Genomic DNA, 55749 nt, shown 5'->3' with positions numbered 1-55749 from the left:
GCGGGTGGCGGTCTTTGATGTCTTTGAAGGCTGCAATCATTGCCCTACGAGTCAAATAGATTCTCAGCTCGTGCTGCTCAAGTCATGCGTGAGTCCCTGATGGTGTCGCCGTTATAGGGTGGTACTGGCTTCGCTCCACCCTTGGTGATGTTGTGCCCAGTGCCTAGGGGGCCGTCTCTGCGCACAACAGGGTCATTGGTCAGTCCCGCGAAATTGGAATAGGCTTCACATACGCATGGATGCCTGATGAGATCGCTCACTCATCATGCCATGCGTAGGCATTACTGGATGGCGTAACGACACGGTAACCGACCTCAACCACGCGTGTGACGAGGAGGCGGACAATGGTCGACGACTTGCGGCATGTCATTCTCAGAGCATGCTGGCCACGATCGCCGGGTGTGATAAACCTCACTGCCCTGATGCTCATCGTCTCGATGCTGACGGGCTGTGCCGTCGGCCCGGATTACCACCCACCTGCACCGCCGGCCGGCGACCGTTTTACTTCCGCGCCCATGCCAAGTGAAACCGCTGTCTCACCGGGCGACGCGGGCGCGGCCCAGCATTTTGTCCTGGGTCAGGATATTCCCGGCGAATGGTGGTCGCTCTTTCATTGCGCCCCTCTCAACGCGCTGATGCGCGACGCACTGGCCAATAGTCCCAACCTTGCTGCTGCATGGGCGGCGTTGCGACAGGCTAAAGAGGACGTCAATGCCGAGGTGGGCAATGCGCTCTATCCCCATGTTGATGCCAACCTCGGGGTGAGCCGCTCGAAAGCCGCGGGGCTTGCCTTCGGGCAGGAGGATTTGAGCCCGCTCACTCTCTACAACGCTTCCGTCAGCGTTTCGTACTCGTTCGACCTGTTCGGCGGAGCCCGACGTGAACTTGAGGCGCTGCGCGCCCAGGTTGACTATCAGCGCTTCCAATTGGAGGCGGTTTACTTGGCGCTGACGGCCAATCTTGTCACCGCAAGTGTCAGGGAGGCATCGCTGCGTGCCCAGATCGAAGCCACCGAACAGGTCGCCAGCTACCAGCAAGCCCAGTTGGATCTGGTAATGCGTCAGTTCGAGCTAGGCGGCGCGAGTCGCCCTGCGGTGCTGGCACAACGCTCGCTACTGGCTCAGACGCGGGCCAGTCTGCCGGCATTGCGCCAATCGCTGGACCAGGTGCGTCACCAGATGGCTGTGTTGGCGGGTAAGCCGCCCAGCGATGCGTCCTTGCCGCAATTCAAGCTGTCGGACTTTTCGCTGCCGCGAACGTTGCCGGTTAGCCTGCCATCCACGCTGGTGCGGCAGCGTCCCGATATCCTGGCGGCCGATGCATTGTTGCACCAAGCCAGCGCCAAGGTCGGCGTGGCCACTGCCGCCATGTACCCGCAATTGACGCTGACAGGTAGTTACGGCGGCGAGGCGTTGACACCTGCTGGTGTGTTCAAGCCGGCCAGCTCGATCTGGAGTCTCGGCACCAACCTGTTGCAACCGCTTTTTCACGGCGGTCAGTTGAGTGCGCAGAAACGGGCTGCCGTGGCCGCGTATGACCAGGCTGCGGCCCAGTACCGCGAGACCGTGTTGCTGGCTTTCCAGAACGTGGCCGATACCTTGCGCGCGCTCGATGCCGATGCCCATGCACTGACTGCGCAATCGGATGCATGGTTGTCTGCGCGGGATACGCTGGCGCTCAGTCAACAGCAATACCGTCTTGGTGCACTGAGCTATCTCGCACTACTCGATGCGCAGCGCCAATACCAACAGAGCACCGTCAATCTAGTGCAGGCACAGGCGGCACGTTATGCCGATACGGCGGCACTGTTCCAGGCACTCGGAGGGGGGTGGTGGACTGCTCCTCAGTCGCCCGAGGCAAAGGCCGGTAAGCCCGAGGCGCCGATGGGGAGTCCGTGATGAAAAAACGCATGGTGATCATGCTGGTCTGTGTCGGGGTACTGCTGGCGTTGTTGGTCGGCTTCAATGCGTTCAAGGCGCAGATGATGAAGAAATTCATGGCGAGCAATGCCGCACCGCCTGCCACTGTCAGCGCGGTCACGGTTTCTTACCAGGTCTGGCAGCCGCAACTGATGGCGGTAGGCAGCTTGCGTGCCGTGCGCGGCGTCGATGTGACCACCGAGATTGCCGGCCTGGTACGCGAGGTTCGCTTCAAGTCGGGGGATGCAGCCAAGGCCGGTCAATTGCTGGTGCAGCTTAACGCCGATTCGGATATCGCTCAGTTGCACGCCTCGCAGGCCGCTGCAGAGCTGGCTCGTACCGTCTATATGCGCGACAAGGCCCAGTATGAGATTCAGGCCATTGCCAAGGCCCAGCTCGATGCCGATGCCGCCGACTTGAAAAGCAAGGATGCCCTGGTGGCTCAACAGGCCGCCATCGTCGCGAAAAAAGCCATTCGGGCGCCGTTCGCCGGACAGCTGGGCATCACCACGGTCAATCCCGGCCAGTATTTGAACCCCGGCGATGCGATCGTGACCTTGCAGGCCATCAACCCTGTCTATGTTGATTTCTATCTGCCGCAACAACAGATCGGCCAGCTTGCCGTAGGTCTGGCGGTGATGGTGGAGAGCAGTTCGTTCAGTGGCAGGGTCTTTACCGGCAAGATCACCTCGATCAACCCCAAGGTCGATACCGCGACACGCAATGTGCAGGTGGAAGCCAGCATAGACAACCGTGAGGGCAGACTGTTGCCCGGCATGTATGCCAACGTGAAGATCGATGTCGGCTCGTCGCGGCAACACCTGACTTTGCCGCAAACGGCCATCACCTACAATCCGTACGGTGCGACGGTCTTTATCGTCAAGCCGGGTTCCAAGCCAAACGCGCAGGGCAAGGTGCTGCCCGAGGCGCAGCAGGTCTTCGTCACACCCGGTGCTACGCGAGGCGACCAAGTGGCCATCGAGCGAGGTCTGACGGCGGGCATGCAAGTGGTCACCAGTGGCCAGCTCAAGCTCAAGAACGGCACTCCGCTGGTGATCAACAATCAGGTGCAGCCGGCGGCCTCGCCGAACCCGATGCCGCAGGAACAGTGAGGGGGCGGCGATGAACTTCACCGATATCTTCATCCGGCGGCCCGTGCTGGCGACGGTGGTCAGCCTGCTCATTCTGGTGCTCGGCGTGCGCTCGCTGACGAGCCTGACGGTCAGGCAGTATCCGCGCACCGAGAACGCGGTGGTGACGATCACTACAGCCTACTATGGTGCCAACGCTGATACCGTGGCTGGCTTCATCACGCAGCCCTTGGAGGCGGCGATCGCTCAGGCTCAGGGCATCGATTATCTATCGTCAACCAGCACGACGGGTGTGTCGACCATTACCGCGACGCTGCGCCTCAACTACGACTCGAACCGGGCGCTGATTGAAATCTCCACACAGATCAATTCGGTGCGCAACCAATTGCCGCCGCAGGCCCAGCAGCCGGTCATCACCGTGCAGATCGGGCAGACCACTGACACCATGTACATGGGCTTTTACAGTGATGTCATGCCCGGCAATAGTGTGACCGACTATCTGCTGCGCGTGGTGCAGCCGAAGCTGGATGCGGTGGAGGGGGTGCAGACCGCCGAAATCCTTGGCGGCCGGCAGTTTGCATTGCGTGCATGGCTCGACCCGCAGCGCATGGCTGCGCACGGTGTGACTGCTGCCGATGTGTATACCGCACTGGGAAACAACAATTACTTGGCGACGCTCGGTACCACCAAAGGGCAGATGGTCAGCGTCGATGTCACTGCCAGTACCGATCTGCATAGCGTCGACGAATTCAAGCAGCTGGTGGTCAAGTCGAAGAACGGTGCGCTGGTGCGCCTGGAGGACGTTGCCAACGTCGTGCTCGGCGCCGACAACTACGATTTCAGCGTCGCGTTCAGCGGCAAACGCTCAGTGTTTATCGGTATCAAGACTGCGCCGGACGCCAACGTACTCGATGTGGCCAGGCGCGTGCGCAGCGTGTTCCCCACTATCCAGGCTCAGCTGCCAACCGGCTTGACCGGCAAAATCGTGTATGACGCCACCCAATTCGTTAACACTTCGATCAAGGAGGTGATCAAGACACTCGTCGAGGCGCTGTTGATTGTGATGGCCGTGATTTTCCTGTTCCTTGGCAGTCTGCGCGCAGTGATCATCCCGGTGATTGCGATGCCGCTGTCGCTGATCGGCACGTTCTTCGCGATGCTGGCGCTTGGCTATTCGATCAATTTGCTGACACTGTTGGCGCTGGTGCTCGCGATCGGGCTGGTAGTTGACGACGCGATCATCGTGGTGGAGAACGTCGATCGGCACATGAAGCAGGAAGGCCGACCACCGCTTGACGCCGCCTTGATGGCCGCGCGCGAGTTGGGTGGCCCCATCCTGGCGATGACCGTCGTGCTGGTGGCCGTGTATGTGCCGATTGGCTTTCAGGGGGGGCTGACTGGGGCGCTGTTTACCGAGTTCGCCTTTACGCTGGCCGGAGCGGTGACGGTATCGGGCGTCGTCGCGCTGACCCTGTCGCCGATGATGTGCGCGCGCTTTTTTCGAACCGAACAGGAGTCGGGGCGTTTCGTCCGCTTCGTCGACCGGCAGTTCGAGCGCGTGCATCACGGCTATCAGCGACTGCTGCACAGCTTGATGGAAACGTGGGTGGTGCTGGTCATCATGGGGGCGCTGCTGCTGGGGGCGGTGGTCTACCTGTTCATGACCTCGAAGTCCGAGCTGGCGCCGCAGGAAGATCAGGGCATCGTACTGGCGCAGTTGCAAGGACCGCCGAACGCGACGCTGCAGCAGATGCAGACGTATGCAGACCAGGTTTTCCAGTATTCACGCGATATGCCCGAATATGCGCAGATGTTCCAGTTGACCGGTGTGCCCGCCATCAATCAGGGGATTGGCGGTGTATTGCTCAAACCGTGGGATCAGCGGGAGAAGGACGCGCTGACGCTACAGCAGGAGTTGCAGCAGAAATGGGATCACATCGCCGGCGCGCGCGTGGCAGCATTCCAGTTTCCAGCGTTGCCCGGTGCGCGAGGACTGCCGGTGCAATTCGCTATCAACACCACCGAGCCATTCCAGAACCTGAACGAGGTGGCGCAAGCTGTGCTGGATAGGGCACGGGCCAGCGGCATGTTCTTTTTTGTCGATAGCGACCTCAAGATCGACAAGCCGCAGAGCACGCTCGTCGTCGATCGCGACAAGGTGGCGTCGCTGGGGCTTAACCAATCGGATGTGGGCGCGACGCTCAGTGCGGCACTGGGGGGGAATTACGTGAATTACTTCTCGATCTCTGGCCGCTCTTACAAGGTGATTCCGCAGGTGGAACAGGTCGACCGCCTCAACCCGTCGCAGATCCTCGATTATTACCTGCACGCGCCTGATGGGAGTGTATTTCCGGCCTCGACGGTGGCCCGTTTCGAGTCAAGCGTAGTGCCGGAGACGATCAACCATTTCCAGCAGCTCAACTCGGCGATCATCTCGGGGGTTCCGGTGGCGGGGGTCTCGCAAGGGGAAGTGCTGGATTATCTGCGCACCATCACCAACGAGGTGGCGCCAAGCGGTTACTCGATTGATTACTCTGGTTTGTCGCGCCAGTTTGTGCAGGAGTCGGGCGGCTTCGTCCCCACGCTGCTGTTTGCCATGATCATCGTGCTGCTGGTGTTGGCTGCGCAATTCGAAAGCTTCCGTGACCCAGTGGTGATTCTCGTGTCGGTGCCGATGGCACTGTTCGGGGCGCTGCTGTTTATTAACCTCGGGTTCTCCACGCTGAACATTTACACGCAGGTGGGGCTGGTGACGCTGATGGGGCTGATCAGTAAGCACGGCATTCTCATTGTGCAGTTCGCCAACGAGCTGCAGAGAGCGGGGCTCCCCAAGCGAGCAGCGTTGGAGCAGGCGGCCATCGTGCGTCTGCGGCCGATTCTGATGACCACTGCGGCGATGGTGCTCGGGGTGGCGCCGCTGGTGGTCGCCTCAGGGGCTGGGGCTGCGGGACGGCGCTCGATGGGGCTCGTCATTTTTACCGGCCTGTCTATCGGTACGCTGTTTACGCTGTTTGTGGTGCCGGCCATGTATATGTTCCTGGCTGCCGACCACCACCGCGAGGCTCGGCATGGTGGCACGTCACCTGAGCAGTCTGAGTGAGCCGATAGCAGTGAAACGGCCAGTTGCCAGCATCAATCTACCAGCGGGTGATCCAGGTCAAGTCGCTCACTAAATCTTTGTTTTCAATGGTGGTGGGCGGGTGTCATTCCTTCACAGTGGCCGGTTCGGGTCGTATCATGCCATTGTTGAGATGTCTTGCGATGTCAAGCTATTGGTGCCAGTCATGTCTGTTTCTTTCTTACGCCGCTTGGGCCTGTTTGGTTCCTCGCCCAAGATCTCTGCCGAGGTTCGGGAGGCTATCGATCCTTTCGTTCAGGCGGTCGCCCCCAAGCTGGCGTTGCTGTCCAACTATCGCAAGGTTCTGGAACAGCCGATGTCGCGTCTGCTCGATTACGCCAACGGTTTCTCAACGCGCATTCCCGAGCCGCTGGATCTGTCGCTGCGCAAATTCACTATGGATCCGCGGATCGGCATGTTCTTTGCCTCGCCGGTCAGCCTGCTCGAGACGATCGACAGCAGTGCGGCGCTGTCCGAATTCTTCGCTCAGCCACATCTCGGGGACGAGGCCTATGCGCTGCTGGTGATGCAGCGCAGCGAGAAGTCGCGCTTCGGCATGGGCAATGAAAATGGAACGCTGCGCGCTGACGTGCTGCAGAAGGTTGTGAGCTTCAATGCACACCGGCTGACCTTGGCCGAGCCGACGCCGGAGGCGTTCGCCGCCGCGCTGCGCAACCGCAGTGTGCAATTGTTGACTCAGGTGGTGGCAGCCAAGTTGGCCACACAGGATAGACGGCGCCAGCAGTTGGAGGCCGATCGCCAACGTCTGATGCTGCGCGTGGAGGCCGCGCGTCGCCAAGGGCAATGTATCGTGATCGACGGTACGCGCGATGGCAGTGAGGAGGAGGGCGATCTGGACAGCATGACGGCGAAGTTGGCTGCGGTGGAGAGCGAGCTGGCGTCGCTGAAGACCGCGGCGGAGTTACCCAATCGCTTGAACGCGGTGGCCGAGCTGATCGGTGCGCCCGAGCAGTTGCTGGGCATGCATCGTGCCTCGCTGCACCTGGACCGAATGGGCATCGTGCAGGAAGAGGAAAACGCCAACGCGCAGAACCTGCTGTGTTTCGAGGAAGTCGAAACGGGAGGGGAGTCTCCGGTGCGGCGGGTGGTGGTGCCGGTGCGGGTGACGCGCGAGGCGATCCGCGAGCTGGAAGACAGCGTCGCCTGCACCTGAGTCGTCCGCAGGCACGAAAACAAAAAATGGCACCCGAGGGTGCCATTTTTGCTGGAGATGCTTGGCTTAGTCGAAGCGACGGCCACCGTCGCGACGATCACGGCTGCCGCCGTCACGACCGCCGTAACCGCCTTCGCGGTTGCCGTAGCCGCTGCCGCTGCCGCTGCCGCTCGGCTTGCGACCAGCGTAGCTGCCGCCGTTGCCCGGCTTGCCGCCACCGTTGCCGCCAGTGCCACGACCGTAGCCGCCCGGCTTGCCGTTGCGACCGTAGCCGCCGCCGCCATTGCGGCGCGGACCATTGCTGCCGCCCTTCGGCACGCGACGGGTCGGCTCCATGCCGTCGATCACGCCTTCCGGCAGGGTGCGCTTCAGGTATTGCTCGATGCGGCGCACGCGGTGGTGTTCGCGCACTTCGGCAAGGGTGATGGCGGTGCCGTCACGACCGGCGCGACCGGTACGGCCGATGCGGTGCACGTAGTCCTCGGCCTGCTTCGGTAGGTCGTAGTTGACCACGTGGGTGATGGTCGGCACGTCGATGCCGCGGGCGGCCACGTCGGTGGCAACCAGCACCTTGATACGACCGCGACGCAGGTCGTTCAGGGTGCGGTTACGCCAGCTTTGCGGCATGTCGCCGTGCAGGCAGGCGGCCTGGTAACCTTGGTCGGACAGCTTGTCGGCCAGCTCTTCCGAGCCCACTTTGGTGGCGGTGAAGATCACGCACTGGTCGAAGCCGGCTTCTTTCAGGATCACGTCCATCAGGCGATCCTTGTGGCGCACGTCGTCGCAGTACATCAGGTGTTCGTCGATCTTGCCGCCATCGTCGACGCGGGCGATCTCGATGCGCTGCGGGTCACGGGTCATGCGCTCGGCCATGCGGCCGACCACGCCGTCCAGCGTTGCCGAGAACAGCAGGGTCTGGCGATCTGCCGGGGTGGCCTTGACGATTTCTTCGATGTCGTCAACGAAGCCCATGTCCAGCATGCGGTCGGCTTCGTCGAGGATCAGCACTTCCAGACGCGAGAAGTCGATGCGGCCCTGGCGCATGTGGTCCATCAGGCGGCCCGGGGTGGCAACAACGATGTCGACCGGACGCGAGAGCGCGCGGGTCTGGAAACCGAAGGAAGCGCCACCCACCAGGCAGGCGGTGCGCATCCAGCGCATGTTTTCGCCGTAGGTCTGGGCGTTCTTTTCAACTTGCTGGGCCAGTTCGCGGGTCGGGGTCAGCACCAGAACGCGCGGGCCTTTGCCCGATTTTTCGGAACGGTTGCTCAGCTTGTGCATCGACGGCAGCAGGAAGGCGGCCGTCTTGCCGCTACCGGTCTGTGCCGATACCAGCAGGTCGCGGCCAGCCAAGGCCGCCGGAATCGCTTCGGCTTGAACGCCCGTCGGGCTTTCATAGCCGGCAGCTTCCAGAGCTTGGGTGAGGGCCGGAGCCAAACCGATATCGGAGAATTTGATAGTCATGTAGTCAGTCCTGGGGTTGTACCCGGCGGACACACACTAGCGCGCCGATAGCGTAGGCAGAGCCTGGCAATCGGTGGGCAGTATCCGTGATTGGAGCCGGGTAACGGGCCGCATCTTTGGCGGCCAACACTCATCGGCACCAACCTGAACTGAAAGAGCCGCGAAGAAGGGCCGGAAACTAAAGCCGGCTAGAGACGGGGCGAAAAGCGAGGTCAGGGACGATGAAACAGTCGTGGAGGACGCTGTCCTCACAAGAGGGCGGACTATAGCGAACAAAGTGACTGTTTGGCAAGAACTTTTTGCATTGCAGCACTCGAGGCCGGTTTGGCCGGCCTCGGTGAGTGTCTCTGTATGAAGCAAATCAGCGATATAGCTCGATGATGCTAGACAGGTCGCGCTGGGCGTTGTCGCGCTCGGCGAACACTCGCATCAGCTGATCGGCCAATGCCGCTAGCGGTGTGCCGGCGCCGCATTCGCGGGCCACCTTGACCGCGGTGTCGAGGTCCTTGAGCAGGGTGGCGACCTTCCACTGCACCGGTTCGTGCTGGCCGGTGGCCATGCGCGGCACCAACATCTGGAACGGCTTGGAGTCGGCGAAGCCGCCGGCGAGCGCCGGGGCGAGCAGGGCGGCGTCAACGCCGTTGCGTTCGGCCAGCGACACCGCCTCGGCGATCAGCATGGCATTGGCGGCGACGATCAGCTGGTTGCACACCTTGGTGACTTGGCCAGCGCCGACCTCGCCCATGCGGGTGAGACGCTGAGACAACGGCAGCACCAGCGGGGCGATGCGCTCGACGTCCTCGGCGCGGCCCCCGGCCATGATCACTAGTGTGCCGGCCTCGGCACCGGGCACACCGCCGGATACCGGGGCATCGACCCAGTGCGCACCGCATTTGGCCTCAATCCGAGTGGCGAAGTCGCGGGTGGCGCTCGGTTCGATGCTGGAGAAGTCGATCACCAGCTGGCCGGCACGAGCATGAGTGACAATGCCGTCCTCGGCGAACAGTAGCGTTTCGACCGCGGCGGTGTCCGACACGCACAGCATCACCACGTCGACGCTATTGACTAGCTCGGCGACGCTGGCCGCCACCTTGGCGCCGGCCGCAGCCAGCGGCGCGCACTTGTCGACGGAGCGGTTCCAGACGGTGACATCGAAACCGACGTTGAGGAGCCGCTTGGTCATTTGGGTGCCCATCAACCCCAGGCCGATGAAGCCGATTTTTTCCATGATTGTCCCTGTTCTTGATCTTTATGCCTGCCAATTCGGCCACCCGCATGGCGTCTTTGTTGAGCGGTGAAATGGAAAGCAATTCCGAATTTTAGGGCTTGATGGTACTGCGTGGCCGCAGGCTTGTCATGTGCCGGCGCCGCCGCGCAGGCTGCGCATCGCCGCGTCGAGGCCAGCCAGTGTCAGCGGGAACATCCGGTCGCCGATCCGCTCGCGGATGATTTCGGTAGAGTGGCTATAGGCCCAGTGCGCCTCGGGCTCGGGGTTGAGCCAGGCGACGTGGCGGAAGTGGTCGGTCAGGCGCTTGAGCCAGACTTCGCCGGCCTCGGGGTTGTTGTGCTCGACGCTGGCGCCGGGGTAGACGATCTCATAGGGGCTCATCGCGGCGTCGCCGACGAAGATCAGCTTGTAGTCGCGGCCGAAAGTGTGGATCAGGTCCCAGGTCGGGATGGTGTTGCTCTGGCGGCGTGCGTTGTCCTTCCACACCCGCTCGTACACGCAGTTGTGGAAGTAGAAGTAGTCGAGGTGCTTGAACTCGGTCTTCACTGCCGAAAACAGTTCCTCGCACAGCCGCACGTGGTCGTCCATCGAGCCGCCGACGTCGAATAGCACCAGCACCTTTACCGCATTGTGCAGCTCCGGTGCCATCTTGATGTCGAGCAGGCCGCCGCGCGCGGCGGTGGCATGGATGGTGCCGTCGAGGTCGAGCTGTTCGGCGGAGCCCTGGCGGGCGAATTCGCGCAGGCGGCGCAGCGCCAGCTTGATGCTGCGAGTACCGAGCTCGACCGAGTCGTCGTAGTTGCGGAACTCGCGCTGGTCCCACACCTTGACCGCCTTGCGGTGGCGCGATTCCTGCTGGCCGATGCGCACGCCGGCCGGGTTGTAGCCGTAGGCGCCGAATGGACTGGTGCCGCCGGTGCCTATCCACTTGTTGCCGCCTTGGTGGCGTTCGTGCTGTTCGCGCAGCCGTTCGGCCAGCCTTTTCATTAGCTCGTCGTAGCCGAGTGCCTCGAGCTGCTGCTTCTCTTTGCCAGTGAGGAATTTCTCGACCTGCTTTTTGAGCCAGTCCTCAGGGATTGCCGTGGTCAGATCCTGCGGCAGCCCGTCCGCGCCGTTGAAGAACGCGCCGAATGCCTGGTCGAAGCGGTCGAAGTGCTTCTCGTCCTTGATCAGCGCGGCGCGCGACAGCACGTAGAAGTCGTCGAGGCTGCCGAAGGCCAGACGCGCGTCGAGCGCCTCGAGCAGGGTGAGGAATTCCTTCAACGACACCGGCAGGCCGGCGGCGCGCAGCGCGCAGAAAAAATCGAGCAGCATGTGACGGATGACAGGGGCTGGTTGGCGTGCTAGTCTTTTTAGAGTTTAAACTCTAAGCGATTGTTTGGCTGAATCGGCCGCACGACACGAGGATAGCATATGAACGTTCCGCAACAGCCCGGCGGCATGGTCGACCTACAGGCTGCCTTCGAGCGGCTGCAGGCGGTCAGCCGTCGTACACCGTTTCCATCCCTGGAGGAGCGCCAGCGCCAGTTGGCTGCTCTGGAGCAGCTGGTGCTCGAGCATCAGGACGAGTGGGCCGCGGCCGTGAATGCCGATTTCGGCCGGCGCAGTAAGGTGGAAACACGACTAATCGAGTTGTTTCCGACCATTGAGGGGGTGCGTCAGGCGCGCCGCGAACTGAAGCGTTGGATGCAGTCGCAGCGGCGCGGCGTGTCGTTGTGGTTCCAGCCAGCTACTGCCGAGGTAATGCCGCAACCCTTGGGCGTGGTCGGCATCGTGGTGCCGTGGAACTACCCGATCTTCCTCGCGCTCGGTCCTCTCAACGCCGCTCTCGCCGCCGGCAACCGGGCGATGGTGAAGATGTCCGAGTTCACACCGGCCTGCGGCGAGCTGTTCGCCAGGTTGGCCGAACGCTATTTCGGCGAGGATCTAGTCACTGTGGTCAACGGCGGGCCAGAGGTTGCGCAGGCATTCTCGGCGCTGCCGTTCGACCACCTGCTGTTTACCGGCTCGACCGCGGTCGGACGTCAGGTGATGCGCGCAGCTGCCGCCAACCTGACGCCGGTGACGCTTGAACTGGGCGGCAAGTCGCCAGTGATCGTCGCGCCGGGCTTCGACCCTCAGCGCGCTGCCGAGCGCATCGTGATCGGCAAGATGATGAACGCCGGCCAGACCTGTGTCGCGCCGGACTACCTCCTGGTCAGCGCTGACGACCGCGCCGAGCTGGTCGACGCGATCGGCAAACAGGCCGCGAGGCTTTATCCGAAGCTTGCCGACAACCCCGATTACAGCTACATCGTCAACGCTCGCCACATGGCGCGGTTGCACGGCTGGCTCGAAGAGGCGCGGCAGGCCGGTGCACAGATCGTCACAATCAACCCAGCGAGCGAAGACCTGGGCGAAGGACGGGTATTCCCGCTGACCCTGGTGTTCGACGCGCCGGAGCACTGCCTGCTGATGCAGGAGGAGATCTTTGGCCCCATCTTGCCGGTGGTCAGCTACCAGCATTTCGAGGAGGCGCTCGCCTACGTCAACCAACGGCCGCGTCCGCTGGCGCTCTATCTGTTCGACACCGACCTGCTACGCACCCGCCACGTGCTGCAGAGCACTGTGTCAGGCGGCGTGACGATCAACGACACAGTGCTACATGTCGGCCAGCACGAGCTGCCGTTCGGCGGCGTCGGCCCGTCCGGCATGGGACACTATCATGGTCACGAAGGCTTCGTGACCTTCTCCAAGATGAAGCCGGTGTTCCGCCAGCCGCGCCTGAACGGCATGTGGATGGTGCGGCCGCCGTACGGCGCCAAGGTCGAGTGGTTGCTCAAGCGCATGCTCGGCCGCGCTGGTAAAAAATAAGAGCCGCGGAACAAACTCATCCTGCTACTGCCTTGGCGCCGGTTGGCGCCCTACACAAGGGAATCCCTCAACGATGTTGACCCGTCGACAATTGATCAAGACCGGCGCCGTCGGCGCGGTGGCGCTGGTCGCTGCCGCCTATCTCGCCGGCCCGGCCGAGGAGCGCACCGTGCTGGGTGCCCAGCCGCTGGGCTTTCTCACCTCTCATGACATGCCCATCGTGCGGGCGATCGCGCCGGCGATGCTAGGCCTTGCGCCCGGCGGCGCCAACCCATCGCTCGACGAGCTGGTCGCCGGCGTCGACAAGGCGATCCTCGCGCTGCCAATAGCGGTACAGCAGGAGGTGCGCGAGCTGTTCGACCTGCTACAGAACCGCTGGCTGCGACGCTGGCTGGCGGGAGTGCATTCGCCGTGGGCCGACGTGCGGCCCGACGAGGCGGCGGCATTTCTGGCGCGCTGGCAGGACGGCGCGTTCGTGCTGTTGCGCACCGGCTACCAGGCGTTGCACAAACTCATCAATGCGGCGTGGTACGGCAATCCGAAGAGCTGGGCCGGCATCGGCTACCAGCAGCCGGCCCGGGTGATGGAGGTGCTGCCATGAGTATCGTCGACCCGATCGCAGAAGGGCTGGCTCGTGGCTGGAAAGTCACCGACGGCGCCACGCTGACCGGGGATCTGAGCCTTTCGGCCGACGTGGTGATCGTCGGCAGCGGCGCCGGTGGCGGCATGACGGCCGAACGGCTTGCGAAGGCCGGGCTGTCGGTAATCCTGGTCGAGGAGGGAGCGCTGAGAAGCTCGCGCGACTTCCGGCTCGACGAGGCAAAGGCTTACCCCGAGTTGTACCAGGAGGCCGCCAACCGCCAGACCGCCGACAAGGGTATCACCATCCTGCAGGGGCGCACCGTCGGCGGTTCCACCGTGGTCAACTGGACCAGTTCGTTCCGCACGCCGCCAGAGACGTTGGCCTACTGGCGCGACTGGCTGGGGCTGAAGGATCTGACCGATGCGGCGCTCGCGCCGTGGTTCGAGTTGGCCGAACAGCGGCTGAGCGTGTCGGACTGGCAGATCGAGCCGAACCCGAACAACAGCCTGCTCGGCAAGGGCTGCGAGGCGCTCGGCATCAGTCACGGCCGGGTGCGACGCAATGTGAAGGGGTGCTGGAACCTCGGCTACTGCGGCATGGGGTGTCCGACCAACGCCAAACAGTCGATGCTGGTGACGACGATTCCGGACGCGCTCGACGCCAGCGCCCGCTTGCTGACCCGGGTGCGAGTGGAGCGGCTGTTGACCAGCGAGGACGGCTCGCGCGTCGAGCTGGTAGGTGCCGTGGCGCTCGACGCCACCGGAATCCGGCCGACAGGCCGGATGGTGACGCTACGTGCCAAGGAAATCGTGCTGTCAGCCGGTGCGATCGGCACGCCGGCGATCCTACTGCGCAGCCAGCTGAAGGACCCGCTGCGGCTGACTGGCACGCGTACCTTTCTGCACCCGGTCTGTCTGTCCGGCGCGCAGTTCGCCGAACGGGTCGAACCGTTCAATGGCGCGCCGCAGACGGTGTATTCCGACCACTTCCTGCGCGTCGACGCGATCGACGGCGCGGTCGGCTACAAGCTGGAGGTGCCGCCGGTGCATCCGATGTTGGCCGCGGTGACCTTGTGCGGTTTCGGGCAACGGCACGCCGAGCTGATGCAGACGCTGCCGAATATGCAGGTGACGCTGGCACTGCTGCGCGACGGCTTCAACCCAGGCAGCATGGGCGGCAAGGTGGTGTTGCGCGATGACGGCACGCCGGTGCTCGACTACCCGATCAGCGACACGCTGTGGGATGGCATCCGCCGCGCCTGGCTGACAATGGCTGAGGTGCAGTTTGCCGCCGGTGCGCAGAGCGTGCTGACGATGCACGAGCTGGCCCGTCCGGTGAAAAGCTGGGCCGAGGCGAAGCGGCAGATCAACAACCTGCCGCTCAAGCCGGTGCTAGCGCGGGTGGTCAGCGCGCACGTGATGGGCGGCGCGGCAATGGGGCCGGATGAGCAGAGCGGGGTGGTCAATGCGTTCGGCCAACATTGGCAGGTGAAAAACCTGACGGTGATCGACGGCTCGGTGTTCCCGACCAGCATTGGCGCCAACCCGCAGTTGTCGGTGTACGCGTTCGCTTTGCGGGCCGCCGATGCCTTGCAAAAGCGGATGGCGGGGGGCTAAGAGGGCGGGGTTGTAGAGCGGGAGGCATCCATCTCCCCGAGCAGCTCGATGAAATGCGCCACCAGCGGTGAGGTGTCGTTCACGCGTGTCGCTAGCGAGGCGATGCTCACCGCGCCTGCATCGCTCAGCGGTCGATAACACACGCCCTCCACCTGGATGCACGACAGCGGCCCCGGCAGGATGCTGACGCCGAGGCCTGCCGCGACCAAGCCGATCAGCGTGGTGCCTTCGCGTGCTTCCTGCACCACTTGCGGGCGAAAACCCAGTTCGTCGCACAGGTGCATCAGGTGGCGGTACAGCCCCGTGCCGGCCGCGGCGGGATACATCACAAACGGCTCGTCGCGCAGCTGCGCCAGGCTGACGGTGCTCTGCGCGGCCAGCGGATGGTCGTCGCGCGTCACCACGACCAGCGGGTCGACCAGCAGCTGGCGCAGCGCCACTTCCTGCGGCACGTCGACATCGGGCAGGCGCACGATGCCGATGTCGAGCTCGCTAGAGGCTATGGCGGCCAGCTGGTTCTGCGTCATCATCTCGCGTAGGGCCAGCGTCACGTCCGGGTAACGCTGGCGATAACGGTGGATCAGCCTTGGGAGAAAGCTCGTGAACGGCAGCGACGGAGTGAAACCGATGCTCAGCTCGCCAACTTCGCCCAGCTCTGCGCGGCGGGCATCCTCGGCGGCGCTGGCGGTGTCTTGCAGGATGGCGATGGCGCGGGGCAGGAAGCGCTCCCCGGCGCTGGTCAGCTCGACACGGCGGCGGGTGCGGTTGAACAGCATCACGCCCAGCTCGGCCTCCAGTGCCTGGATCTGCTGGCTGAGCGGTGGCTGGCCGATGTGCAGTTTCTCGGCGGCACGGGTGAAGTTAAGCTCCTCAGCCACCGCGATGAAATAGCGCAGGTGTCGCAGTTCCATTCATATGTTTAAGCGATCAATACAGCTAGAAATATATATTGGACTGTCAGTTTGGCCAATTCGTATGATGGGTTCATCGAAGTCGTTTGCCTGTTAAAACCATGAACGCCCCGCTTGTGTCCGGCCGCATCCGTGCCGGGACCCCCGAATACCGTCGTACCAATATCGCCTTGTTTCTCGGCGGCTTTTCCACCTTCTGGCTGCTGTACTGGGTGCAGCCGCTGTTGCCGTTGTTTGCCCGTGTGTTCGGGCTGAGTCCGGCCGCCAGCAGTGTCGCGTTATCGGCGTCGACCGGTGGTATGGCGCTGGCGCTGCTGCCGGCGAGCTTCCTGTCCGATCGCTTCGGGCGCAAGCCGGTGATGTGCGTAGCGATGTTGCTGGCGGCGGTGCTGACCGTACTGACTGCCGAGGCGCCGAGCTTTGCCAGCCTCCTGGTGCTGCGGACGTTGTCCGGTATCGTGCTGGCCGGCTTGCCGGCGGTGGCGATGGCGTACCTTGCCGAAGAGATCGATCCGGAGTCGCTGGGCTCGTCGATGGGGCTCTATATCGCCGGCACGGCCTTGGGTGGCATGAGCGGCCGGCTGGTGACGTCGCTGGTGGCCGACCTGACATCCTGGCGCGTTGCAGGGACGTTGGTCGGCTCAGTCGGTTTGCTGGCGGCCCTGGTGTTCTGGCGCAATCTGCCGGCGTCGCGCCATTTCGTGTCGCGCGAGCTGCCGCTGTCGGCCAGTGGCCGCCAGTCGCTGTGGCAGTCGGTGCGCGACCAATTCGGCGATGCCGGCTTGCCGTGGCTGTTTGTGGTGGGTTTCTTGCTGATGGGTTGCTTTGTCAGCCTGTACAACTACATCGGTTTCAGACTGGAGGCCGCACCGTTCGGCCTGCGTGACAGCACCATCGGCGCGATCTTTACGCTGTATCTGGTCGGCACTTTTGCATCGACCTGGTCGGGCCGGCTCGCCGACCGTATCGGCCGCCGCCATGTGCTGTGGGGGATGAAGGCGCTGATGCTGACAGGCCTACTGCTGACGCTGGCCAACTGGCTGCCGCTCGTCATCGTCGGCATCGGCCTGTTCACCTTTGCCTTTTTCGGCGGGCACACGGTGGCGAGCAGTTGGGTGGGGCGTCGCGCCGGCAGTGCCAAGGCGCTGGCCGCCTCGCTGTACCTGAGCTGCTACTACCTGGGTTCCAGTCTGGTCGGTTCGCTGTCCGGGCTGTTCTGGGCGCACGACCAGTGGACCGGGGTGTGCCTGGCGTTGGCGGCGATCGTGCTATTGAGCCTCGCGGTGGCGCTGCGGCTGCGCCGTTTGCCGGCAAAGGTGTTCGAAACGCTTTAGGCCGCTTCGCAACAAGAAAATGGCCTGTGCGGCATCACGCTGCACAGGCCATTTTGATTCGTGGGGTCTTCAGCCCGCGTAACGGGCTGCCAACAGGTTGAACACCGGCATGAAATCGGCTTGGACGTAGGGCTTGAGCAGCGACAACACCTGACGTACGCCACGGCGGCTCGATGCTTCGGTAATCGGCGCGTCGGGCCAAGCGGTTTGCTCGAACGCAAACCAGAACTTGACCACCAGCCAGATATTGAGCGTGATCGGCTCGATGTCGGCCTCGTCCATCTTCAGCAGCCCCAGCTTGATGAACTCGCGGAAGAAGCCAGCGAGGATATCCTTCAATTCTGTGTGCACGAACTGGTTGTAATCCGACTGCATCTGCGGATTGCGCGCCAAGAGACCTGGCAGGTCGTAGAACATGAAGCGGAACTGCCACATCGCCAGGAAGGCAGTATCGAGGTAGTTCACCAGATCGTCTGTCGTCATCTGGCGGTCGGTCGGCACCGACAACCGTGCGTTGATGAAGTCGCGATACTGCAGGAAGATCTGGTAGACGATCTCTTCCTTGTTGCGGAAGTGGTAGTACAGATTGCCCGGGCTGATGCCCAGGTGAGCGGCGATGTGATTGGTGGTGATGCTGCGCTCGCCCTGCTCGTTGAAGAGCTTCAGGCTCTCCTGAACGATGCGGTCGTAGGTCTTGATGCGCGTCTTGCTCATGGCAACGGGAGGGGTGATTCGGTCACGTAAAACGCAAGCATATCACATGTTTGAAGCAATTGCTCTAATTCACGGAGCGGTTGCTTCCGGTGCGGGCTTGCCATAGGTTTGGAACATGAAACGATGCAGGATCGCCTGCTCTACGCGGTGCCGTTCCTTGGCCGGGATCGCGATGCGCAGGATCAGTCGGTACTGCTTTTCATCGACCGGCTGGATCGCCACTCGCGGCTCGACCGACGGGATGTCGATCAGGTAACGCGCTTCGATGTGGTTCATGTGGCGGCGTGCGTCGGCGAGGAAGGGGTCGCAGATGCTGCGCGCGGTGTCGAGCAGCATCGCTTCGGTGCTGGCCGGATCGAGCGAGTACGACGCCGGCACGGTGATCACGTGCACGACGAAATCGCCCATGTAGTTCTCGCGGATCACCGCGTTGGTCAAGAGCAGGCTGTTGGGCAGGCTGATCGCCCGCCCGGTCAGTTGGTGCGCCGCGTGGCTCGGGCCGATCTCCATGATCGTGGTGGAGAACACCGTGATGTCGACCACCCGCCCGCGGTGCTGGCCAACCTCGATATGGTCGCCGAGCGTGTAGCTGTTGCTCATCGTGCGCAGGAACGCGCCGCCGATGCACATGATCAGCTCCTTGGTCGCGACCACCATCGCGGCGGCAAACGCCACCATCGACAGCGCGAACGCTTCCAGCTCGCGTGCCCAGATCGTCAACAGTCCGAACACGCCGAGCAGGAAACCGGCGTTGCGCAGATTCACCGACCAGCGCCGCCGCGCCTCGATCGGGATGTGCGGGTTGGCCGACAGCGAGCGCAGGATCACCGCCCGGCCGATGACCAGGAGCACGATCAACCCGACCGACCGAGTTAGATCGACGATGTAGCCGTGCTCGAGGTGGTTGAACCAGTCGGCGATCGCCATCAGTCGTTGAGCTTCACCGCGTGTTCGCGGGTTTCGTGGAACACGATGTCAGGCCAGCGCTCCTGCGTCAGCTGCATATTGACGCGGTTCGGCGCGAGGTAGGCGAGGTTGCCGCCGGCGTCGATCGACAGGTTGTGCAGGTTGGCCTTCTCGAATTCGTCGAGCTTCTTGCGGTCGTCGCAGGATACCCAGCGCGCCGACCAGATGCTGGCCGAATCGAACACCGCGTCGACGCCGTATTCGGCTGCCAGGCGCGAGGCCACCACTTCGAACTGCAGTACGCCGACCGCACCGAGGATCAGGTCGCCGCCGCTGTGCGGCTTGAACACCTGCACCGCACCTTCTTCGCCCAGCTGCTGCAGACCCTTCTGCAACTGTTTGAGCTTCAGCGGGTTCTTGATGCGCACCGAGCGGAACAGCTCCGGCGCGAAGAACGGGATACCGGTGAAGGCGAGTTGCTCGCCCTCGGAGAAGCTGTCGCCGATCTGGATGTTGCCGTGGTTCGGGATGCCGATGATGTCGCCGGCGAACGCTTCCTCGACGATCTCACGGTCGTGCGACATGAAGGTCACCACGCTGGACGCTGCGATGTCGCGGTTCAGGCGTAGGTGCTTCATCTTCATGCCACGCTCGAACTTGCCCGAGCACACGCGCAGGAAGGCGATGCGGTCGCGGTGTTTCGGGTCCATGTTCGCCTGGATCTTGAACACGAAGCCGGAGAACGGCTCTTCGGTCGGCGCCACGTCGCGCAAGGTAGCGTCACGCGGGGCCGGCATCGGCGCCCAGTCGATCAGCGCGTTCAGGATTTCGCGCACGCCGAAGTTATTGATCGCCGAGCCGAAGAACACCGGGGTCAGTTCGCCGGCCAGGAATTCTTCCAGGTTGAACTCGTTCGACGCGCCCTTAACCAGTTCGATCTCCATGCGCAGCTGTTCCATTTCGAGCGGGAACAGTTCGTCCAGGCGCGGATTGTCGATGCCCTTGATCACTTCCAGGTCAAGCGAGACCTTCTCGGCGCCGGCTTCGAACAGCAGCACTTCGTCACGCAGCATGTGGTAGACGCCGCGGAAGGTCTTGCCCATGCCGATCGGCCAGGTCACCGGCGCGCAGCGGATCTTCAGCACGTTCTCGACCTCGTCGAGCAGCTCCAGCGAATCGCGCACCTCACGGTCGTACTTGTTCATGAAGGTGACGATCGGGGTGTTGCGCAGGCGGCAGACGTTGAGCAGCTTGATGGTCTGCTCCTCCACGCCTTTGGCGGCGTCGATCACCATCAGTGCGCTGTCCACCGCGGTGAGCACGCGGTAGGTGTCTTCCGAGAAGTCCTGGTGGCCCGGGGTGTCGAGCAGGTTCACGGTGTGGTCGCGGTAGTCGAACTGCATCACCGACGATGCGACCGAAATGCCCCGCTGCTTCTCGATTTCCATCCAGTCGGAGGTGGCGAACTTGCCGGTTTTCTTGCCTTTCACCGTACCGGCCATCTGGATCGCGCCCGAGAACAGCAGCAGCTTCTCGGTCAGCGTGGTCTTACCCGCGTCGGGGTGGGAGATGATGGCGAAGGTGCGGCGACGGGCGACTTCATCGGAAATACGGGCAAGTTCGGCGGACATGGCGATTCGGGCTGCGTAAAACAAAACAGGTGATTTTACCTTAAGAACCTGCTGCGATGGGGGATTTGCGTTTCGCGTCGCCGTGTTGCACGCGGTGGCTCCGGCTCCAGCCTCCTCAATGTGCAGGTGTGGCGGCAGGACCAAAGCCGCGGCAAGGGCTCAAACGATTGTTCGGCCAGCTCGGCGGGGAGGGTGGTTTCGGCTATCATGAGACTTTGGCCGGCCGCCTCCCGGCGGCCGGTCTTGTCTCCATGAGGCCTAGCATGTTCACCGGTATCGTCCAGGGCACGGCCGAAGTCGTCGCCATCGAAGAAAAACAGAATTTCCGCACCCACATCCTGCGCCTGTCGGCCGAGTTGCTGCCCGGCATCGAGTTGGGCGCGTCCATCGCTCACAATGGCTGTTGCCTGACAGTGACCCGCGTCGACGGCGACTTGGTGTCGTTCGACCTGATGCAGGAGACGCTGCGCGTTACCAACCTGGGCCAGCTCAAGGTGGGTGACCGCGTTAACGTTGAGCGCGCCGCCAGGTTCGGCGACGAGATCGGCGGCCACTCGATGTCCGGCCACATCATCGCCCTGGCCGAGGTGCTGGAGGTGATTGATACCCCGAACAATCGCACCGTGTGGTTCCGTCTGCCGGCTGAGTACGCTCGCTATGTGTTTACCAAGGGCTACATTGGCATCGACGGCTGCAGCCTGACCATCGGCGAGGTGAAGGGTGACGCTTTCTGCGTCCACCTGATCCCGGAAACCCTGCAGCGTACCAACCTGGCGTGGCGCAAGGCTGGCGACGCAATCAATATCGAGATCGATCCGCAGACCCAAGCCATCGTCGACACCGTCGAGCGGGTGATGGCGCAGCGGGGCCAGGGCTGATGACAGTGGCCGGCCGGCGCTTTGTGGCATCTTGGAGCGGTGGCAAGGATTCCTGCCTGGCGCTGTATCGCACGCTTAAGGTTGGTGGGCAGCCGCTGGCGCTCTTCAATATGTTCGACGAGGTCGGCGCGCGCAGCCGCTCGCACGGCGTGCGTCCCGAAGTAATGCAGGCGCAGGCGGCGGCGCTCGGCCTGCCGCTTGTCACCGCCAACGCCAGTTGGCAGAGCTACGAGGAAGTCTTCTTCGAGTCGATGCAGCGTTTTCGCGCCGACGGCACTCAGTTCGCTGTGTTCGGCGATATCGATCTCGATGCCCACCGCGAGTGGGAGGAAAAGGTCTGCGCGCGCGCCGGGCTCGAAGCTAACCTGCCGCTGTGGCAGGAGCAGCGCATCGACCTGGTTAACGAATTCGTCGCCGCCGGATTCAAGGCGGTGATTGTGGTGGTCAATGAACAGCTGATGCCGTCCGACGGTTATTTGGGCGCTACGCTCGACGTGGCGCTGATCGAGAAGATGGTCGCCGACGGCATCGACCCGTGCGGCGAGGCTGGGGAGTTCCACACGCTGGTGGTGGATGGCCCCTTGTTCGGCCACCCCTTGCCGTTGGTCGAAATGGCCCGACACCATCAGGATGGCTACGCCATGCTTGAATTTGGGCTGGCCACACCCACCTGACGCGTCAAGCATTCAACATTGCGGGTGCCCGGCCCCGGTCGCAGGCCCGCTTACAAAGGCAGAGTGAAATGAGCATTTCCCCGATTCAGGACATCATCGCCGACATCAAGGCCGGCAAAATGGTCGTGCTGGTGGACGCCGAAGACCGCGAGAACGAAGGTGACCTGGTGATGGCCGCCGAGCACATCACCCCGGAGGCGATCAACTTCATGGCCAAGTACGGCCGCGGCCTGATCTGCCTGACGCTGTCGGCCGAGCGCTGTCGCCAGCTCGACCTGCCGCTGATGGTTAGCAACAACGGCACGGTCTACAGCACCAACTTCACCGTGTCGATCGAAGCCGCCGAGGGCGTGACCACCGGCATCTCCGCTGCCGACCGCGCGCGCACCGTGCTCGCCGCGGTGAAGAAGGACGCCAAGCCGTCCGACCTGGTGCAGCCGGGCCACATATTCCCGCTCAAGGCGCAGCCGGGCGGCGTGCTGGTGCGCGCCGGCCATACCGAGGCTGGCTGCGACCTGTCGCAGTTGGCAGGCCTGGAGCCGGCCGGCGTGATCTGCGAGATCATGAACGACGACGGCACCATGGCGCGCCTGCCGGACCTGATCGAATTCGCCAAGGAACACGACCTGAAGATCGGCACCATCGCCGACCTGATCCACTACCGCAGCCAGACCGAATGCCTGATTGAAAAGGTCGGCTCGCGACAGGTCGACACCCCGTGGGGCAACTTCGAGCTGTTCGCCTTCCGCGATGCGCTGACCCGCGCCACCCACCTGGCGCTGGTGAAGGGCAAGCCGCAGCCGGGCGTGGAAACGCTGGTGCGCGTGCACGAGCCACTGTCGGTGATGGACCTGATCGATCCGCTCGGCCGTGCGCACAGCTGGACCATTCCGAACGCGCTGGAACAGATCGAGGAGGCCGGCTGTGGCGTAGTGGTGCTGCTGCACGGTACCGAGACCGGCGACCTGCTGCTGGAGCGGGCGCTGCCGTCGGCTGATGCACCGAAGGCGCCGAAGTGGGACAGCAAGGCCTTTGGCATCGGCGCGCAGATGCTCTCCTCGCTCGGCGTCGGCAAGATGAAGCTGATGGCAAGCAAATCCAGCCTGCCTAGCCTGACCGGCTTCGGCCTGGAAGTGACCGGCTTCATCCAGCCGGAACACGTCCACATCGAAATCGGTTAAAATCGCGCCCTTTCTGACATTTCGCTGCGAGAACACCATGCTTGACGCTATCAAACGCTTGGAACCCAACCTCGACGGCCAAGCCCTGCGCATCGGTATCGTGCAGGCTCGTTTTTCCGAGAACATCTGCCACGGCTTGCGCGACGCTTGCCTCACCGAGCTGAGCCGCTTGGGCGTGAAGGCCGAAAACGTGACGCTCGCGACCGTGCCTGGCGCGCTCGAAGTGCCGCTGGTGCTTCAGAGCATGGCCAAGAGCGGCCGTTTCGATGCGCTGGTGGCGCTGGGTGCGGTGATTCGCGGCGAGACCTATCACTTCGAACTGGTGTCTAACGAGTCTGGCGCGGGCGTTACCCGTGTCGGTCTCGACGCCGGTATTCCGATTGCAAATGCGATCCTCACCACCGAGAACGACGAGCAGGCCGAAGTGCGCATGCTGGAGAAGGGGGCCGACGCCGCCCGCGTCGCGGTGGAAATGGCCAACCTGCAATCCGCCTTGCGCGCGTAAGGCGGGCCATTTGGCCCGTCTTGCCCGCCCCGATCTTTAAAGGAAGTCTCATGAAAACCGCACGACGCCGTGCCCGCGAGTTTGCCGTTCAGGGCATCTACGAATGGCAACTTAACTCCGACCGTCCGGCTTCGATCATCGAACGGCACCTGCGCGAGAACGATTACTTCTCTAAGGCCGATGAGGCGCTGTTCCGCGCCATCCTGTTCGGCGTGCTGAACGATCCGAATACCTTGTCCGCACGTCTTGCTCCGTACTACGAGCGCCCGGCCGACGAGGTCAGCCCGGTTGAACGCGCCATCTTGCTGATGGCCGCGCACGAGCTGATCAACCACGTCGAGACGCCGTACCCGGTGATCATCAACGAGGCGATCGAGATCGCCAAAACCTTCGGTGGCACCGATGGTCACAAGTTTGTGAACGGTGTGCTCGATAAGCTGGCCGCCGATGTGCGAGCCGACGAAGTGGCTGCGCAGCGCGCCAAGCGTCGCGATGCCTGAGTGCTGTCGCACTGCCTGCAACACCCGCCGCTGGCGGGTGTTTTGCTGTCTGAACCGGTAAAACGATGAACGAATTTGATCTGATTCGCCGCTATTTCACCCGCAGCGCACCCAATGCGGTACTCGGTGTTGGTGATGACGCTGCGATCGTCCGCCCGTCGCCCGGCTGCGACCTGCATGTGTCGGTCGATATGCTGGTGGAAGGGCGACACTTTTTCGCCGATGTCGACCCGCGTGCGCTTGGCCACAAGACGTTGGCGGTCAATTTGTCCGATATGGCAGCAATGGGCGCGGTGCCACGCTGGGTGGTGCTGTCGGTGGCGCTGCCAACGATGGACGAGTCGTGGGTCGCGGCGTTTGCCGATGGCTTCTTCGGTCTGGCCGAACGCTATGGCGTGGCGGTGATCGGCGGCGATACCACGCGCGGCCCGCTGACGCTGTCGGTGACGGTGTTCGGCGAGACGCCACATGGCCAGGCGCTGCGCCGCGATGCCGCTCAGGTCGGCGACGATATCTGGGTCAGCGGCGAACTGGGCCTCGCCGCGCTGGCGGTGCGCCGGCGCCTGAAGGGCGATGTGGAACCACCGGCCGAGGTACTGGCCGCCGCGCAGCAGCGGCTCGACTGGCCGACCCCGCGCGTCGAACTCGGGCAGGCGCTGCTGCCGCTGGCGCGCGCCTGCCTCGATGTGTCGGACGGTCTTGCTGGCGACCTGCAGCACATCCTCGAACGCTCCAACGTCGGTGCGACGCTGAATTTTGATGAGCTGCCGACCGCGCCATGGCTGGCCGAGCGGCGTCGGGAGCTGGCAGACTGTATCGCCGCAGGTGGCGACGATTACGAGCTGCTGTTTACCGCCGACCCGGGGCAGCACGACGCGATCGCCGCGCTGGCGAATCAACTGGGCGTGCGACTGACCCGTATCGGCCGCATCGATGCCGAGGCCGGTCTGCGCGTCACCGATGCGGCGGGCCAGCCGCTGACCTTGACCAGGATGGGTTATGACCACTTCGCTTAAGCCAGACTGGGCTTTTTTGCGTCGCCACCCGGCGCATTTCATTGCCTTCGGCTTCGGCTCAGGTCTGGCGCGCAAGGCGCCGGGTACTTGGGGTACGCTGGTAGCGCTGCCATTGGCAGCGCTATGGATGGGGGCGGGGCTCTCTGCCAACCTGTTGCTGGCCGCCTGCATGCCGCTGTTTGTGCTCGGCTGCTGGGTGTGTGGAGTCACTGGCAGGGCGTTGGGCGTGCACGACTACGGCGGTATCGTGTTCGATGAGATTGTCGCAATGCTGGCGGTGCTCGCGTTGGCGCCGCCGACTGCACTCGGCTGGTTGGTGGCGTTCTTGCTGTTCCGCTTGTTTGATATTGCGAAACCATGGCCGATCCGCTGGGTCGACTCTAAGGTGCACGGCGGCTTCGGTGTTATGGTCGACGATGTGTTGGCCGCGGTAATGGCAGCGATCGTAATGCGGCTGCTGCCGCCAATGTAGAAAAGCAAAAGGCTTTTCAGCACGAACCCCACGAAAAAACACGAAATAAAGCTGGAACGTTCGTGTTTTTTCGTGGGGTTCGTGGCTGAAGAGGCGTGCCCCTACCATGGCAGTGGCTAGCGGGGGTGGCCGCGCTCATCATGTGAAGATGCTCGTGGCCAGTTGAGATCAGGGGTGGACGTGGTGACCGTCCAGGTCCATGTCCCGGTAGCTGACAAGGCGGGTCTTGTGCTTGATTCGGTAGCCCCACCAGATCGCCAGGAACAGCGGGATGCCGACATAGGTCGCCGCAACGCCGGCCCAGTCGACTGTGGCCTTGCTGAACGCCTGGTAGTCCTGGCCGAGTGCGATGATCATGCACAGTGCAAATGCGAAGGTCGGGCCGAAGGGGAAGAGCTTGGCGCGGTATGGTAGGTCCTCAACCGAGCGGCCCTGGGCCTGCATGCCCTTGCGGAAGCGGTAATGGCTGATCGCGATGCCGAGCCAGGCGATGAAGCCAGTCATGCCCGAAGTGTTAAGCAGCCACAGGTAGACGGTCTTGTCGCCGAACAGCGAGGTGAGGAAGCACAAAGCGCCGACCGCTGTAGTGGCGTATAGCGCATTGCGCGGCACGCCGTTCTCTGACAGCTTGCCGAACAGTTTCGGCGCCATGCCCTCGATCGCCATCACGTACAGCATTCGGGTGGAAGCGTACATGCCGGAGTTGCCGGCCGACAGCACCGCAGTCAGAATCACCGCGTTCATCAGCCCGGCGGCGAACACGAGGCCCGCATGCTTGAAGACCAGGGTGAACGGGCTGACGCCGATGTCCTTCACGTCGGTCTTCAGCAGGCTCGGATCGGTGTACGGGACCAGCGCGCCGATGATGAAGATCGCGAGCACGTAGAACAGCAGGATACGCCAGAACACGCTGCGGATCGCGCGCGGGATGTTGCGGCGCGGATCTTCGGATTCGCCGGCCGCGACGCCGATCAGTTCGGTGCCCTGGAAGGAGAAGCCGGCGATCATCGCCACGCCGATCATCGCCGGGAGGCCGCCGACGAAGGGGGCGTCGCCGGTGGTGAAGTTGGCGAGAGTAGCCGGTGCGCCGCCGTGCAGGATGCCGACGATCATCAGGAGACCAGTCGCGATGAACACGATTACGGTTACCACCTTGATCAGCGCAAACCAGTACTCGGCCTCGCCGAAGCCTTTCACCGACACGTAGTTGAGCAGGAACATCAATCCGAGGAAGCTGGCGCTCCAATAGATGCCGGGTACGTCGGGGAACCAGTAGTTCATCACCAGTTGGGCGGCTGCGAGTTCTACGGCGATCGTCACGGCCCAGTTGTACCAGTAGTTCCAGCCGAGGGCGAAGCCGAACGCCGGATCGACGAAGCGGGCGCCGTAGGTGGCGAACGAGCCGGACACAGGCATGTGGGCGGCCAGTTCCCCAAGGCTGGTCATCAGGAAGTAGACCATGATGCCGATCAGCAGGTAGGCGGCGATCGCGCCGCCCGGTCCGGCGCTGGCGACAGTGGCGCCAGAGGCGACGAACAGGCCGGTGCCGATCGAGCCGCCGATGGCGATCATCGACAGGTGCCGGGCTTTCAGGCTGCGATGCAGTGTTGGTTCCGACGCGCCGGAGGGCGCTGAATTGTCGCGTAGCGCGACAGCTTGTTCTTGCATGGCGTCCGTCTGGTAAGAAAAAAAGGGCGGATTCTACACGGTAATGCTGGGTGAAACGATTATTGACTACAGTCGCCAAGCCATGTGAAGGTGCGGGTGTTGCTGCGCCTGAGGTCTGCGTGGCTGCGAGAGATCGCTGTTTGAATGGAGGTAGTGGGGTGGCCAAGCGGCACGTTCGATCAACCTTTTGCCCAAGATTTGTGCTATTCTTGCGCCCCCTGTCGTGACCCGTCACCTATCCCATGCGAGACCCCTGCGACCATTACACTTTCGACCTGATTGGCGGTGTCAAGAAAAAGCCCGGTCGCAAGCCGCTGGGCGAGCAGGCGATGACGGTGGCCGAGCGTAAGCGGCGTAGCCGGGCGTTGCGTCGAGCGCGCCTACAGGAGTTGTCGCTGACGGTCGAGTTGTCGCGCGAGGCGCAGAAATCGCTCGAAAAGATGATCGAGTGGTGGGGTGTCAGCAAGAAGGAAGCGATTAACCGTGCGCTGGTGATCGCGTGCAAATCACAGACGGGGCGCACCGGCGAGCTGTTCTGAACCGGTTTGCCGTGTGGCGTTTCAGATAGAAAAGGGCACCCATAGGGTTAATGCCGTTCACTTAAGGAAAAAGCACCGCCCACCAAGGTGGAAAAACGGTGCTTTTTTGTTACTTCCAAGCGTTCTTCGAAGCTAAAATCCGGACTGAACGGCTTAAGTGAACGGCATTACACCCATAGGGTGCCCTTTGTCTTTGGTTGTCTGCCGGGGCGGGCGCTACAGTCCGATGCCGGATAGAAACAGGAAGGTCGCGAACAGGGCTGCGTGCGTATAGCCTTCGATTGCGTTGGTCTCGCCGTCGTTCAGATTGATCGAGGCGACCAGCAGGGTCAGCAGCATCAGCGTGGTCTGGATTGGCGTCATGCCCATCTCGATCGGCTGACCGGTGTAAAGCGCGATGCCCTCGATCACCGGGATGGTTAGCACCACGGTGGCGAGCGAGGCGCCGAGCGCGATGTTCAGCACCGCCTGCATCCGATTATCGAGCGCAGCGCGCATTGCGGTGAGGATCTCCGGGCTGGCCGAGATCAGCGCGACGACGATGGCCGGGATGATGGCCGGCAGGCCGCTGCCTTCCAGACCCTTGCCGAGGAAGGCGGCCATCAGTTCGGACAGTACGCCGATCAGTACGATGCTCGCCAACAGCAGGCCGGCGTGGCGGCCGGTGCGGATTGTGGCTGCGTCGTGCTCGCCCTCGTCATGCGCCTTGTTGGGCTGGCTGTAGCTGAAGAAATAGCTGTGACGGCCGGTCTGCATCTTCAGGAACAGTCCATATAGCACCAGCATCGCCACGATGTTGAATGCAGAGAACGCCTGCCATTTGTCGTGCGGCACAAATTCGGGAACGAACATCGATACACCAACCGCGACCAGCAGCATCGATACATAGCTGTTGCCCGAATCCAGGTTGTACGGCTGCTCCCCATGTTTCAGGCCACCGATGATCGCGGCGATGCCGAGAATGCCGTTGATATCCAGCATCAGCGCCGAGTATACCGTGTCGCGTGCCAGTGTCGGACTACCACCGGCCAGCATCATGATTGCCAGAATCACCACTTCGACCGCCACGGCAGCCAGCGTCAGAATCATTGTGCCGTACGGCTCGCCGAGTTTTTCGGCCAGCATTTCGGCATGGTGAGCCACGCGTAGTGCAACGCCGATGATCACCGCCAAGAGGGCGAGGGCGCAGGCGCCAGCCAGTAGTCGGCCACCTTCCAGTAGAGAATGTTCCAGGGCAAATCCGGCGCCGGCGATCAGCGCGGCGAACAACAGGCTTTTTTCTTGTTTCAGCAATGGCATGGTGTTGATGCAGTGGTCTATGTGGCTGGCATCATAACGAATCCGGCTTGTTGCGTCGCGTCATGCTGTGTCGACCGGTCTCCGCGTGGCGGGCGTCGTCCTCGCTGTGCAGATAGCGTCGTGTGGTCTGGATGCTGGCGTGCCGTAGGTTTTGGCTGACCATCAGTAGTGGCACGCCGGCGTCGAGCTGGTGGCTGGCTGCGGTATGGCGCAGCCAGTGGGTGCTGGCCGATTCGAGTACCTGTCGGATGGCTGGGTCGTCGCTGCGTGTGGCTGTGCGGCGAAGTACCTCGCGCACGACCAGGTAGATGGCTTTGTCCGACAGCGGCTCTAGGCGCTTCTCGCTGTCCCCGGTGAGGCGCCCCACCAGCGGGCTCTCTTCGCCAGGGTGGGGGTGTTCCGGCAGGCCAAGCTGCCGCCGGTATCGCGTCAGCGCCAATAACAGTTCTTCGCCAACCGGCACGTCGGCGACGCTGCCGCCCTTGCCGTAGACGCGCCACCACCAGCGGCCACGCCGCTCGAAGCAGTCCCCCATCCTCGCCTGTGCAATTTCGCTGCGTCGGGCGCCGGTCAGGTAAAGCAGGGTGAACAGCCATTCGGCGCGGGTGGCGTGTTCTTGTTGGCGCGGCGTGTCTCTGGGGAGTTGGTCGATTTCGTCCAGCACCCGTTGCCAGCTCGCATTGTCGAGAAAGCGCTCCACGCCTAGATGTTTGGCAGTGCCGTTGGAGCGGCGTTTTTTCACTAGGCGAAACGGGTTGCCGCGCAGGACGCCAGCGTCGATCAGGTAGCCGTACAGAGCGCCGAGCACCGTCATCGCATGGCGAATGCTATTGGGCGACAGCGGGCCGGTCAGTGGTCTCCAATCGGGGTGGTGGCGAGGCCGTGCCGGGCCGACCCATTCGGCCGGCGGATTCTGCAAGAAGCGTTCATAGGCCAGCACGTCCTCGCGGCTAAGCTGAGCGAGGCTGAGTTGCCGGGGGTATAGCCACAGCATAAGGCGCTCGGCTTCCTTGCGGTAGCTGGCCTGGGTGCGTGGGCTGTCAGTGTGCTCGGCAAGCCAGGTCAGGATCTGTTCCTCGTCGCTGCGTGCGGCGATGAGCGGGCGAGGTTCGATGAGGTGGGGCTCGGTAGATTTGACAGGGCCTGGGGTGTCCGGGGGCGAGAAGGGCGGGTTCATGGGTGTTCGGCTGAATTCAGGTGCATATCGATGCATGTGTTTTGCGCAGTATCGCCCAAAAACTTCCGATAAGTATAGTTATCGGAAAAATTATGAAGTGTTTTGTAAATATATAATGTATTACGTAATATATGATTTATCCGTAATGGGCGGCTTGTGGTATGCTGCCGCTCATTAGGGAGGTGGCCGGAATCCTGGTGGTAGAACGGTCACCGAACTCCCGCAGATCGCAATAGTGGCGCGTCCGCGCCTTACGGATAGCAAGATGACGACGGATATCTACACTCGGATTCGCCAGGCGGCCTATGAACTGGTCGGCGAAGGCATCTGGCCGACAGTGGTTGAGGTGCGCAACCGCCTGGGCACCGGCTCGAACACCACGATAAACAACACGCTGAAGTCCTGGCGGCAGGACTTCCTGTCGCGGATGGCGCTGTCGTCACGCCGGCCCGATTGGCCGAGCGGTCTGGCCGAGGCATTCGAAGAAATTTGGCAGAAGGCCTGTGATGCGGCTGATGCTGAGCTGGCGACGGTGCGTAGCGAAGCGCAGGCCGAGGTGGCGGTGCTACGGGAAGAGAGCGAGCAGTTGACGCAGAGGTTGGCCGAGAGTGACGCGACGCTGGTCTCGCTCGGTCGCGAGCTGGAGTTGAAGGTCGGTCGTATTGCCGAGCTTGAGCAACGCTTGGCGGCAGAGGAGGCGCGCCGAACGGCGCAGGACGAGAACCTGGCCGCGTTGGCGGCCAGCCTCGAAGCGTCGCGCAAGCAGCTCGGTGAGGTGCAGCGTGAGGCCGATGCTCGGGTCGGCGATATCGAGGCGCGGGCCGAGGAGCGGGTGCAGGCGGAAAAGCAGGCGGCGGACAAGCGCGAAGCGCTGGCCTATGAGCGCCTGGAGGGCTTGCGTGTGCGACTCTATGAACAGATCGAGGACGAGCGCCAGGCGATGAAGCAGTCGGTCAAGAAGCTGGAGGACGAGCTCGCGCAGCAACGCCGTGACAGCGCCAAGATCGATACGGTTTGGCGCGAACGACTGGTTGAGCGCGAACGCGAAAATGGCCGGCTCGGCGCCAAGGTCGAGGCGCTCGACGCCCGGGTGCTCGAGCTGCAGGCGTCGCTCGATGCGGCGCGTCAGGATGCCGAGCGTACCGGCGACCGCCTGCTGCAGGCGAGCGAGCAATTAGGTGCACTGCGCGCAGGCCGGCAGGGGCTCGCCGACCGGCTGCGCACGGTGCTTACCAGTGCGCTGTCGGTCAGCCTTGAGGGGGCGGACGAGAGCGAGCGCTCGCGTCGCCTCGGTGCCTTGCTCGACGAGGCGCTCAGTCAGCTACCGGAAACAGCGGGCTAAGTTTAGCGACGAGCGCTTCCAGGTGGCGGGCATCGACAGCGTCGAAGCTCGCCTGCTCGGTCGAATCGACATCGAGCACGGCAACCACGCGGCCGGTAGTGTCGTGGATCGGTACGACGATCTCGGAGCGTGCTGCCGACGAGCAGGCGATATGGCCCGGGAAGGCGTCGACATCAGGCACGACCAGCGTCTCATTGCGCGCCCAGGCGCTGCCGCAAACGCCACGGCCGTGCGGAATACGGGTGCAGGCGATTGGTCCCTGGAACGGGCCGAGCACCAGTTGCTCGCCTTTGACGAGGTAAAAACCGGTCCACAACCAGTCGAAGGTGGTCGCGAGCGCCGCCGACAGATTGGCAAGGGCTGCGATCAGGTCGGTCTCGCCGGCGATCAGCGCTTCTGCTTGTGGCAGCAGCGTTTGGTAGCGTTCTTCCTTATTGCCACCGTCTACGATCAACGATTCAGCCATTATTCATGCTTTCTGGTTCGATAAAGCGCACAGCCTAACAAGCTGGCGGCCAGAGTCAACCGTGGAGCGCGCCGCCTTCAAATATGGCTGGGTGGTCAGATTCGGCGAAGTGGTGCAGGCGGACTGCTCATGCCGTCAGTGCGGCAGTAATGGGGTCGTTTCAGGGGGCTTCTAGCGGAGGCGAACCCGAGCGTAGATTTCGACTTGCTGCACGTCCGGCAGTCCCCGCAGGGTGCGGGCCACGTAGTCGAGCTGCCGCTGCGAGGTGGCGCAGCCTTCGATGCGAACGAAGCGGCGCTGTACGGTCAGCCATAGCGTGCTGCCGCGTAGTAGCGGTTTGTCCTGCAAGCGTTGTCTTGCTGCCTCGGCGATTTCCGGATCATAGGAATAAGCGTTGGCGTAGCGGCATTCGTGGGCGAGATAGCAAGTGGTGCCACGCTCGATGCGGTCGTGCGCCTGCGCGCGCATCTGTTCCTCGGTCAGCAGGGGGCCGTCGGGGGCGGGGCAGTCGGGTAGCTCGGATGACAGCTGCACGATAGGCTCGTTAAACCAGTTGTGTCGTTCAGTTGGCGCAGCCTGCCCCCAGGGGAGGCCGAGCAACAGCGTCAATAGCCGCCAGTGAGTTCTTGGCATGACGGGTTCTCCAGACTGCTTGCGTTATAGCGGCTGTGCCGGCCAGATGTCGGCAAGGTTTGTCTGGGAAGGGGCGCAATGGTGAAGGGGCTCTGCTTATCGTGAAGCTGATAAAAAACGGCCCGCTTGTTGCGGGCCGCTCTGTATTCGGCGGAAACCGGGTCAGGTTGCATTGCTCAGGCCGAAAGCAATTCCTCTAGCGCTTTCACAAGTGCGCCGCACTCGGCGTCGGTGCCGATGCTGATGCGCAGGAACTGCTCGATCCTTGGTTGGCGGAAGTGGCGCACGATGATGGCGCGCTCGCGCAGCGCGGCGGCGAGCGTCGCGGCATCGCGCAGGGGGTGGCGGGCAAAGACGAAGTTGGCAGCAGATGGCAAGACCTCGAAGCCGAGGTGGGTCAGCTCGCCGACCAGTGTTTCGCGGCTGTTGATCACTGCCTGGCAGGTCTGGCGGAAGTACGCTTCATCCTCGAACGAGGCGGCGGCGCCTGCGATGGCAAGGCGGTCGAGCGGGTAGGAGTTGAAGCTGTTCTTCACCCGCTCCAGCGCCTCGATCAATGCAGGATGGCCGATCGCAAAACCAACGCGCAGGCCGGCGAGCGATCGCGACTTGGATAGCGTCTGCACCACCAGCAGGTTCGGGTAGCGCGACACTAGCGGGATGGCGCTGTCGCCGCCGAAGTCGATATACGCTTCGTCGACCACGACCACTTGGTTAGGGTGCTCGTTTAGTAGCGTTTCGATCGCATCGCGGGCCAGAAGGCGGCCGGTTGGGGCGTTCGGGTTGGGAAAGATGATCGCGCCGCAGTCCTGGCGGTAATCGTCGGTGCTGATTTCCAGTGTGTCGCTCAGTGCTACCGTGCGGTAGTCGATGCCGTAGAGGCCGCAGTACACCGGGTAAAAGCTATAGGTAATGTCCGGGAACAGCAGCGGCGCGTCGTGCTTGAGCAGGGCTTGGAAGGCGTGGGCAAGCACCTCGTCCGAGCCGTTGCCGACAAACACTTCGGCCGGACTTACGCCGTGGTAGGTGGCGATGGCGGCCTTGAGCTTGTCGGCGTTAGGGTCCGGGTACAGGCGTAGCGTGTCGGCGATCTCGGCCTGCATCGCGGCCTGTACCTTTGGCGACGGGCCGTAGGGGTTTTCGTTGGTGTTGAGCTTGATCAGATTGGTGAGCTTGGGCTGCTCGCCGGGGACGTACGGGGTCAGGTTGTGGACGACGGGGCTCCAGAAGCGGCTCATGATTAGGGTGGGGCTGGTTGGCAGATGGCCCATTCTACGGCCTTCGGGGGCGCCCACAAAAATCTACCGCGTTATTTTCCATCTGACTCGGCGGAGGTCTTGGTGTTGTGCCGGTTTTCGTTTGCGACGATTGTTGGTGACGGTAAGGAGGGCGGGCCTGCAGGAATGAAAAAAGCCCGGCTGTCGACCGGGCTTTTTCAAGGAGGCAAGTCGCTCGCCAGCCTTGCTTACATCATGTGCTGACCACCGTTGATCGCGAAGTCGGCGCCAGTGATGAAGGCGGCGATGTCCGAGGCCAGGTAGTTGACCAGCCCGGCGATTTCTTCCGGCTTGCCGAGGCGGCCGACCGGGATCTGAGCCACGATCTTATTGCGTACGTCTTCCGGCACGGCCATCACCATTTCGGTGCCGATGTAGCCCGGCGAGATGGTGTTGACGGTTACACCCTTCTTGGCCACTTCCTGCGCCAGCGCCATGGTGAAGCCGTGCATGCCGGCTTTGGCGGCGGAGTAGTTGGTCTGGCCGAACTGGCCTTTCTGGCCGTTGATCGACGAAATGTTGATCACCCGGCCGAAGCCGCGCTCAAGCATGCTGTCCACCACTGGCTTGGTGATATTGAACACCGAGTTCAGGTTGGTGTTGATCACTGCGTCCCAGGCCGCCTTGTCGAGCTTCTTGAAGCTGGCGTCACGGGTGATGCCAGCGTTGTTGACCAGAACGTCGATCGGGCCGACTTCCTGCTGGATCTGGGCGATGACGGTTTGGCAGGCGTCATAGTCGGTCACGTCCAGTTGGTAGGCGTGTACGTCGAGGTCGAGGCCCTTCATGTCCGACAGCCATGCCTGATCCTTGCCGGGCTTGCTGTAGGTAGTCACGACGGTGTGGCCGGTTTCAGCCAGTGCACGGCAAATGGCAGTGCCGATGCCGCCCATCCCGCCAGTTACCAGAGCAATACGTTTGGTCATGCTGTGTCTCCTAAGGTTTCTTGTGGTCAGCGTTGTTTAGCGTAGCGTTAGCCTGTTATGGTTTTCTTACAAGAATATGTCTGGACGATGTTTTTGTAAATATTCCAAAGGAATTTAAATATAACTGTTTCAATAATTTGATTTGTATCAAGAATTTCAATAAAAAGCGGCCGACGTAAGGGCCGGCCGTGAAAGGGAAAATGGCGTGGGATCAGCCTGACAGTTCATTGGTCAGCCGCTGCAGAAACTCGAGGCGAGATTGCCGGATCTCGCCTTTCTCGGCAGCTGCCTTGATCGCGCAGCCAGGCTCCTGGCGGTGGCTGCAATTGTGAAAGCGACACTGGCCGATATAGGGGCGCATGTCCGGCAGGTAATGCACCAGGTCGGTCGCCTTCAGGTGTTTCAACCCGAACTCCTGCAGGCCGGGCGAATCGATCAGGTGGCTGTTATCGTCCAGATGATAGAGCGCGGCATGGGTGGTGGTGTGCCGGCCAGAATCGAGCGCTTCGGAAATATCGCCAACCCGGGCGTTGGCGTCAGGTAGTAGCGCGTTGGTTAGCGTCGACTTGCCCATGCCGGATTGGCCGACGAAAACACTGGTCTGGCCTTCGAGGAGGGGCTTGAGCGGGGTAATATCCTGCTTGGCCGACAGGGTGATCACCGTGTAGCCAAGCGTCCTATAGGCTTCGAGCCGGTCGAGCCAGAGTGCGGTTTCGGGCAGGTCGGTCTTGTTGACGACGATCACAGGGTCGATATCGGCGGCCTCTGCGGCGACCAGTCCGCGATTGAGCAGCTCCTCGCTTGGGGTCGGCACTGCAGCGGTGACGAACAGGATGCGACTGACGTTGGCTGCGATCAGCTTGGTGCGCCACTCGTCCTGCCGGTACAGCAGGCTGTGACGGTCGTGGTAGCCCTCGATCACCGCCTGTTCACGGTTCTGAACCAGAATGTCGACGAAGTCGCCGCAGGCGTAGTCGACCCGCTTGCCACGGGTGGTGCAATCGTAACTGTCGCCGTCCGCCTCGACGATGAAGCGGCGGCCGTAGCTTTTGACGATCTGACCGTGTTTCTTCATGCGGTGGTGCGCTGGGTCAGCGCTTCGGCCTTGGCGGCGCAAATGAAGTCATTCAGCGTCAGCGCGCCGGCGTCGTGGCTGGAGAAGCGCACGACCACGCGGTTATAGTGCACCGACAGGTCGGGGTGGTGGTCTTCCTGGTGGGCGATCCAGGCCAGCGCGTTCACGAACGCCATTACTTCATGGTAATTGGCGAACTTGAACGTCTTCACCAGTTCGATGCCTTCGACCTGCCAGTCGGGCAGGGTGGCGAGCAGCTGTAGACGGGTGGCGTCGGCCAGTGGGGCGCGCATGTGCTCGGTGGAACAGCGCAGCGAAGTCAGATTCATGGTCGGGCTCCTTTGAGGTGGGCGATGCGCAGCGCAGCGGGCGGGTGCGAATCGTAGAACGCCGAATGCAGCGGGTCGGGCGTCAGCGTTGCGGCATTGTCGCGATAGAGCTTGGTTAGGGCGTGGATCAGCTCGCCCGAGTCGGTTTCCTTGGCGGCGAAGTCGTCGGCTTGGTACTCGTGACGACGCGACAGTAGGCTGGATAGCGGTGTCAGCGGGAAGGTGAATGCCGGCACCGCCATAAAGAACAGCACCAGTGCCATCGCGGTCGACGGCGTGGCGACGCCGAGGCCCTGATAGAACCACGGTGCATCGATCAGCAGTCCCAGTACGAACAGGAAGCCGAGCGACAGTGCGAAGGTCAGCACCATCCGTTGCGTGATGTGTTTGAGCTTGAAGTGGCCAAGCTCGTGCGCCAGCACCGCCTCGATTTCGGCAGGGGTCAACTGCTTGAGTAGGGTGTCGAAGAACACGATGCGCTTGGCTGCGCCAAAGCCGGTGAAGTACGCGTTGCCGTGACTGGAGCGCTTCGAACCGTCCATTACGTACACGCCGCGCGAGGCGAAGCCGGTGCGGGTTAATAGCGCCTCGATGCGCTCTTTGAGCGAGGCGTCATCAAGTGGGCTGAACTTGTTGAACAGTGGGGCGATCAATGTCGGGTAGAGCACCAGCATCAACAGGCTGATGCCGGTCCAAGCAAGCCACACCCACAGCCACCAGGCGCTGCCCATTTTGGCCATCAGCCACAGCACCAGTGCAAGGATTGGCAGGCCCAGTGCAGCCGATAGCAGGATGCCACGCAGAAGGTCGGCGATGAACAGCTTTGGGGTTATCTTGTTGAAGCCATAACGCGCCTCGATGCCGAATGTGGTGACGATGGTGAACGGCAGCGACACCAGGCTACTGATGATGGTAACGCCACAAACCAGTGCCAGACCGCGGGCGATGTCGCCGTTGAACAAGTGGGACGAAAGCTGCCAGAGCCATTCGAGGCCGCCGCCCAGCGTAAACAGCAGGATCATCGCGGTATCGGTCGCGGCGTTGAGCATGCCGAGCCGGGTCTTGGCGACGGTATAGTCGGCGGCCTTCTGATGGTCAGAAAGTGGGATTTCGCCGGAAAACTCGACGGGTACCGCGTTGCGATGGGCGCGGACATGGGCGATCTGGCGGCTGGCGAGCCACAGGCGCAGCGCCAGCGTGACGGCCAGGGCAATCAGGAACAACAGGGTCAGGGTAGTGGCCATAAAGAGGGGAAGATGGGCAGAGCGTTTGCCGCCAGGGCTTCATTCACGGAAAATAGCGGCATTTAGCAGAGAACGGCAAGTATGGCACAAGATCAAAACAACCTCATCTGGCTCGACATGGAAATGACCGGGCTGAACCCTGACAGCGACCGCATCATCGAAGTGGCGATGATCGTCACCGACAGCCATCTCAACGTGGTAGCCGAGTCGCCGGTACTGGTGATCCATCAGGCAGATGCGGTGCTCGATGCGATGGACGACTGGAACAAGAACACCCACGGAAAGTCCGGTCTGATCGATAAGGTCAAGGCCTCGACGGTGAATGAGGCCGATGCCGAGCAGCAGTTGCTAGCGTTTATGGAGCAGTATGTGCCGTCGCGTACCACGCCGATGTGCGGCAACACCATCCATCAGGACCGCCGATTCATGGCGCGCTGGATGCCGAAGCTGGAAGCGTATTTCCATTATCGCAACCTCGACGTATCGACGCTGAAGGAGTTGGCCAAGCGCTGGAAGCCTGAAGTGGCCAAGGGGGTGGTGAAGAAGGGCAAGCACGAGGCGCTGGCCGACATTCTCGAGTCGATCGAGGAAATGAAGCACTACCGGGATAACTTCCTCAAGCTGTGAGCCGGGCTGCTCGCGCCACTGTTATGACGATGCGGTGCGAGTAGACTAATATCACCTATCTTTAATCAGGACACCGCAACACCCCGATGGCCGCGATTCGCTACAACGACATCAATACCACCCCGGTGTGGGCCAAGCTGCATCAGCACCAGCGCGCTACCCGGCACCTGCATATGCGCGATCTGTTCGCGCAGGAGCCAGATCGTTTCGACCGGATGAACGTGCAGCTCGATGGTCTGCTGCTCGATTATTCGAAGAACCGCCTAACCGAGCGCACGCTGGAGCTGCTGATCGAGTTGGCTGAAACGGCCGACCTTGCCGGCTGGATGCAGCGGATGAAGGGTGGCGAAAGGATCAACGTCAGCGAGGATCGGGCGGTGCTGCATACCGCATTGCGGTTGCCGCGCTCGGCCAGCCTGGAGGTCGACGGCGTCGATGTGGTGCGGCAGGTGCACGAGGTGCTCGAGAGGGCCTACGCGTTTGCCGACGCGGTGCGCGACGGTCGCTGGCTCGGTTACACCGGCCAGCGCATTACCGATGTGGTGAACCTGGGCATCGGCGGGTCGGATTTGGGGCCTCTGATGGTGCACGAGGCGCTGGCGCCTTATTGGCATCCAGCGTTGAGGGTGCACTTCGTCTCCAACGTCGACGGTGCGCACATCGCCAGGACACTGCAGCAACTCGACCCGGCGACCACGCTGTTCATCGTCGCGTCGAAGTCGTTTACTACGCCGGAGACGAGGCTCAATGCCGAGGCGGCGCGTAGCTGGTTCCTGCAGTACGCCGGCGTCGCCGATATCGCCAAGCATTTCGTCGCGGTATCGACCAACCGCGAGGCGGTGACAACATTCGGCATCGACCCGGCAAACATGTTCCCGTTCTGGGACTGGGTGGGTGGGCGCTATTCGACCTGGTCGGCGATCGGCTTGCCGGTGATGTTGGCGATCGGGCCGAAGTGTTTCGCCGAGTTTCTGGACGGCGGCCGGGCGATGGACGAGCACTTCTTCAGTGCGCCGTTTTCGGTCAACATGCCGGTGCTGATGGCGTTGATCGGTGTCTGGTACAACACCTTCTACGGTGCGCACACCCATGCGATCATGCCGTACGACCACGGCCTGCGCCGCTTGCCGGCCCATATTCAGCAGCTCGACATGGAGTCGAACGGCAAGCAGGTCGGTCGTTTCGGCGAGAAGCTCGATTTCGATACCGGTCCGGTGATCTGGGGCGAGGAAGGGGTGAACAGCCAGCATGCATTCTTCCAGTTGCTGCACCAGGGTACCCGCCTCGTGCCGAGCGACTTCATCGTTCCGATGAACAGCCATTACCCGGTCGATCACCAGCATGCGGTATTGGTTGCCAACGGCTTTGCCCAGACCGAGGCGTTGATGCGCGGCAAGAACGAGGCGGAGGCGCTGGCCGAACTGGCGACGCTTAACTTGAGCGGCGAGCAGATCGACATGCTGCTTCCGCAGAAGCTGTTTCCAGGCAACCAGCCGTCGAACACGCTGGCGGTCGACAAGCTGACGCCACGATCGCTCGGCAAGTTGCTGGCGCTCTACGAACACAAGGTGTTTGTTCAGGGTGTGATCTGGGGTATCAATTCCTTCGACCAGTGGGGTGTCGAGTATGGCAAGCAGCTGGCAGCGAAGATCTTGCCGCAGCTGACCAATGAGCAGGCGCTGTCGCACGACGCCTCGACCAATGGGCTGATCGCCCACTTCCGGAGTTGCTATGAGCAGCTTGGCTGAGCAATTAGGCGCAAAGCTCTTGGCTCGTGGTGAGCGCGTCACTGCGGCCGAATCATGCACCGGCGGGTTGATTGCCGGGGCGATCACCGACGTGGCCGGTAGCTCCAACTGGTTCGACATGGGTTTTGTCAGTTACAGCAATGCTGCCAAGCAGCAACTGCTCGGTGTCGAGGCCGTAACTTTGGCCGAGCATGGAGCGGTTAGTGAAGCGACGGTACGCGAGATGGCGGCCGGGGCGCTGCGCGCTGCACGGGCTGACTGGGCGGTTGCGGTGTCGGGCGTTGCCGGGCCGGGGGGCGGTAGTGCCGAGAAGCCTGTTGGGCTGGTCTGGTTCGGTATTGCCGGTCCTGCCGGGCTGACACGTGCGTTCGAGCGCCATTTCAACGGTGACCGCGCCGCAGTGCGGCGCCAAACGGTCGAGGCGGCATTGTTGGCCTTGCTGGCTGAAATCGATGCGATGCCGCTGATGGCGTGATCTCATGGCGAATATAACAAGGGCGACCATCGGTCGCCCTTGTTTATTACGACGATTGGTCGTCGTCCGTTCTGGCTTTCGCCGACTTGCGCGCACGGGGGTGGGCAGTGTCGTACACCTGTGCCAAATGCTGGAAGTCCAGGCTGGTATAGATCTGGGTAGTGGACAGGTTGGCGTGACCGAGCAGTTCCTGGACCGCGCGTAGATCGCTCGACGACTGCAGCAGGTGGCTGGCGAAGCTGTGGCGTAGCATGTGTGGCGACACGTGGCGCTCGCTACCGGTGACGATAGACCAGCGTGCCAGTCGTTTCTCGATCTGGCGGCCGCCCAGCCGCGTGCCGTTGCGGTTGGTGAACAGTGCTACTTCCCCCTGTACGGCCTGCCGTTCGGCCAGCCAGCGCTGCAGCGCAGTTGCGGCCTGCTTGCCGAGCGGCACTAGGCGCTCCTTGTTACCCTTGCCGCTGACTCGTACCAGTTGCTCTGCGAGATCGACGTCTTCGACGTCGAGTCGGGTTAGTTCGGTCAAACGCAAGCCGGACGAGTAGAGCAGCTCGAACATCGCACGGTCACGACAAGTCAGCGTGGTTTCTTCGGCGAGTTCTGCATCGAGCAGTTGTTGGGCTGCATCGACCGGCAAGGCCTTGGGCAGGCGGTGGCCGCTCTTGGGAGGGTGTACGCCGGTGCAGGGGTTGGCCGAGGCCAGGCCACGATCAATCAGGCAGTCATATAGTCCACGCCACGCCGACAGCATGCGGGACAGGCTGCGCCCATCAAGGCCGCCAGCGTGTAGCCGCGCCAGCGCATGACGGATGTCTCGATTGCTCAGTGAAGTTGGGGGGCGTTCACTGGTTACTTCGGCTAGTCGCACGATGTCACGCCGGTAGGCGGCTCGGGTGGCGTCGCTGCGGCCGAGCAGCACCAAGGCGCTGTCGAAGGTGGTGAGCGCCGTATCCCAGTCCATCAGCGGCGGCCTCGTGCCATCTGCATCAGTCGTTCGAATAGCTGAATGTCCTGTTCGTTCTTCAGTAGGGCACCTGCCAGTGGTGGCAGCTCGCCTTTGTTGCGGCCTTCGGCTAACGTTGCCGGGCTGATTGCCTCGCGGGTCAGGAGCTTCAGCCAGTCGAGCAGTTCCGAGGTGGTCGGACGTTTTTTCAGGCCATTAAGCTCGCGCAGACCGAGGAATACCTCCAGCGCTTCTCGTGTCAACGCGCTCTCCAATTGCGGGTAGTGCAGGTCGATGATGTCCTGCAGCGTGTCGCGGTCGGGGAAGCGGATGTAATGGAAGAAGCAGCGGCGCAAGAAGGCGTCCGGTAGCTCCTTTTCGTTGTTCGACGTGATCAGGATGATCGGCCTAACCCGGGCGCGAATGAATTCTTGTGTTTCATGCACGAAAAATTCCATCTGATCGAGTTCGTGCAAGAGGTCGTTGGGGAACTCGATGTCGGCCTTGTCGATCTCGTCGATCAGCAACACCGGCGCCACGTCCATTTCGAACGCCTGCCACAGCTTGCCTTTGACGATGTAGTTGCGAATATCGTGCACGCGAGCATCGCCTAGTTGCGAGTCGCGCAGCCGCGATACCGCATCGTATTCGTACAGACCGTGCTGTGCCTTGGTGGTCGACTTGATCGGCCAGACGATCAGCTCGCGGTCGAGTGCTCGGGCGATTTCTTCGGCCAGCATGGTCTTGCCGGTACCGGGCTCGCCTTTGACGAGTAGTGGGCGCTCAAGCGTTATGGCGGCGTTGACAGCGAGCATCAGGTCATCGCTGGCGACGTAGCGGTCGGTGCCGTGGAAGCGGGTGGTCATCGTGTCAGTCTGTTTTTGTCATCGGTTGTAACAGCAAAAAGCCGCCCGGGCGGGTGCGCGGACGGCTGATGTGGCAAGCGGGTGCTTACGGTTTGACGAACTCGTTTTCCAGGTCGTCCAGCGAGATCAGCCAGCGCTCCATCATATAGCGCAGTATGGCCATTTCCTGCTCACTGATGTCTTCGTGCGACTTGCACAGGTCAATTGCCAGTGCGCAGGTGAGGATGCGCTTATGACGGTCGGTGACGTCTTCGAGAAGGGTGTCGATGCGCTCGCGGTTGATGAGATGAATGGTGCCGCTCTCTGGGTCGGCCTCGTCACTGATGTCGTTGCAGTAGTCGACGAGCACCTGCATGAATTTCTTGCGGCTGATGCCGAGTACGTCGTAGACGTGCAGAAGATCCAGGCTTTCAATTTCGCGCGGGTCCATATTGCCGTCGGCGATCATGAACATGGCGAGCAGGCGTGCCAAGGCTTCCGGGCTATTGGGCGGGTAGTTTTTCATGTTGCCATTCCTTCGTGAGCTGGCGCCAGGCGCGCGACAAAGGCCGGTGGGGTGCGGCAGATCTGTCGTGCGGCGTAATCAAAAAACACCATTCCGGTCTTCAGGCGGGCGACCTCGCGATCGTCTGAGGTCCGAGTCACATGGTAAAGCAATTCGAAGCTGGAGCGACTGATTTCTCCCAATGCAAGGGCAAAGCACAGGTGGTCGCCCTGAAATGCTTCGGCTCGGTATATCACTGCTGCGTCGGCCATGATCAAGCCGAGGCCTTCCACATCGAGTTCACTGTAACCGTAAGATTGAAGGAAGCGCACCCGGGCCTCGTGGGCCAGGCGCAGCAGGGCATCGTTGCCAAGGTGGCCGCCGTAATTCAGGTCGCCGACTCGTACCGACAGCTCGGTATGGAACAGCCAGTGATCCGGCAGTGTGATCTCGACGCGTGCCATGCGGCCTCCGTTCATGAATGTCATGCAGTCTAATCACAGTCTTAATGTGCATCAACCACGTGATGCAGGCATTTGATAGACTGAAATTGTCGGATTCAAATCCATGGGAAGGGAGGGTCAGTATGTACCAGCGAATTTTTGTTCCGGTAGACGATAGTGAAACCTCGAATCTGGCGTTGGCCGAGGCGTGCAAGCTGGCGAAGGAGGTAGGGGCATCGGTACGGCTGGTGCATGTGGTGGATCTGGCGCAGTTTGGCTGGGGTGGGACTGAGTTTCTTGATGCTTCCGAGTTACAAAAGTCGATCAAACACGCAGGTGAGCAGGTGCTGAGTCAGGCTGAAGAGCGGGCTCGGATGCAGGGGCTGGTGCCGGAAACCAAGATATTGGAAAGTTGGGGCGACAAGATCGCGACGGTGTTGCTTGACGACGCACGCGATTGGAAGGCTGATCTGGTCGTAATGGGGACGCATGGCTGGAGCGGTTTGATGCACCTACTGATGGGGAGTGTCGCCGAGGGGCTGCTGAAGAAGGCCACCGTGCCGGTGTTGTTGATTCGCAATCCTGAGGAAAGTTGAGATCGTGTTGTTCGAGAAAATTAAGGGCCGCTAACAAAACCCTTCCGGCGTTGTTGCGCGGCCTTGCCATACTGCCCGTACTGTCTGCGGTAGCGCGCGCCTGGTCGGGACCGCTTTGCGCTTCGCTGGGTTTTGTTAGCGGCTCTAGGTGTGTGTGGGGGGGGGCTCACCCAGGCGGGCATGATGACTTTAGTGGATCAATAGATGCAAAAAGGGCGTTGTGTACCGGGCAAGAAGCCTGTCGGTGAACAACGCCCTTTGGTGGAAGCAGCGATTACAAATTGCCGGCTGTCTCGCCCATGCTGCCTTCTTCCGTTTCAAGCTTGGCGCGTACTGCTTTGCGCAAGCTCTTGTACAGGTCCGGATGGGTCTCTTTCAGGTACTCGACGATTTCAAAATCTTCGCGTTTTACCTTGCTCAGATCGATCTGTTCAACGTGCACAAGGCGCAGCAATTCGCGCACCGGTTTGGGCATATTGCGACCGCTTTCATAGCGGGAGCCGCCCGATTGGGTCACGCCAATGCGGCTCCAGAATTCTTGCTGGTTCAGGCCGAGTTTGCGTCGGATTTCGCGTGGGTTCGCGATCTTTTCAAAGAGTTTCATAATTTCCTCTCGATCTATTAAAGGTGTTAATTGATTTTATGCGTCGTATTGACGTTCTTAATATAGCAAATAATCCATTTGGGATTACCTAGAGTGCATGAGGGCACAGAAAGTTCCCGCATTATTCTTTGCCTTGTAAATATTAGACTGTTCTTATTGATAAAGACAAGGGAATAACTGGATTGTGTCGCAAAATATCACAAATGGATCGTAAAGTCACAAAACTAAAGCCGCCTTGGTAAGGCCCAAGGCGGCTTTAGTTTGAAATTGGGGTGGCGAGCCCGACCCCCGGCACTTGCGCTGAGCGGCTGTGGCTGCTTCCTTCCGGACCTGACCAGGTTGACCGCGTCGCAATGCGGGGAGACCCGCCATAGAGAACGGGATACTAACGGATTCGGGCCGCTTTGCCAAGCGGAATAATGGCTTCTGGAAAGGAAAGCGATTTCGGCGTTCTGTTGTTCTGTGCCACGGCTGGGGCGCTTCGCTGGGGGGGGGGGGCTTGCGATGCTTGGCCGAGGTTGGCGCTGCTAACAAAACGCAGCGCAGCGAAGCCAGGCGGCTGCTGTAGGTGGCTGGAGTGCGTCAAGGCAGTGCAACAACGCCGGGAGGGCGTTGCTAGTGGCTCTTGTTACTAGTGTAGAGGGGGCGGGATGTCGCGGACTGGAGGGTGTTAGACTGGACCTAACCTCTAATCTCAATCATCAGCAGGAGTTGCAAGGTGCCGAACATGGAAATCCGCCAACTGCTCAGCCGCCTGGTGGGCTTCGATACTACCAGTCGTCTCTCCAATCGGGAGTTGATCGACTGGGTGGTCGATTACCTGGCGACGTTAGGCGTTGCTGCGCAGTTGAGTTACAGCGAGGACGGTCAGAAGGCCAATCTGTTCGCGCGGGTCGGCTCGGTCGACGTGCCCGCGATCGTGTTGTCAGGCCATACCGATGTGGTGCCGGTAGACGGGCAGGCGTGGAGCAGCGAGCCGTTTCACGTGGTCGAGCGGGACGGTCGGCTGTACGGTCGCGGCACAGCGGATATGAAGGGGTTCATCGCCTGCGCGCTGGCACTGTTGCCCGAGGCGGTGGCTCGGGCAGAGCGAGGAGAGCTGGTCGTGCCACTGGCGCTGGCCTTGAGCTATGACGAAGAGGTTGGCTGCCTCGGTGTGCACACGCTGGTGGCTGACCTGAAGAGACGTGGGGAGAAAGTTGCCGGCTGCATCGTCGGCGAGCCGACCTCGATGCAGCCGGTGGTCGCCCATAAGGGCATCGCTCACTATAAGGTGTGCGTGACCGGGCGCGAGGCCCATTCGTCGTTGACACCGTTAGGGGTAAACGCGATCGAGTACGCCGCGCGCTTGATTACGTTTGTGCGCGAGCTGGCCGATCGCGAAGCGAGTGGTGGCCGACAGGTGGCGCTCTATGATGTGCCATATACCACCTTGCAAACGGGGCTGGTGCACGGCGGTATTGCCGGCAATATCGTGCCGCGCGACTGCGAGTTTCTGATCGAGTGTCGATGGCTGCCAGGAGAGCGGCATGAACGTTTCATCGAGGCGCTGCAAGGGGAAGCCGAGCGGCTGTTGATAGAAATGCGTAAGGTGGCGCCGGAGGCGTCAATCACAGTCGAAAATGTCGTCCATTGTCCTGCCTTCGAGGCCGATGCAGCCAGCGAAGTGCGTTGCCACGTGGATGCATTGTGCGATCACGCCAAGGGAAGTGGTGTGGCCTATTCGACCGAGGCCGGGGTGTTTCAGCAGGCCGGCATCCCGGCGGTGGTGTGCGGACCTGGTTCGATCCGCGAGGCGCATCGTCCGGACGAGTATGTCGAGATCGCCCAGCTTCAGGCGTGCTTTGCATGGATGCTCCACTTGCTGGACCGCCTGAGTCGGCCTGGCCACTGAATTGCCAACAAGGGTAACGGCCGGCTTGTTTGATGTGCTTGGCAAGCCAGGTCGGCCTGTCATGAGGAGGTGAAGGCGCTGAGATAATCGGGAGGGGCTGGGTCTGCGGGGGTGTGAGTCGGCCGCAAAAAATACTTGGCTCGGCGCGCAAATGGTTGCAGAATCCTCGCCCTTCTGGCCCGCACCCGCGGGTCTTGGGGCAGTCGCCGGGCGCTGATCGTGGTCGGTAAGTGCTGCGTTGCTTTAGGACATCCCTGATGAGCAAGCTCGACTCTTCTCTTGCTGTTGCCAAGCGCGACAGTTTTTCCTCCAGTTTCGGTGTACTCGCTGCCACGCTCGGCTCCGCAGTCGGCCTCGGTAATATCTGGAAATTTCCTTATCTGACTGGCGCCAATGGCGGTGCTGGATTTTTGCTGGTCTATGTGCTGGCGACGCTGCTGGTTGGTCTGCCGGTGATGATCGCCGAGATCATGCTGGGCCGCCGGGCCAAGACCGATTCGGTCGGCACCTTCAAAAAGCTGGCCCCGGGCACACCGTGGTGGCTGATCGGCGGCTTCGGTGTGATCGCTGCCTTCCTGATCATGGCGTTCTATTCCGAGGTGGCCGCCTGGGTGCTGGCCTATGTGTTCAAGGCTATTGCAGGTAGTGCCTTGTCGAGCGATCCAGCGCATACCTCTGCGGCGTTCAGCCAACTGATCCACGATCCGATCCAGTCGCTGTTGTGGCAGTGGGCGGTGTTGGTGCTGATCGGCGGCATTCTGCTGATGGGCGTGTCGAAGGGTATCGAGGCGGTTACCAAGAAACTGATGCCCTTGCTGTTCATCCTTTTGGTGGTGGTCGGTGTGCGCAGTCTGCTGCTGCCCGGTGCAGGGGAGGGGCTGCGTTTCCTGTTCGAGCCGGACTTCTCCAAGATTTCCGCTAGCGTGGTGCTAACGGCGATGGGGCTGGCCTTCTTCAAGCTGTCGATCGGCATGGGCACCATGCTGACCTACGGCAGCTACTTCCGCGACGACCAGAACATTCCGGCGACCACGCTGCGGGTGATGACCGCCGACCTGTTCGTGTCGATGCTGGCCGGCATCGCCATCTTTCCGGCGGTGTTCGCCTTCGGCTTCAAGCCTGAGGCCGGCCCGTCGCTGTTGTTCATCACCATCCCGGCGGTGTTTGCCAATATGCCGCTGGGTCACCTGTTCATGGTGGTGTTCTTCGTGTTGAGCGCGATCGCCGCCACGGGTGCAATGCTGTCGATTCTGGAGGTGCCGGTATCGGTGCTGAGCGAACGCTTTGGCTGGAGTCGCGCCAAGGCCACTGTGTTGACCTTGCTGGCGTTGATGGCGATCGGCGCGACGGCCGCGCTATCGAACAGCGTGCTCTCCGGTTTCAAGCTGTTCGGCATGACGATGTTCGATCTGTTCGACTATGTGACGTCGAATGTGCTGATGCCGATCGGCGGTATTATGCTGTGCCTGTTCACCGGCTGGGTGTGGGGGCCGCAGCGCTTTCGCGAAGCGCTGTCGAATAACGGTAAGCTGGCCAATCAGCCAGTGCTGTCGGTCTTGTTCCTGGTGACGCGTTGGGTGTCGCCGTTACTGATCTTGGTGGTGATGTTGAAGGGTTTGGGTGTGTTCTAAATCGCCACGGATTATATGGATAGGACCCGACAGGCGTCGCATTTGCGGCGCCTGTTGTTTTATCGACGTAGGCCACGAATTGGCGCCGTCTGGGCCGTGCGTGACGTGATGCTCATGGTAGACTAAGTGCACGCCAATTTTCTTGGGCGGTGGCCGGGCAGGGTGTCCCGCCGCGCCGCCTATTCTGCAAAGCAAATGGAGCCCCGCATGACTTCTTCGATCTTCGCCGCCGTGGAAATGGCGCCGCGCGACCCGATTCTTGGCCTGAACGAGGCGTACAACGCCGACACCCGTGCTACCAAGGTGAACCTGGGCGTGGGCGTCTACTACGACGACAACGGCAAGATCCCGCTCTTGGCCGCCGTGAAGACCGCCGAGCGTACCCGCCTGGAAACCATGCCGCCGCGCGGCTACCAGCCGATCGAAGGCCCGGCCGCTTACGACCAAGCGGTGCAGAAGCTGCTGTTCGGCGCCGACAGCGAACTGCTGGCTGCCGGCCGCGTGGTGACCGCGCAGGCCCTGGGTGGCACCGGTGCGCTGAAGATCGGCGCCGACTTCCTGAAGCGCCTGAACCCGGCTGCCAAGGTCTATATCAGCGACCCGAGCTGGGAGAACCACCGCGCGCTGTTCGAGTCGGCTGGTTTCGAAGTGGAAAACTACCCGTACTACGATGCCGAAACCCGCGGCGTGAACTTTGCTGGTATGAAGTCGTTCCTGCAGGGCCTTCCGGCCGGCTCGATCATCGTGTTGCACGCTTGCTGCCACAACCCGACTGGTGCCGACCTGTCTGACGCACAGTGGGTTGAAGTGGTCGAGGTATGTCGTGAGAAGGGCTTGGTGCCGTTCCTCGACATGGCCTACCAGGGCTTTGCCGACGGCATCGATGCCGACGCGGTGGCTGTGCGCCTGTTCTCGACGTCTGGTCTGCAGTTCTTTGTGTCCAGCTCGTTCTCGAAGAGCTTCTCGCTGTATGGCGAGCGCGTCGGCGCGCTGTCGGTGGTGACCGCCTCGAAGGAAGAGTCGGCCCGCGTGCTGTCGCAGCTCAAGCGCGTGATCCGTACTAACTACTCCAACCCGCCGATCCACGGTGGCGCCGTTGTCGCCGCTGTGCTGTCGAACCCGGAGCTGCGTCAGCTGTGGGAAGACGAACTGGCCGGCATGCGCGATCGCATCCGTGCAATGCGTACCGGTCTGGTTGAGCAGCTGAAGGCCAAGGGCGTGGCTCAGGACTTCTCGTTCGTGGCCGCGCAGCGCGGTATGTTCTCGTACACCGGTCTGTCGGCTGCTCAGGTGGAAACCCTGAAGAACGACTTCGGCATCTACGCCGTGTCGACCGGTCGCATCTGCCTGGCTGCACTCAACAGCGGCAACATCGGCTACGTGGCCGAGTCGATCGCGCAGGTGGTGAAAGGCTAAGTCCCCGTTCGTGCTGGATGAAAACCCCGCTGCGGCGGGGTTTTTTGTTGCCGGTGCCTGACATTATGTAGCAGCTGACCAATGTCCCGTTGATTTGCGGTCCAACCCAAATGAAGCCCGCTAGCCTATATAGGCTTTCGGGCGGTCTATTTGGATACCGTATCGCGGGGTTCTCAGAAATGTTCGGCTGATGGCGCTGACTGCACTGATTAGGCTGCAAATCAAATGAATAAACCCTGCATTCTGAAGAGAACGCAGGGAGTGGCGGGTAGGGGTATCTGGCAGGTGGACGACTCGGTGACACTTACCGAGCGGTTGGTTGGCTTGTCCAGCCCGGGTGTGCCGGCTCGTGAGGCAGGTGTTGCTTGATGGCTTGTTCGGCTGCGGCGCCGGTCAGTCCTGCATAGTACAGGCTGACGCCAATGGCAACCGAGTCCTTTTGGATTTCATGGTACACCACCAGTGCTTTGCGTAAGTCGTTGAACAGCAAGTAGGGCGACTGTGCGTCCACGTAGGTCGCGGAATCCTTCATGCCGTGACTGGCGAGTTGTTGAACGAGCGTCAGCAGGCTCTTGTGATTGCGGTCGTCCACGTCCGGATAAGTCAGGCTTAATACGACCAGCTCTTGGCTTCCCAGGAGTTGGGATAGCAGGAGGGGTATCTCGGCGTGGTCGATGCTTGCGACGTTCTTGGTGCTTTTGCTGGCCAATAGGGATGCCAGATTGTCGTTCAATGTGTTCATGGGGTCGTTCTCCGACTGAAAGTCGAGTGTCGTTTAGGTGGGATTATAGTAACCTACTGTAAAGTAACTTTAGTTACAAAATGTACAAGACACAACGGTTAATGTGTAGGGGTGTATGCTGGTTTGCTGGTTTGCTGGTTTGCTCGCGGCGGATTGTGTGACGGCTTACTGGGGGGGTAGAAACCTGCTGCTTTCAGTCTGTAAAGGGGGGTAGTAGGTCAGCGGGCCGGCAAGTTTCAGGTTGGCAACAAGGCGGTAGCCTCGGGTGCCGCTCCGGCTAACTCTACTCCTCGTCGTCGCGTAGTCGTCGAACCACCAGCCGTAGTGCTCCGTTCTCTGTGCGCAATTCGGCCAGAGCAAAGCGGTCGGCCAGGTTTTTGCCGAATAGCGGGCTCTCCAGCCAACGGTTCAGAGTATCGATACGGTCTAGAGCCATGATCAGTCGTTCGCCCTCCAGTCGCAGCCATGGCAGGTCTTTAAGTAGCTGTCCCAGCAGTTGCCGGCCGATCCGGCTATCGAGGCGCTCAAGCAGGGAGCGGCTCACTGCACGACGTAGGCGCGACGGCGAGGTCGACATGCCTTGCAGTCGATAGTCGAGGGCGAGGGTGCGCGATGGCCAGTCGATGCTTGCGGGGCGAAGAGAAAGAAACAGGCGGGCGTGGATCGGCTGGGTAACGGCTAGTTGTAGCTGTAAGTGCTCAGTGTCGAGGGTCAACGCTTCGCAGCGGGCCAGTTCAGGGTCAAGGCGCTTCTGGAGCGAGGAAAGCAACAGAGTCTGTGGCAGTGACACTCCATCTCGGTGCGGGATCGGCAGCCTGGCCGAAAGCTGTTGCCAGCCTTCGGCCAATCTTTGCCGCCAGTTGTCGTCTGCCATCAGGCGAACAGTGTGCGGCCGCCTTCGTAGCGGGCGGCGAAGTAGCTGTTGGACAGCAGGTCGGTGCGGATCGGGCTATTGGTACGTGGTGCGTGCACGAACTTGTTCTCGCCGATGTAGAGGCCCATGTGCGAAAACGGTCGGCCCAGCGTGTTGAAGAACACCAGATCCCCGACGCGCAGTTGGTTGTCAGGGATTGGGCGGGCCAGCCCGGCGATCGCGGCGGCATTGTGTGGCAGTCTCACGCCGACCGCGTTCTGGTAGATGTAGGCAACCATGCCACTGCAGTCGAGACCGGCCTCAGGGTTGTTGCCGCCGAACTGGTAGTCCACATCCAGGAGGCCCATAGTGTAGATCAGTATCTCACTACCGGCGCCATCCGCCTGCAGACTGGACAGCTCGATCGGCCGGCGCGGGGTGCGCGGCTTGAGCGATGCAGTCTTTCTCGGCGGCGCACTGGAGCAGGCGGCGAGTGTCAGTACGGCAAGGGCGGACAGGGCGTGGCGACGGTTCATGCGTTCTTGGCCTCGAGTTCTTCCCAGCGGGACAGTTTATCCAGCAGCAACAGCTCGATTTCCTCGATACGGGTCTGCCAGCCGTGCGCCTCGCGCGGGGTGTCTCGGTAAACGTTCGGGTCGAGCAGCTTTTCGTTCAGTGTGGCCTGTTCGGCTTCGAGCTCGGCGATCTCGTCCGGCAGGCGCTCCAGCTCGCGTTTCTCGTTGAACGATAGCTTGTTGCTGCGTGGTTTCTCTCGCACCGGCTTGGCTGCTTCGGCTGCCGGCACGGCGTCTTTCTTCTTTTCGGCAGGTTTCATCGCGGCCATACGGGCGCGGGTGTCGATCCAGTCTTGGTAGCCGCCCGGATATTCTTCCAGCTTGCCGTTGCCTTCGAAGGCGATCACCTGGGTGACGACGTTGTCGAGGAAGGCGCGGTCGTGGCTGACCAGGAACACGGTTCCGCTGTACTGGTCGATCACTTCCTCGAGAAGTTCCAGCGTGTCGATGTCGAGGTCGTTGGTCGGCTCATCGAGCACCAGCACGTTGGCAGGGCGGGTGAACAGCCGCGCCAGCAGCAGGCGATTGCGCTCGCCGCCGGACAGCGAACGCACGGGGCTGCGTGCGCGCTCCGGTGAGAACAGGAAGTCCTCCAGATAGCTCATCACGTGCTTTTTCTGCCCGGCGATCTCGACGAAGTCGTTGCCCTGGCTGATCACGTCGGCGACACTCATTTCTTCGTCGAGCTGCTCGCGGAACTGGTCGAAATAGGCGATCTCGAGCTTGGTGCCGCGCTTGACGCTGCCGCTGTCAGGCTCCAGCTCGCCGAGGATTAGTTTCAATAGCGTGGTCTTGCCCGCGCCGTTCGGGCCGATCAGGCCGATCTTGTCGCCACGCAGGATGCGGCTGGTGAAGTCACGAATCAGCGTCTTGCCGTCAAAGCCCTTGCTGACGTGTTCGAGCTCGGCGACCAGTTTGCCGGAGCGCTCGCCCGGGTCGAGCTGGAAGTTGACTTGGCCGACCCGCTCGCGGCGCGAGGCACGTTCTCGGCGAATCTGCTCCAGACGGCGTACCCGGCCCTCGTTGCGGGTGCGGCGCGCCTCGATGCCCCTGCGGATCCAGACTTCTTCCTGGGCATGAAACTTGTCGAACAGGCGGTTCTGTTCTTCCTCGACCGCCAGTTCCTCGGCCTTCTTGGTCTGGTAGGCGGTAAAGTTGCCTGGGTAGCTGCGCAGGATGCCACGGTCCAATTCGATGATGCGGCTGGCAACATTGTCGAGGAAGCGTCTATCGTGAGTGATCAGGAGCACGCTGCCGGCGAAGTTCTTCAGCAGACCCTCCAGCCATTCGATGGCGGACACGTCCAGGTGGTTGGTCGGTTCGTCGAGCAGCAGCACGTCGGGCTTGGCGGCAAGCGCGCGTGCCAGTGCTACGCGTTTCTTCCAGCCGCCGGACAGGTCGCCAATGCGGGTGTCCGGGTTGAGGTTCAAGTGCGAGAGGGTGGTCGAGATCAATGCATCGAACTGCCAGCCATCGCGGGCCTCCAGCTCATGCTGGATGTGCTGCATGGCTTCGAGGGCTTGCTCGTGGTTGGCCGAAGGGTCGGCCAGTTGTGCGGTGGCCTTGTGGTAGTCGGAAAGCAGAGCCTTGAGTTCGCCAAGTCCCTCGGCGACGGCATCGAACACACTGTGGTCGAGGTCGAACACGGGTTCCTGTGGGACATAGGCCACCTTGATGTCGCTGCGCGCGGTGATGCGGCCGTCGTCCAGCCGAGTGGTGCCGGCAATGGCCTTGAGTAGCGATGACTTGCCGGCGCCGTTGCGGCCGATCAGCCCGACTACCTCGCCCGGCTCGAGCGCGAAGTTTACCCGGTCCAGAAGCGGCCAGTGGCCGAAGGCGAGAGAAGCGTTGTCGACGGTAATCAATGCCATGGAAAGACTCTATAAAGCAGGCTGGAAATGTAGCCGATTCTAGCATGCGCCACGCAGCGGCCTGGTATACAATGCCGGCCAATTGCCCGCCAGGGGCCGGCTCCTCCGGTTCCGCGACCTGAAAGGAAGCGCCATGTACTTTGTTGATCGTTCCGTCGCCGTGATCAAGCCCAAAGCCCCGTTCCTCGACTGGCTGAACAAGGTGCCTGACAACGATATGGTCGATTTGAGCCTGGAGGCGCTGCGCTCCGACTGCACCGTGATCCTGCTGCCGGAATTCAACGAGCCGGAAGAAGGCGTGGCGTACATCGATGAGATCTACGAGCAGTTGTTCAAGATGGAGTTGGCCAGCTGGTACGAAGACGACGCGCTCTGGCCGACCGACCTGTCGCTGAAGGCGTTCTGGGAGTGGTTCGATGTGGAAATCCACTCGACCGTGATCGACAGCGTCGACGACGACCTGACCAACAGCCCGGCCCTGCAATAAGGCGAGCCGATGGCGGCGACGCTGACGCCGTTTTCGGCCAACCTTCATCGCTCGCGCCGCTGGCTGACGTTGGTGCTGTCGATGCACGGCGTATTGGCCCTGGTGCTGTTGGCCTACCTGCCCGCATGGTGGGGGCTGCTGTTGGCCGTACCGCTGACGCTGTGGCTGGCTTTGGCGCCGGAGGGGTGGTTGCCAGGGCAACGCCGGGTGGTGCGGCTGACGGTCGATCCACGTGGCCGTCTGCTGGTGGCGTTTGAACGCTCGCCTTGGTCGAATGGTGCCGAAAGCCCGGCAGAACTGCTCGACGACAGCTTCATTTCTACGTGGCTGATCGTGCTTAACCTGCGCGTCGAAGGGCGTCGGCACAGCGTGATGGTGTGGCCCGACTCGGTGTCTGCCGAGTTTCATCGTGCACTGCGCGTCTATTCATTGTGGTTTCAGGCGGCCGACAAATCGGCCCCCGTTGTGGAAATCTGACTTATCGTGTTTGCTTCTGACTCCCTGGCCGACTGGCTGCACTACCAAGAACAATTGCACACCGCCACTATCGACATGGGCTTGGCCCGGGTCAGTGCGGTGCGCGATGCCATGCATCTGGTGCCGGATTTTCCGGTGATCATTGTCGGCGGCACCAACGGCAAGGGCTCGGTAAGCGCGATGCTGTCGACTATGCTGGCGCGTGCCGGTTTCAAAGTCGGCACTTACACTTCGCCACACCTCTTGCGCTACAACGAGCGCATCGCGCTGAACATGCAACCGGCCAGCGACGCGCAGATCGTCAAGAGCTTCGCCGCGATCGAGGCGGCTCGTGGTGACATTTCGCTGAGCTATTTCGAGTTCGGCACGTTGGCGGCGATGCATACGTTCATCGATCAGAAGGTCGACGTCGCTGTGCTCGAGGTGGGGCTCGGCGGCCGGCTCGACGCGGTCAACATTTTTGATGCCGACGTGGCGGTGGTGGTCAGCGTGGATCTCGATCACCAGGAATACCTCGGCGACACCCGCGAGCTGGTCGGTTTCGAGAAAGCCGGCATCTTTCGAGCCGGCCGTCCGGCCATCTGCGCCGATCCGAATCCGCCGGCCAGCCTGATCGAGCAGGCCGAGAAGATCGGTACCAAGTTGATCTGCTACGGCCCTGATTTCGGCTATACCAAGCTCGACAACCAATGGTCGTTCCACATGGGCGAGGCGCGCCGGCATGCGCTGCCGCTCCCGGCTCTGCGCGGTGGCTATCAGCTGGTCAACGCCTCGGCGGCGCTCGCAGTGCTCGAATGCCTGCGAGAGCGCCTGCCGGTCGGTATCGGCGCGATCAAGCAGGGACTGGTCGAGGTGGAGTGGCCCGGGCGCTTCCAGGTGCTGCCAGGTAGGCCATTGGTGGTGCTCGACGTTGGACACAATCCGCATGCGGTGAAGGCAATGGTGGCGAGCCTGACCGTGCTGCCGTTCGCCGAGAATCGCATCGCGGTGTTTTCGATGCTGGCCGACAAGGACATCGACACGGTAATCGAACTTGCCAAGGGGGCGTTCGACACTTGGTATGTCGGCGGACTCGACATGCTACGCGGTCAGAGCGGGGAGGCGATCGGTGCCAAGCTGGCCGAGCACCAAGTGGCCAACGTCAAGGTGTTCGATAGCGTCGATGCCGCTTGGCAAGCTGCCTTATCGAGTGCCGGCGAGAATGATAGAATCGCTGTCTTCGGATCCTTCCATACTGTGGCTGCCGTGCTAGAGGCACGACAGCACAATGCTTG

At 61.9% G+C, this 55749-nt stretch carries 53 protein-coding genes and 1 other RNA gene (1 of these 54 running past the window's edge); 27 read left to right on the top strand and 27 right to left on the bottom strand.

Features of this window, described 5'->3' with window-relative positions; translation table 11 throughout:
* The first annotated feature begins 344 nt into the window (after window positions 1–344).
* From QU481_RS01820 to QU481_RS01805, 4 genes are all read left to right on the top strand, one after another.
* Window positions 345–1898 carry an efflux transporter outer membrane subunit gene (locus tag QU481_RS01820; protein ID WP_289828160.1) on the top strand — a complete coding sequence of 518 codons (1554 nt, stop codon included), beginning with the start codon at window positions 345–347 and terminating at the stop codon, window positions 1896–1898.
* The gene (locus QU481_RS01815) at window positions 1898–3031 is read left to right on the top strand and encodes an efflux RND transporter periplasmic adaptor subunit (RefSeq protein ID WP_289828159.1); all 1134 of its coding nucleotides are present in this window, start codon (window positions 1898–1900) and stop codon (window positions 3029–3031) included. The genes QU481_RS01820 and QU481_RS01815 overlap by 1 nt, the downstream gene beginning before the upstream one ends.
* A gap of 10 nt (window positions 3032–3041) precedes the next feature.
* Window positions 3042–6110, top strand: coding sequence for an efflux RND transporter permease subunit (locus QU481_RS01810; protein ID WP_289828158.1), 3069 nt, complete (start codon window positions 3042–3044; stop codon window positions 6108–6110).
* Between the two features lie 184 nt (window positions 6111–6294).
* On the top strand, window positions 6295–7302 hold the full coding sequence (locus QU481_RS01805; RefSeq protein WP_289828157.1) for a hypothetical protein: 1008 nt from the start codon (window positions 6295–6297) through the stop codon (window positions 7300–7302).
* A gap of 66 nt (window positions 7303–7368) precedes the next feature.
* On the opposite strand, the gene QU481_RS01800 is transcribed toward QU481_RS01805, so the two are convergent.
* The 3 genes from QU481_RS01800 to QU481_RS01790 form a co-directional block, all read right to left on the bottom strand.
* Window positions 7369–8766 (bottom strand): DEAD/DEAH box helicase, encoded by a 1398-nt coding sequence (locus tag QU481_RS01800; RefSeq protein WP_289828156.1) that lies wholly within the window; start codon window positions 8764–8766, stop codon window positions 7369–7371.
* Window positions 8767–9127: 361 nt separating this feature from the next.
* Window positions 9128–9994 carry an NAD(P)-dependent oxidoreductase gene (locus QU481_RS01795; RefSeq protein ID WP_289828155.1) on the bottom strand — a complete coding sequence of 289 codons (867 nt, stop codon included), beginning with the start codon at window positions 9992–9994 and terminating at the stop codon, window positions 9128–9130.
* 126 nt (window positions 9995–10120) lie between these two features.
* Complete coding sequence (locus tag QU481_RS01790; RefSeq protein WP_289828154.1) at window positions 10121–11308, bottom strand: vWA domain-containing protein; 1188 nt, start codon at window positions 11306–11308, stop codon at window positions 10121–10123.
* A 99-nt stretch (window positions 11309–11407) separates the two neighbouring features.
* Between QU481_RS01790 and QU481_RS01785 the strand changes: the two genes are divergently transcribed.
* The 3 genes from QU481_RS01785 (at window position 11408) to QU481_RS01775 (ending at window position 15046) form a co-directional block, all read left to right on the top strand.
* A complete protein-coding gene (locus tag QU481_RS01785) occupies window positions 11408–12847 on the top strand; it encodes a coniferyl aldehyde dehydrogenase (RefSeq protein WP_289828153.1) in 1440 nt (479 codons plus the stop codon).
* Between the two features lie 73 nt (window positions 12848–12920).
* On the top strand, window positions 12921–13448 hold the full coding sequence (locus tag QU481_RS01780) for a twin-arginine translocation signal domain-containing protein (RefSeq protein WP_289828152.1): 528 nt from the start codon (window positions 12921–12923) through the stop codon (window positions 13446–13448).
* Window positions 13445–15046 carry a GMC family oxidoreductase gene (locus QU481_RS01775; protein WP_289828151.1) on the top strand — a complete coding sequence of 534 codons (1602 nt, stop codon included), beginning with the start codon at window positions 13445–13447 and terminating at the stop codon, window positions 15044–15046. Before QU481_RS01780 ends, QU481_RS01775 begins: the two co-directional genes overlap by 4 nt.
* Here the strand turns inward: QU481_RS01775 and QU481_RS01770 are convergent.
* Complete coding sequence (locus QU481_RS01770; RefSeq protein WP_289828150.1) at window positions 15043–15957, bottom strand: LysR family transcriptional regulator; 915 nt, start codon at window positions 15955–15957, stop codon at window positions 15043–15045. The genes QU481_RS01775 and QU481_RS01770 overlap by 4 nt on opposite strands.
* Window positions 15958–16058: 101 nt before the next feature.
* On the opposite strand from QU481_RS01770, the gene QU481_RS01765 reads away from it, so the two are divergent.
* Window positions 16059–17291, top strand: a complete 1233-nt coding sequence (locus tag QU481_RS01765; RefSeq protein ID WP_289828149.1) for an MFS transporter — start codon at window positions 16059–16061, stop codon at window positions 17289–17291.
* A 69-nt stretch (window positions 17292–17360) separates the two neighbouring features.
* Here the strand turns inward: QU481_RS01765 and QU481_RS01760 are convergent, their stop codons facing one another.
* The 3 genes from QU481_RS01760 to QU481_RS01750 all read right to left on the bottom strand — a co-directional run bounded on the left by QU481_RS01760 (window position 17361) and on the right by QU481_RS01750 (window position 20542).
* Window positions 17361–18005 (bottom strand): TetR/AcrR family transcriptional regulator, encoded by a 645-nt coding sequence (locus QU481_RS01760; RefSeq protein WP_289828148.1) that lies wholly within the window; start codon window positions 18003–18005, stop codon window positions 17361–17363.
* 69 nt (window positions 18006–18074) lie between these two features.
* Window positions 18075–18932 (bottom strand): mechanosensitive ion channel domain-containing protein, encoded by an 858-nt coding sequence (locus tag QU481_RS01755; protein WP_289828147.1) that lies wholly within the window; start codon window positions 18930–18932, stop codon window positions 18075–18077.
* A complete protein-coding gene (locus tag QU481_RS01750; protein ID WP_289828146.1) occupies window positions 18932–20542 on the bottom strand; it encodes a peptide chain release factor 3 in 1611 nt (536 codons plus the stop codon). Before QU481_RS01750 ends, QU481_RS01755 begins: the two co-directional genes overlap by 1 nt.
* Before the next feature lie 263 nt (window positions 20543–20805).
* On the opposite strand from QU481_RS01750, the gene QU481_RS01745 reads away from it, so the two are divergent.
* The 7 genes from QU481_RS01745 to QU481_RS01715 all read left to right on the top strand — a co-directional run bounded on the left by QU481_RS01745 (window position 20806) and on the right by QU481_RS01715 (window position 25768).
* Window positions 20806–21420, top strand: a complete 615-nt coding sequence (locus QU481_RS01745; protein ID WP_289828145.1) for a riboflavin synthase subunit alpha — start codon at window positions 20806–20808, stop codon at window positions 21418–21420.
* On the top strand, window positions 21420–22094 hold the full coding sequence (locus QU481_RS01740) for a Dph6-related ATP pyrophosphatase (protein ID WP_289828144.1): 675 nt from the start codon (window positions 21420–21422) through the stop codon (window positions 22092–22094). Before QU481_RS01745 ends, QU481_RS01740 begins: the two co-directional genes overlap by 1 nt.
* A 68-nt stretch (window positions 22095–22162) precedes the next feature.
* On the top strand, window positions 22163–23275 hold the full coding sequence (gene ribBA / locus QU481_RS01735) for a bifunctional 3,4-dihydroxy-2-butanone-4-phosphate synthase/GTP cyclohydrolase II (protein ID WP_289828143.1): 1113 nt from the start codon (window positions 22163–22165) through the stop codon (window positions 23273–23275).
* 37 nt (window positions 23276–23312) lie between these two features.
* Window positions 23313–23780: a 6,7-dimethyl-8-ribityllumazine synthase gene (ribH, locus tag QU481_RS01730; RefSeq protein WP_289828142.1), complete on the top strand. Its 468-nt coding sequence runs from the start codon at window positions 23313–23315 to the stop codon at window positions 23778–23780.
* Between the two features lie 50 nt (window positions 23781–23830).
* Window positions 23831–24280: a transcription antitermination factor NusB gene (nusB, locus tag QU481_RS01725; protein ID WP_289828141.1), complete on the top strand. Its 450-nt coding sequence runs from the start codon at window positions 23831–23833 to the stop codon at window positions 24278–24280.
* Window positions 24281–24345: 65 nt separating this feature from the next.
* A complete protein-coding gene (thiL, locus tag QU481_RS01720) occupies window positions 24346–25296 on the top strand; it encodes a thiamine-phosphate kinase (protein WP_289828140.1) in 951 nt (316 codons plus the stop codon).
* Window positions 25280–25768 carry a phosphatidylglycerophosphatase A family protein gene (locus QU481_RS01715; protein ID WP_289828139.1) on the top strand — a complete coding sequence of 163 codons (489 nt, stop codon included), beginning with the start codon at window positions 25280–25282 and terminating at the stop codon, window positions 25766–25768. Before thiL ends, QU481_RS01715 begins: the two co-directional genes overlap by 17 nt.
* Before the next feature lie 168 nt (window positions 25769–25936).
* Here QU481_RS01715 and QU481_RS01710 read toward each other — a convergent pair whose 3' ends face one another.
* The gene (locus QU481_RS01710; protein ID WP_289828138.1) at window positions 25937–27436 is read right to left on the bottom strand and encodes an amino acid permease; all 1500 of its coding nucleotides are present in this window, start codon (window positions 27434–27436) and stop codon (window positions 25937–25939) included.
* Window positions 27437–27678: 242 nt separating this feature from the next.
* On the opposite strand from QU481_RS01710, the gene QU481_RS01705 reads away from it, so the two are divergent.
* Complete coding sequence (locus QU481_RS01705; RefSeq protein WP_289828137.1) at window positions 27679–27975, top strand: hypothetical protein; 297 nt, start codon at window positions 27679–27681, stop codon at window positions 27973–27975.
* 216 nt (window positions 27976–28191) lie between these two features.
* Here QU481_RS01705 and QU481_RS01700 read toward each other — a convergent pair whose 3' ends face one another.
* Window positions 28192–29274 carry a calcium:cation antiporter gene (locus QU481_RS01700; protein ID WP_289828136.1) on the bottom strand — a complete coding sequence of 361 codons (1083 nt, stop codon included), beginning with the start codon at window positions 29272–29274 and terminating at the stop codon, window positions 28192–28194.
* A 31-nt stretch (window positions 29275–29305) separates the two neighbouring features.
* The gene (locus tag QU481_RS01695) at window positions 29306–30451 is read right to left on the bottom strand and encodes a tyrosine-type recombinase/integrase (protein ID WP_289828134.1); all 1146 of its coding nucleotides are present in this window, start codon (window positions 30449–30451) and stop codon (window positions 29306–29308) included.
* Window positions 30452–30716: 265 nt separating this feature from the next.
* Between QU481_RS01695 and QU481_RS01690 the strand changes: the two genes are divergently transcribed.
* Window positions 30717–31793 carry a DNA-binding protein gene (locus tag QU481_RS01690; RefSeq protein WP_289828133.1) on the top strand — a complete coding sequence of 359 codons (1077 nt, stop codon included), beginning with the start codon at window positions 30717–30719 and terminating at the stop codon, window positions 31791–31793.
* Here the strand turns inward: QU481_RS01690 and QU481_RS01685 are convergent.
* The 7 genes from QU481_RS01685 to QU481_RS01655 all read right to left on the bottom strand — a co-directional run bounded on the left by QU481_RS01685 (window position 31765) and on the right by QU481_RS01655 (window position 37743).
* Window positions 31765–32259 (bottom strand): GAF domain-containing protein, encoded by a 495-nt coding sequence (locus QU481_RS01685; protein WP_289828132.1) that lies wholly within the window; start codon window positions 32257–32259, stop codon window positions 31765–31767. The two genes, QU481_RS01690 and QU481_RS01685, sit on opposite strands and share 29 nt — an antisense overlap.
* 171 nt (window positions 32260–32430) lie before the next feature.
* Complete coding sequence (locus tag QU481_RS01680; RefSeq protein ID WP_289828131.1) at window positions 32431–32892, bottom strand: YbeD family protein; 462 nt, start codon at window positions 32890–32892, stop codon at window positions 32431–32433.
* Window positions 32893–33068: 176 nt separating this feature from the next.
* On the bottom strand, window positions 33069–34163 hold the full coding sequence (gene hisC / locus QU481_RS01675; protein WP_289828130.1) for a histidinol-phosphate transaminase: 1095 nt from the start codon (window positions 34161–34163) through the stop codon (window positions 33069–33071).
* A 194-nt stretch (window positions 34164–34357) separates the two neighbouring features.
* On the bottom strand, window positions 34358–35095 hold the full coding sequence (locus tag QU481_RS01670) for a beta-ketoacyl-ACP reductase (RefSeq protein WP_289828129.1): 738 nt from the start codon (window positions 35093–35095) through the stop codon (window positions 34358–34360).
* Between the two features lie 211 nt (window positions 35096–35306).
* Window positions 35307–36170 (bottom strand): ribosome small subunit-dependent GTPase A, encoded by an 864-nt coding sequence (gene rsgA, locus QU481_RS01665; protein WP_289828128.1) that lies wholly within the window; start codon window positions 36168–36170, stop codon window positions 35307–35309.
* The gene (locus QU481_RS01660; RefSeq protein ID WP_289828127.1) at window positions 36167–36499 is read right to left on the bottom strand and encodes a 4a-hydroxytetrahydrobiopterin dehydratase; all 333 of its coding nucleotides are present in this window, start codon (window positions 36497–36499) and stop codon (window positions 36167–36169) included. The genes rsgA and QU481_RS01660 overlap by 4 nt, the downstream gene beginning before the upstream one ends.
* The gene (locus tag QU481_RS01655; RefSeq protein WP_289828126.1) at window positions 36496–37743 is read right to left on the bottom strand and encodes a M48 family metallopeptidase; all 1248 of its coding nucleotides are present in this window, start codon (window positions 37741–37743) and stop codon (window positions 36496–36498) included. Before QU481_RS01655 ends, QU481_RS01660 begins: the two co-directional genes overlap by 4 nt.
* Before the next feature lie 81 nt (window positions 37744–37824).
* On the opposite strand from QU481_RS01655, the gene orn reads away from it, so the two are divergent.
* From orn to pncC, 3 genes are all read left to right on the top strand, one after another.
* Entirely contained in the window at window positions 37825–38370 is a 546-nt protein-coding gene (gene orn / locus QU481_RS01650; RefSeq protein WP_289828125.1) for an oligoribonuclease, read from the top strand.
* Between the two features lie 86 nt (window positions 38371–38456).
* A complete protein-coding gene (gene pgi, locus QU481_RS01645; protein WP_289828124.1) occupies window positions 38457–40118 on the top strand; it encodes a glucose-6-phosphate isomerase in 1662 nt (553 codons plus the stop codon).
* Window positions 40102–40593: a nicotinamide-nucleotide amidase gene (pncC, locus tag QU481_RS01640; RefSeq protein ID WP_289828123.1), complete on the top strand. Its 492-nt coding sequence runs from the start codon at window positions 40102–40104 to the stop codon at window positions 40591–40593. Before pgi ends, pncC begins: the two co-directional genes overlap by 17 nt.
* A 46-nt stretch (window positions 40594–40639) precedes the next feature.
* On the opposite strand, the gene xerC is transcribed toward pncC, so the two are convergent.
* The 4 genes from xerC to QU481_RS01620 all read right to left on the bottom strand — a co-directional run bounded on the left by xerC (window position 40640) and on the right by QU481_RS01620 (window position 43350).
* Window positions 40640–41554: a tyrosine recombinase XerC gene (gene xerC / locus QU481_RS01635; protein ID WP_289828122.1), complete on the bottom strand. Its 915-nt coding sequence runs from the start codon at window positions 41552–41554 to the stop codon at window positions 40640–40642.
* On the bottom strand, window positions 41554–42402 hold the full coding sequence (locus QU481_RS01630; RefSeq protein WP_289828121.1) for an AAA family ATPase: 849 nt from the start codon (window positions 42400–42402) through the stop codon (window positions 41554–41556). The genes xerC and QU481_RS01630 overlap by 1 nt, the downstream gene beginning before the upstream one ends.
* 85 nt (window positions 42403–42487) lie before the next feature.
* On the bottom strand, window positions 42488–42907 hold the full coding sequence (locus QU481_RS01625) for a hypothetical protein (RefSeq protein ID WP_289828120.1): 420 nt from the start codon (window positions 42905–42907) through the stop codon (window positions 42488–42490).
* Complete coding sequence (locus QU481_RS01620) at window positions 42904–43350, bottom strand: acyl-CoA thioesterase (protein WP_289828119.1); 447 nt, start codon at window positions 43348–43350, stop codon at window positions 42904–42906. The genes QU481_RS01625 and QU481_RS01620 overlap by 4 nt, the downstream gene beginning before the upstream one ends.
* Window positions 43351–43472: 122 nt before the next feature.
* On the opposite strand from QU481_RS01620, the gene QU481_RS01615 reads away from it, so the two are divergent.
* Window positions 43473–43925, top strand: coding sequence for a universal stress protein (locus tag QU481_RS01615; RefSeq protein WP_289828118.1), 453 nt, complete (start codon window positions 43473–43475; stop codon window positions 43923–43925).
* A 274-nt stretch (window positions 43926–44199) separates the two neighbouring features.
* Here QU481_RS01615 and QU481_RS01610 read toward each other — a convergent pair whose 3' ends face one another.
* Complete coding sequence (locus QU481_RS01610; RefSeq protein ID WP_289828117.1) at window positions 44200–44529, bottom strand: helix-turn-helix domain-containing protein; 330 nt, start codon at window positions 44527–44529, stop codon at window positions 44200–44202.
* Between the two features lie 271 nt (window positions 44530–44800).
* An RNA gene (ffs, locus tag QU481_RS01605) (signal recognition particle sRNA small type) lies at window positions 44801–44899 on the bottom strand.
* 357 nt (window positions 44900–45256) lie between these two features.
* Here ffs and argE point away from each other — a divergent pair.
* The 3 genes from argE to QU481_RS01590 all read left to right on the top strand — a co-directional run bounded on the left by argE (window position 45257) and on the right by QU481_RS01590 (window position 49470).
* A complete protein-coding gene (gene argE, locus QU481_RS01600) occupies window positions 45257–46423 on the top strand; it encodes an acetylornithine deacetylase (protein WP_289828116.1) in 1167 nt (388 codons plus the stop codon).
* A gap of 257 nt (window positions 46424–46680) precedes the next feature.
* Window positions 46681–48054 (top strand): sodium-dependent transporter, encoded by a 1374-nt coding sequence (locus QU481_RS01595; RefSeq protein WP_289828115.1) that lies wholly within the window; start codon window positions 46681–46683, stop codon window positions 48052–48054.
* 207 nt (window positions 48055–48261) lie between these two features.
* On the top strand, window positions 48262–49470 hold the full coding sequence (locus tag QU481_RS01590; RefSeq protein WP_289828114.1) for an amino acid aminotransferase: 1209 nt from the start codon (window positions 48262–48264) through the stop codon (window positions 49468–49470).
* Between the two features lie 304 nt (window positions 49471–49774).
* Here QU481_RS01590 and QU481_RS01585 read toward each other — a convergent pair whose 3' ends face one another.
* The 4 genes from QU481_RS01585 to QU481_RS01570 form a co-directional block, all read right to left on the bottom strand.
* Complete coding sequence (locus tag QU481_RS01585; RefSeq protein ID WP_289828113.1) at window positions 49775–50212, bottom strand: hypothetical protein; 438 nt, start codon at window positions 50210–50212, stop codon at window positions 49775–49777.
* A 283-nt stretch (window positions 50213–50495) separates the two neighbouring features.
* Window positions 50496–51086 carry a hypothetical protein gene (locus tag QU481_RS01580; RefSeq protein ID WP_289828112.1) on the bottom strand — a complete coding sequence of 197 codons (591 nt, stop codon included), beginning with the start codon at window positions 51084–51086 and terminating at the stop codon, window positions 50496–50498.
* Window positions 51086–51601, bottom strand: coding sequence for a C40 family peptidase (locus tag QU481_RS01575; protein ID WP_289828111.1), 516 nt, complete (start codon window positions 51599–51601; stop codon window positions 51086–51088). The genes QU481_RS01580 and QU481_RS01575 overlap by 1 nt, the downstream gene beginning before the upstream one ends.
* Window positions 51598–53511, bottom strand: a complete 1914-nt coding sequence (locus tag QU481_RS01570) for an ATP-binding cassette domain-containing protein (protein ID WP_289828110.1) — start codon at window positions 53509–53511, stop codon at window positions 51598–51600. The genes QU481_RS01575 and QU481_RS01570 overlap by 4 nt, the downstream gene beginning before the upstream one ends.
* Before the next feature lie 133 nt (window positions 53512–53644).
* Here QU481_RS01570 and QU481_RS01565 point away from each other — a divergent pair, with 133 nt between their 5' ends.
* The 3 genes in view from QU481_RS01565 to folC are tightly spaced (at most 9 nt apart) and all read left to right on the top strand, a layout consistent with a single transcriptional unit that may run on beyond the window.
* Complete coding sequence (locus QU481_RS01565; RefSeq protein ID WP_289828109.1) at window positions 53645–53998, top strand: hypothetical protein; 354 nt, start codon at window positions 53645–53647, stop codon at window positions 53996–53998.
* A gap of 9 nt (window positions 53999–54007) precedes the next feature.
* Complete coding sequence (locus QU481_RS01560) at window positions 54008–54475, top strand: protein YgfX (protein ID WP_289828108.1); 468 nt, start codon at window positions 54008–54010, stop codon at window positions 54473–54475.
* 6 nt (window positions 54476–54481) lie between these two features.
* Window positions 54482–55749, top strand: partial view of a bifunctional tetrahydrofolate synthase/dihydrofolate synthase gene (folC, locus tag QU481_RS01555; RefSeq protein WP_289828107.1) — the 5' portion only. Its footprint extends 1 nt past the window's final position; the window shows 1268 of its 1269 coding nt (coding positions 1–1268); it begins with the start codon at window positions 54482–54484; the stop codon is cut by the window's right edge — 2 of its three bases fall inside, at window positions 55748–55749.

The sequence above is a fragment of the Crenobacter oryzisoli genome (genome assembly GCF_030385785.1).
In the GTDB taxonomy this organism is placed as follows: domain Bacteria; phylum Pseudomonadota; class Gammaproteobacteria; order Burkholderiales; family Chromobacteriaceae; genus Crenobacter_A; species Crenobacter_A oryzisoli.
This window is presented reverse-complemented; position numbering and strand designations above follow the sequence as displayed.

Bases quoted from the DNA above. Each gene is read 5' to 3' on its own strand.
- QU481_RS01820 (WP_289828160.1), top strand. From the start codon at position 345: ATGGTCGACGACTTGCGGCATGTCATTCTCAGAGCATGCTGGCCACGA.
- QU481_RS01815 (WP_289828159.1), top strand. From the start codon at position 1,898: ATGAAAAAACGCATGGTGATCATGCTGGTCTGTGTCGGGGTACTGCTG.
- QU481_RS01810 (WP_289828158.1), top strand. From the start codon at position 3,042: ATGAACTTCACCGATATCTTCATCCGGCGGCCCGTGCTGGCGACGGTG.
- QU481_RS01805 (WP_289828157.1), top strand. From the start codon at position 6,295: ATGTCTGTTTCTTTCTTACGCCGCTTGGGCCTGTTTGGTTCCTCGCCC.
- QU481_RS01800 (WP_289828156.1), bottom strand. From the start codon at position 8,766: ATGACTATCAAATTCTCCGATATCGGTTTGGCTCCGGCCCTCACCCAA.
- QU481_RS01795 (WP_289828155.1), bottom strand. From the start codon at position 9,994: ATGGAAAAAATCGGCTTCATCGGCCTGGGGTTGATGGGCACCCAAATG.
- QU481_RS01790 (WP_289828154.1), bottom strand. From the start codon at position 11,308: ATGCTGCTCGATTTTTTCTGCGCGCTGCGCGCCGCCGGCCTGCCGGTG.
- QU481_RS01785 (WP_289828153.1), top strand. From the start codon at position 11,408: ATGAACGTTCCGCAACAGCCCGGCGGCATGGTCGACCTACAGGCTGCC.
- QU481_RS01780 (WP_289828152.1), top strand. From the start codon at position 12,921: ATGTTGACCCGTCGACAATTGATCAAGACCGGCGCCGTCGGCGCGGTG.
- QU481_RS01775 (WP_289828151.1), top strand. From the start codon at position 13,445: ATGAGTATCGTCGACCCGATCGCAGAAGGGCTGGCTCGTGGCTGGAAA.
- QU481_RS01770 (WP_289828150.1), bottom strand. From the start codon at position 15,957: ATGGAACTGCGACACCTGCGCTATTTCATCGCGGTGGCTGAGGAGCTT.
- QU481_RS01765 (WP_289828149.1), top strand. From the start codon at position 16,059: ATGAACGCCCCGCTTGTGTCCGGCCGCATCCGTGCCGGGACCCCCGAA.
- QU481_RS01760 (WP_289828148.1), bottom strand. From the start codon at position 18,005: ATGAGCAAGACGCGCATCAAGACCTACGACCGCATCGTTCAGGAGAGC.
- QU481_RS01755 (WP_289828147.1), bottom strand. From the start codon at position 18,932: ATGGCGATCGCCGACTGGTTCAACCACCTCGAGCACGGCTACATCGTC.
- QU481_RS01750 (WP_289828146.1), bottom strand. From the start codon at position 20,542: ATGTCCGCCGAACTTGCCCGTATTTCCGATGAAGTCGCCCGTCGCCGC.
- QU481_RS01745 (WP_289828145.1), top strand. From the start codon at position 20,806: ATGTTCACCGGTATCGTCCAGGGCACGGCCGAAGTCGTCGCCATCGAA.
- QU481_RS01740 (WP_289828144.1), top strand. From the start codon at position 21,420: ATGACAGTGGCCGGCCGGCGCTTTGTGGCATCTTGGAGCGGTGGCAAG.
- ribBA (WP_289828143.1), top strand. From the start codon at position 22,163: ATGAGCATTTCCCCGATTCAGGACATCATCGCCGACATCAAGGCCGGC.
- ribH (WP_289828142.1), top strand. From the start codon at position 23,313: ATGCTTGACGCTATCAAACGCTTGGAACCCAACCTCGACGGCCAAGCC.
- nusB (WP_289828141.1), top strand. From the start codon at position 23,831: ATGAAAACCGCACGACGCCGTGCCCGCGAGTTTGCCGTTCAGGGCATC.
- thiL (WP_289828140.1), top strand. From the start codon at position 24,346: ATGAACGAATTTGATCTGATTCGCCGCTATTTCACCCGCAGCGCACCC.
- QU481_RS01715 (WP_289828139.1), top strand. From the start codon at position 25,280: ATGACCACTTCGCTTAAGCCAGACTGGGCTTTTTTGCGTCGCCACCCG.
- QU481_RS01710 (WP_289828138.1), bottom strand. From the start codon at position 27,436: ATGCAAGAACAAGCTGTCGCGCTACGCGACAATTCAGCGCCCTCCGGC.
- QU481_RS01705 (WP_289828137.1), top strand. From the start codon at position 27,679: ATGCGAGACCCCTGCGACCATTACACTTTCGACCTGATTGGCGGTGTC.
- QU481_RS01700 (WP_289828136.1), bottom strand. From the start codon at position 29,274: ATGCCATTGCTGAAACAAGAAAAAAGCCTGTTGTTCGCCGCGCTGATC.
- QU481_RS01695 (WP_289828134.1), bottom strand. From the start codon at position 30,451: ATGAACCCGCCCTTCTCGCCCCCGGACACCCCAGGCCCTGTCAAATCT.
- QU481_RS01690 (WP_289828133.1), top strand. From the start codon at position 30,717: ATGACGACGGATATCTACACTCGGATTCGCCAGGCGGCCTATGAACTG.
- QU481_RS01685 (WP_289828132.1), bottom strand. From the start codon at position 32,259: ATGGCTGAATCGTTGATCGTAGACGGTGGCAATAAGGAAGAACGCTAC.
- QU481_RS01680 (WP_289828131.1), bottom strand. From the start codon at position 32,892: ATGCCAAGAACTCACTGGCGGCTATTGACGCTGTTGCTCGGCCTCCCC.
- hisC (WP_289828130.1), bottom strand. From the start codon at position 34,163: ATGGGCCATCTGCCAACCAGCCCCACCCTAATCATGAGCCGCTTCTGG.
- QU481_RS01670 (WP_289828129.1), bottom strand. From the start codon at position 35,095: ATGACCAAACGTATTGCTCTGGTAACTGGCGGGATGGGCGGCATCGGC.
- rsgA (WP_289828128.1), bottom strand. From the start codon at position 36,170: ATGAAGAAACACGGTCAGATCGTCAAAAGCTACGGCCGCCGCTTCATC.
- QU481_RS01660 (WP_289828127.1), bottom strand. From the start codon at position 36,499: ATGAATCTGACTTCGCTGCGCTGTTCCACCGAGCACATGCGCGCCCCA.
- QU481_RS01655 (WP_289828126.1), bottom strand. From the start codon at position 37,743: ATGGCCACTACCCTGACCCTGTTGTTCCTGATTGCCCTGGCCGTCACG.
- orn (WP_289828125.1), top strand. From the start codon at position 37,825: ATGGCACAAGATCAAAACAACCTCATCTGGCTCGACATGGAAATGACC.
- pgi (WP_289828124.1), top strand. From the start codon at position 38,457: ATGGCCGCGATTCGCTACAACGACATCAATACCACCCCGGTGTGGGCC.
- pncC (WP_289828123.1), top strand. From the start codon at position 40,102: ATGAGCAGCTTGGCTGAGCAATTAGGCGCAAAGCTCTTGGCTCGTGGT.
- xerC (WP_289828122.1), bottom strand. From the start codon at position 41,554: ATGGACTGGGATACGGCGCTCACCACCTTCGACAGCGCCTTGGTGCTG.
- QU481_RS01630 (WP_289828121.1), bottom strand. From the start codon at position 42,402: ATGACCACCCGCTTCCACGGCACCGACCGCTACGTCGCCAGCGATGAC.
- QU481_RS01625 (WP_289828120.1), bottom strand. From the start codon at position 42,907: ATGAAAAACTACCCGCCCAATAGCCCGGAAGCCTTGGCACGCCTGCTC.
- QU481_RS01620 (WP_289828119.1), bottom strand. From the start codon at position 43,350: ATGGCACGCGTCGAGATCACACTGCCGGATCACTGGCTGTTCCATACC.
- QU481_RS01615 (WP_289828118.1), top strand. From the start codon at position 43,473: ATGTACCAGCGAATTTTTGTTCCGGTAGACGATAGTGAAACCTCGAAT.
- QU481_RS01610 (WP_289828117.1), bottom strand. From the start codon at position 44,529: ATGAAACTCTTTGAAAAGATCGCGAACCCACGCGAAATCCGACGCAAA.
- argE (WP_289828116.1), top strand. From the start codon at position 45,257: ATGGAAATCCGCCAACTGCTCAGCCGCCTGGTGGGCTTCGATACTACC.
- QU481_RS01595 (WP_289828115.1), top strand. From the start codon at position 46,681: ATGAGCAAGCTCGACTCTTCTCTTGCTGTTGCCAAGCGCGACAGTTTT.
- QU481_RS01590 (WP_289828114.1), top strand. From the start codon at position 48,262: ATGACTTCTTCGATCTTCGCCGCCGTGGAAATGGCGCCGCGCGACCCG.
- QU481_RS01585 (WP_289828113.1), bottom strand. From the start codon at position 50,212: ATGAACACATTGAACGACAATCTGGCATCCCTATTGGCCAGCAAAAGC.
- QU481_RS01580 (WP_289828112.1), bottom strand. From the start codon at position 51,086: ATGGCAGACGACAACTGGCGGCAAAGATTGGCCGAAGGCTGGCAACAG.
- QU481_RS01575 (WP_289828111.1), bottom strand. From the start codon at position 51,601: ATGAACCGTCGCCACGCCCTGTCCGCCCTTGCCGTACTGACACTCGCC.
- QU481_RS01570 (WP_289828110.1), bottom strand. From the start codon at position 53,511: ATGGCATTGATTACCGTCGACAACGCTTCTCTCGCCTTCGGCCACTGG.
- QU481_RS01565 (WP_289828109.1), top strand. From the start codon at position 53,645: ATGTACTTTGTTGATCGTTCCGTCGCCGTGATCAAGCCCAAAGCCCCG.
- QU481_RS01560 (WP_289828108.1), top strand. From the start codon at position 54,008: ATGGCGGCGACGCTGACGCCGTTTTCGGCCAACCTTCATCGCTCGCGC.